Origin of the sequence: Burkholderia sp. LK4 (assembly GCF_001043615.1) — a bacterium.
In the GTDB taxonomy this organism is placed as follows: Bacteria; Pseudomonadota; Gammaproteobacteria; order Burkholderiales; family Burkholderiaceae; genus Burkholderia; species Burkholderia cepacia.
Genome location: NZ_LDUL01000092.1, coordinates 1 through 56,091, shown reverse-complemented (window position 1 = coordinate 56,091; position 56,091 = coordinate 1). Strand labels below are relative to the sequence as shown.

Sequence of the window (56,091 nt, the reverse complement as noted above, 5' to 3'; positions counted from 1 at the left end):
TTCGCCGATCGCGACCGTGTGCGCATCGACGAGCGTCGCGCGCCCGGCGTGCATCTCGACGCCCGATTGCCGCAGCAGGTTGATGTAGATGTCGCTGAGCCGGTTGATCTCGCGATCCTTCGCGGCGATCAGCGCGGGCCAGTCGAGCGTGCCGGCGCCGAAGGTCCAGCCGAAGCCCTGCGCGTCCTCGACTTCGTGCGGGTAGTGCGATGCGTAGACGAGCAGCTTCTTCGGGATGCAGCCGCGCAGCACGCAGGTGCCGCCGATCTGCTCTTCTTCCGCTATGCCGACGCGGGCACCGTACGACGCGGACATGCGCGCAAGCCGCACGCCGCCCGAGCCGGCCCCGATGACGAACAGGTCGTAGTCGAAATCCATCGCATTGCCTCATCGCAGTTCGGATGCAGGCACGATAGCAAGATTCCGGAATTCTTGCGGCACACGGTGCCGCCACGCGCACGCCCAATAAAAAACGGCGAGAGACGTTGCCTCTCGCCGGTCAAACCGGCTGCCGGGTGTGCCATGCGTCACCGATCGACCGCATGCCCGACCTGCCGGCTGCGCGGCACCGGCCCGGCCGGGCGCGCGAAGGGCGCGCCCACGGCCGGACCAGCCGCCATGCTCATGCCTGCGACGTGTCGCTGCCGTCCGTCGCCTGCGTGTCGTCTGCCTGCTGCGGCTGCTCTTCCTTCTTCTCGAGCATGCCTTCGATCGCTTCCGCGCCCTTGAAGCCGGCGACGGCGGCTGCCGCCTTGGTCAGCAGGCCCGCATCCGGATCCAGCTTTTCCGCGCCTTCGACGGCTGCCACTGCGCCAGCGATTTCACCCACGGTGTTCAGGATACCCATCGTCATCCCCTTTCAAGAAAATCGTGAGCGCATCGTCCCACGAAAAAAACCGGCGAACCGAGATTGTCATCACCGGATACACAAGTTACGCACCAGGCCGGCCGCGCTCGCCGAGCGTGACCGGAACGACGCACGCGCGAGCCTGGCGGCACGCAACGGGCGATGCACGCAGCGTAGCGGAAAGGCTTCGCGCGCACTGTAAAAGTATGTTCTGGATTGCCGACGGTTCCCTTACGGCGCGGGGGTCTCGTGATGGAGCATTCGCCGAATAGTCGTGCGCGCGTATGAAGGTCGCATGACGAAAAAAAAGAGGCGCCTCGCGGCGCCCCTTCGATGCATGCCGGACGACTGCCGGCGCATGCGTTCCGACGTTCGTCAGAAGATATTGCGCAGGCCGATCGCGAGGCCGGTCTGGTTGCTGCGGCCGGGCAGCTCGACGTTCGCCGCGCCGTTCGTCTTGTTGAAGTCGACGGTGCCGTAGACTTCCGTGCGCTTGCTGAGCGCGTACTCGGCGATGCCGACGACCGCGTAGCGGTTGCCGCTCGCGAGCGTGCCGTTCGTGGTCATCGCATTGCGCATGTGGTCGTAGTAGAACGCGCCCGTCAGCGTCAGCGGCGCGCTGACCTGCCAGCTCACGCCCGCGAACGGACCGTCGTCGATCCGGCCGGTGCCCTTCGCGACCGGAATCGACTGCTGGGCCAGCAGGCTGTCGACGAAACCCGTGTCGTCCTTCGAGCGCAGGTAGCCCGCGTAGATCTTCGCCTTGCTGAACGCATACACGACGTTCGCGTGGTAGATCGTCTGCTTGCGCGCCGAGTTGTCGCTGTTCTGCTGCGCACCGGCTGCGATGCTGAGCGGGCCCATCACGTACGACAGCGACACGCCCCACGCATTGCCCTTGCCGAGCGAACCCGGGATCTGGCCCGAGAAGCCGCCTGCGCCGGTCGATTCGTAGTTGGTGCCGGTCGAGTACATCGCCTTCGCGGTCAGGCCTTCGAACTTGCCCGTGTACTTGATCTGGTTGTCCGCATACAGGCCGCCGCCGAGTGCGACCGGCAGCCACGCGTTTTCGAGGTAGTTGCCGACCGTCAGCGGATCGTAGGTGTCCGACAGCAGGTCGAACAGCGGCGTCTTCTGGCGGCCGAGGGTCACGGTGCCGTACGGGCTCTGCAGGCCGACGTACGCCGCGCGGTTGAACAGGCGGCCGCTGTCGGCGAATGCGCCGTTCTGCAGGTTCACGCCGCTTTCGAGGTTGAACACGGCCTTCAGGCCGCCGCCGAGATCTTCCGTGCCGTAGATGCCGAAGCGGCTGTTCGTGATCGCGCCGTTGGTCATCGACAGCAGGCCGTCGTTCTTGGCGTTGGCGTTGGTGAGGTAGCGAATGCTGGCGTCGGCGACGCCCCAGAGCGTGACCGAGCTTTGTGCGGCCGCGTACTGGCTGGCAAATGCGAGCGCGGCGCCCCCTGCGATGGCTGCGAGTCGGGTGGTCTGCTTCATGAGCTTTCCTGGTTGTAGGTGTCTCCGTTCATGGCCGGCCGCGTGCGCAGCCGGGTGGCGATCGCTCGCGTTCTTGGCGCGCGCGATGTGGGCTGAATCATATGACGACTGCAATCGCTGAAAGAAATTGAAATGCGCGGTAACGGCGGAACTGTCGCCCGCGCACAACGCTGCGCGCGCGAGGCGCGCCGGGCGGGCGTCGGATGCCGCACGGCATCCTCCGGCCATGTGGCTTACGGGATGTCGGGTCTGTAAGCATCGCCCCGCAGGCGCGGGGGAACGGGCAGACGGCCGGAAGTGCCGGCGGGAGGCTCCGTCACGCCGCCACAGGCGGCTCGCCGGGCGTCTCGCGCCGGCGCCAGGCACGCCGGAGGATCTCCGCGAACGCACCGGCGAGCAGCAGCACGGCACCCCACAGCGCGAGCGCCGGTACGAGCCGCGTGACGAGGCCGCCGATCACCGCGCCGGCCAGGAAGCAGAAGCTGATCGTCGCGAGCAGCGCCGAGTCGTGCAGCGCGCCCGCGTCGTAGCGCGGGATCAGCCCGACGAACAGCTTCTGCGCGGCGCGGCGCAGGTTGCCGGTCGTCATCACCGACGTGTACGACAGTTCCTCGAGATGGGTGAACGACAGCGTCTGCAGCGTCGCGACGAACGAAATGCCCGGAATCAGCCATGCGCTCGACGCGCCGACGAGCCCGCTCGCGGCGACGCCGAGAAAGGCGATCTCGACGAGCAGGCTCGCGAATGCGGTATGCCGCATCCACCCGCGCTGCGCGGCGAGGCCGAGCAGGTGCGCGACGAACACCGCGACCACGAAGCCGCCGAGCGGCGGCACGTGGTGCAGCGCGGCCGCCCATTCGCCGGCCGACACGTTGATGCCGAGCAGCGCGACGTTGCCCGTCATCGTGTTCGCGAACACGTGGCCGTGGCCCACGTACGTGTACGCATCGAGATAGCCGCCGGACAGCGTCAGCAACGCGGCGACAGTGAGATTGCGGCTGGCGCCGTCGAGATCCATCGAGCCTCCCGTGAAGATTCGCGCCAGTATGGCGCACGGGACGTTACCGTGCGCCGGTCATTGCCCGATACCCGTGAGCCCGATCAGCGCGCCGCCCGCGAGCAGCCACAGCGGATGGATGCGCGTGCGCCACGCGAGCACCGCGCACGCGGCGGTGATGCCCCACTGGATCGCCGTGCGGTTCGACGCCTCGGAGATCAGCACCGCGCTCGCCGCGACAAGCCCGGCCGTGACGGGCATCATCCCCTGCTGCACGTAGCGGCGCCACGGCCGGTCGCGAAAGCGCTCCCACGCATGCAGCGCGAGCACGGTGACGATCGACGACGGCCCGAACTTCGCGAGCGACGCGACCAGCAGCCCGCTCCAGCCGTCCACGTGCCAGCCGACCAGCGACACGATCATCATGTTCGGCCCGGGCGCCGCCTGGGCCAGCGCGAACAGCGCGGTGAACTCGTGCGCGCTCATCCAGTGATGGACGTCGACGACCTGCCGCTGCATCTCCGGCAGGATCGTGTTGCCGCCGCCGAATGCGAGCAGCGACAACTGGCTGAAGATCGTCGCGATGGCGATCAGCGTGTCGTTCATGGCCGGCCTCCCGGCTGCGTGTCGCGCGCCGCGGCCGGCGCCGGCTGCGGCGTGTTCGCGTCGCGGCGGCGCGACGCGAGCCAGATGCTGACGGGCGTCAGCACGAGCATCGCGGTCAGCAGCGGGATGCGCAGCACCGCGATCGCGACGAACGCGAGCGCCGCGATGCCGGCCGCCGCGCGCGCATGCCGCAGCGGCCTCGCGACCTTCACGGCCATCGCGACGAGCAGCCCGGCCGCCGCGGCGGCGAGCCCCGCGAACAGGTGCTGCACGCGCGGATCGTTCTGCGTCTTCGCATACAGCACGCCGAGCGCGACGACGACGAGCGTCGGGCCCGCGATCAGCCCGAGAATGGCGGCGAACGCGCCGGCCACGCCGCGAAAGCGCATGCCGACGGCCACCGACAGGTTGATCACGTTGCCGCCCGGCAGGAACTGGCACAGCCCGAGCAGGTCGGTGAATTCGTCGGCGGAAAGCCACTTGCGCTCGTCGACGATGGTGCGCCGCGCGAACGGCAGCGCGCCGCCGAACGACATGAGGCCAAGCGACAGGAAGCCGGTGAACAACTCGGCGAGGCCGATGCGGCGGGGTGACGCGGCCGGCGGCGGAGCGGCGGGCGGAAAGGCGGATTGCATGGGGTCCTCATCAAACGGTGAACCGAGGTTACCGCCGTTCGGCAGGCCTGCAAAACGATTTTATCGACGCGCCCTTGTGATCTAGAATCACAAGCATGGCACGCGATCTCCCGCCCTTTTCCGCGCTTCGGGCCTTTGAAGCCGCGGCACGACATGAAAGCTTCAGCGCCGCCGGCGACGAGCTGCATGTGACTCACGGTGCCATCAGTCGCCAGATCGCCGGGTTCGAGGCATGGCTCGGCAAGCCGGTGTTCCACCGCTACGGCAAGCGCGTGAAGCTCACCGACGAAGGCCGCCGCTACCTGGACACCGTGCGCGCGGCGTTCGACAGCATCGCGCACGCGACCGAGCAGCTGCGCAACACCGGCGCGGCGCGCGTGCTGCGCATCAACGCGCTGCCGACCTTCGCGATGAAATGGCTATTGCCGCGCCTGTCGCGGTTCCAGCGCGACGTGCCGAACGTCGAGCTGAAGCTGTCGACGTCGAACGCGCCGCTCGACGCGCTCGACGGTTTCGACGTCGCGATCCGCCGCGGCCCCGGCCACTGGTCGAACTGCACGAGCGGCCACTTCCTCGACGAAAGCGTGATTCCGGTCTGCAGCCCCGCGTTGCTCAAACGCGCGCCGATCGCGCGCGCGGACGATCTCGCGCGCCACGTGCTGCTGCATTCGGATACGCGGCCGGAAGGCTGGCGCGACTGGTTCGCGGCGGCCGGCGTGACGATGAAGGGGCGCAAGCGGCAGTCGTTCGACCACTTCTACCTGGCGCTGCAGGCGGCCGTCGACGGGCTCGGCGTCGCGCTCGGCCCGTTGCCGCTGATCGACGACGAGCTCGCGAGCGGCCGGCTCGTGATGCCGCTGGCGGGGCCGCGCATCGCGACGCGCAGCTACTGGTGGATCGCGCCGCGCGCGCCGGCCGACGACCCGCTCGTCGCGCAGTTCTGCGCGTGGCTGCAGGCGCAGTCGAATACCGGCGCGTGAGGCCGCGCCGGCGGGCGGCATGGCGCCGCCCGCTCCCGGTCAGACCACCGGGCCCGGTTCCTTTTCCTTGCGCAGGATCGCGTACAGGATGATCGCGCCGAACGTCGCGGTGCCGATCCCGCCGAGCCCGAAGCCGCCGATCTTCAGCGAGAAGTCGCCGGCGCCGAGCACGAGCGTGACGGCCGCGACGATCAGGTTGCGGTTGTCGGAGAAGTCGACCTTGTTGACGACCCAGATCCGCGCGCCCGTCACCGCGATCAGCCCGAACACGACGATCGACACGCCGCCGAGCACGGGGCCCGGAATCGTCTGGATCACCGCGCCGAACTTCGGCGAGAAACCGAGCACGATCGCGATCAGCGCGGCGACCGCGAACACGAGCGTCGAGTAGATCCGCGTGACGGCCATCACGCCGATGTTCTCCGCGTAGGTCGTCACGCCCGTGCCGCCGACGCTGCCCGACACGATCGTCGCGAGCCCGTCGCCGATGAACGCGCGGCCCACGTAGCGATCGAGGCTGGTGCCCGTCATCGCGCTGACGGCCTTGATGTGGCCGAGGTTCTCCGCGACCAGGATCACCGCGATCGGCGCGAGCATCAGCATCGCGTGCGGATCGAACACCGGCGCGCGGAAGCTCGGCACGCCGAACCAGGCCGCGTGCCCGACGATCGAGAAATCGATCGGCTTGCCGAGCCCCATCCCGTTGGTCACGACCGCGTAGATCACGTAAGCGATCACCAGCCCGACGAGGATCAGCAGGCGCTGCACCATGCCGCGCGAGAACACCGCGACGCCGCCGACGCACAGCACCGTGACGAGCGCCATCACCGATTCGAAGGTCGACCCGGACACGCCCTTGACCGCGATCGGCGCAAGGTTGAGCCCGATCACCGCGACCACCGCGCCGGTCACGACCGGCGGCATCAGCGTCTCGATCCAGCGCGTGCCGATCGCCTGCACCAGCGCGCCGATCGCGACGTACACGACACCGCACGCGATGATCCCGCCGAGCGCGACCGGGATGTTCGGGTTCGGGCCGCTGCCGCCGTAACCGGTCACCGCGATCACGAGGCCGATGAACGCGAAGCTCGAGCCGAGGTAGCTCGGCACGCGGCCGCCGACCAGCACGAAGAACAGCAGTGTGCCGATGCCCGACATGAAGATGCACAGGTTCGGGTCGAAGCCCATCAGCAGCGGCGCGAGCACGGTCGAGCCGAACATCGCGACGACGTGCTGCACGCCCATCGCGACCATCTGCGGCCACGGCAGGCGCTCGTCGGGGCCGACCACGCGCGATGCCGCGCCGGTCGATTGCACCCGCCAGCGCGGGAAGTAGGAATCGGACATGGGGAAAAGGGCTCCTGTCGGTCGGTCGCCGGCTGCGGAGGATGCGCCGGTCTGGAATCTGGCGCGAGTTTACGGAGCGGAAATGGGGCTGGCAAGCAGACCGACACGCGGGACGGCGGGCGGCGCCGGCAGGCGCGGGGCGGGGCCGGGTGCAGGCGAAACGGGGCGCGATCGCGCGGCCCGGCGGCCGGCCGGCCGCGCATCGGGGGCAAGCGGGCAGGCGGGCGGCGGTCGACAACGGCCGCGACGCAAGCGTGCGCTCACATCGCGGCCGGCGCGGCGTGCATCAGGGGTTGATGTACTGGAACAGCGACAGGTTCTGCAGCTGCGCGTAAGCCTTCTGCGAGCCCGTCAGCGCGTTCTGCATCTGCAGGAACTGGCTGATCGTCGACACCATGTTGGTGCTCGTCAGGTCGGACAGGTTGCTGGTGACCTGCAGCGTGTTGGTCTGGTTCACGGTCTGCATCGCCTTGATTTCCTGCTCGCGGCCGCCGACCGACGCCTGCACGGTGAGAACGTTCGTCATCATGTTGTTCAGCTTCGTCGTGCCGGTGGTCATCGCGTTCGCGAGCGAGGCTGCGGCGGACGTGTTGCTGCTGATCGGCACCTTCAGCGCGGCGATCATCGAGTCGAGCGCCGCGAACACGTCGGTGCCGGCCTTCGGCGCGGGCGTGACGGTGAACGTGTCGCCAGGAGCCGGCGTTCCCGACACCGGCACCGACAGGCCGTTGCCGAGCGCGATCCCGGCGCCGGCCGAATACGGCTGCGCTGGGTTCGTGGTCGGCGGCACCACGGTGTTGTCGGTGACCGTATAGGTCGGCGCGGCGGCCGTCCCGCCGAACGTGATCGTGAACTGGTGCGTGTTGGTCGCGGCCGACGGGCTCGTGATCGACACCGCGCCGATCGTGCCCGTGCCCGTGTTGCCCGCGCCGGCGAGCGGCACCGGCTGGCTGCCGAGCATCGGCACCGACAGGAACACGTTCGCGCCGTTGTCGCCCTGCGAGATCGCGCGCGTATCGGCGATCTGCACCTGCCGCGTGCCCGTGTCGCCGCTGTAGGTCACGCCGCCGCCCGGCGCGTTCGAGAACGGCGCCGTGGTCGACTGGAAGCCCGAAAACAGGTAGTTGCCCGAGCCGTCGGTCGAGTTCGCGAGCGTCAGCAACTGGTCGCGATAGCCCTGCAGCTGCGTCGACAGCGCCGCGCGGTCGCTGTCGGACAGCGAGCCGTCGCCGGCCTGGATCACGACCGTATGGATGTTGTTCAGCAGGTTGTTGACGCTGATGAGCGTCTGGTCTTCCTTCTGCAGCGACGACAGCGCGGCGTTCTGGTTCGACGCATACTGCGACAGCGTCGCCGACGTCATCGACAGCTGCACCGCCTGCGCGGCGCCGAGCGGGTTGTCGGCAGGCGTCGAGAGGCTCACGCCGCTCGAGATCTGCTGGTACAGCTGCGAGAGCTGCGCCTGCTGATCGTTCATCTGCGCGACGTTCATCTGGTAGAACTGCGTGGTGGAAATCCGCATCTGATCGATCTCCGAAATCAGTTGAACAGGCCGAGCACGGTCTGGAACAGCGTCGACGCGGTCTGGATCACCTTCGCGTTCGCCTGGTAGAGCTGCTGGTACTGCATCAGGTTGGCCGCCTCTTCGTTCTGGTTCACGCCCGACACCGACTGCTGCGCCTGCGTGATCTGGCCGATCAGCGAAGTCTGCGCGGCGCTCGACGACTTCAGCTGGCTCGTCGTGTTGCCGATGCCGTTCACGTAGCTCGCGTACGCGCCCGTCAGCGTGGTCGAGCCGTTGCCGAACGATTTCGCGCTGACGAGCTTCGACAGCGCAAGCGCGTTGCTGCCGTCGTTCGTGCCGCCCGTGTTCGGCGCGACCGTGAACGTGTCGCCGGCCGTGGGTGCGCCCGACACCGTGACCGTGACGCCGGCCGTCAGCGTGATCGGTGTGCCGGACTGGTACGGCTGCGCCGCGCTGGTCGTCGGCGGCACGGCCGTGTTGTCGGTGACCGTGTAGGTCGGGCTGGCGGTCGTGCCGCCCATCGTGATCGTGTAGTTGTGCGGGTTGGCCGCGGCCGTCGCGCTGGTGACCGACAGCCCGCCGATCGTGCCGGTGCCCGTGTTCGTCTTGGTGGCCGACGGCACGTACGGCGACGCCGCCGCGATCGCGGAGCCGTTCGACGTCGCGAGGCCGAAGCCGTTCAGCGCGCCGCGCGTCGGCTGCACGGTGAACTTGTCGCCGGCGTTCATCGCGCCGGACGAGAACGAGAAGTTCAGCCCGCCGATCGACGCCGGCATGCTGGCCGACTGGCCGACCACCGCGCCGCTCGCGCGGTCGGTCAGCGTGTAGTTCGTGCCGTCGTACGACAGCGTGTAGTCGCTCGTGGTCGGCTGCGACGCGTTCGCGAACGACACGGACAGCGCCGCGTTGCCGGTATTGCCCTGGTTCGCGTACGTGATCGGCGTGCCGGTCGTGAACAGGTTGCCGCCGACGTTGCCCGACAGGTCGATGCCGAGCGCGTTCTGCGCGTTGACCTCCGCGGCGAAGCTGGTCGCGATCGCGCCGAGCTGCGCTTCGGCCGGGTCGAGCGTCTGGCTGCGGAACGCGAGCAGGCCGCCGAGCGTGCCGCCCGACAGCGACGCGTCGGACAGCGCCTGGTTCGGCCCCTGCGGGTTCGCGCCGGCGATGCCCTGCGACACGACGGTCAGCTCGCTCGGATCGGACGGCGACGTGACGGCCGCGAGCTGGTAGCTCTTGTTCGCGACGACGAGCGGCGTGCCGCCCGCGAGAAACACGCTGTAGCCGTCGCTGTTGCGCACGACCTGCACGCCCGCGAGGTTCGACAGGTTCGACACCGCGAGGTCGCGCTGGTCCATCAGCTGGTTCGGCGGCTGGCCCTGGCTGCTCGCGGACGCGATCTGCTGGTTCAGTTGCGCGATCTGCGCGGTGTACGCGTTGATCTGCGTCACGGTGCTCGAGATCTGCGTGTTCACGCTCTGGCGCAGCGCGTCGTACTGCTGGCCGGCCGCCGTGATCTGGTTCGCGAGCGTCTGCGCATTGCTCATCGCGGTCTGCCGCACCGACGCGTCGGACGCGCTGTTCGCGACGTTCTGCATCCCGGTGAAGTAGTTCGTGATCGCGGTCGAGATGCCGGACGTCGGGCTGCCGATGTAGTTGTTCAGCTGCGTGACGAGCGAATACCACGTCGACAGCGCGCCGCTCTGCGTCTGCGCACCGTTCAGCTGGTCGCTCAGGTACTGGCTGTACTGCCGCTGCACGGTGACGGTGTTCACGCCCTGCGGCATGTAACCGCTGCTCGTGTACTGGCCGCTTGCCTCGGCATAAACGGGGCGTTCGACCGAATAACCCGGCGTCGCCGCGTTGCTGATGTTCTGGCCGGTCGTCGTGAGGCCCCAGAGTGCGGCATTCAGGCCGCTGACGCCGAGGTTCATGAGTGTGTTGGACATGCGCGATCCTGATGAGCCGGCCGCGCTGCGGCCGCCGGGTTGCGTGACTCCCGGTATAACGGCCGCGGATCGAAAAAATTGAGGAAAAAATGCACGCACGACGCGTGCTCGCGCGTGGCGGGTCGAAACGCCCGGCGGCCCGGGCCGGCGGCGGTGCGTGGGCGGCCTCGAGCGGCCTCGGGCAGCCTCGAGCAACCTCGAGCGGCCCCGGGCGGGGCCGGCCGCCGCGTGCGCGTCAGGCCCGCGCGAGCGAGCGGCGCTTCATCTCGAGCTGCGTGATCAGCCGCTGCAGCGTGTTCTCCGCGCTGCCCGGCAGCGACATGTAGCGAAAGCCGAGCTGGTAGCGCCGCGACCCGTTCGGCATCTGCGTCGAACGCTGCGACACGAGCTGCAGGTCGAGCGACAGCTTGCCGTGGCCGGTCAGCTCGAGCTCGACGTCGGGCAGCAGCGTGCCGACCTCGAGCGCCTCGACGCGTTCGTCGGCCGTGCGCAGCCCCACGCCGCCGAGCGACAGGTTGTGCACCTCGAACAGGAAGCTCTCGCCGTCCGGCAGCTTGCCGCGGCACACGTACGGATCGACGACCGGCGCATCGACGCGGAAATACTCGCGGCGCTGGATGCACATCAGGACGTCGGGGAAATCGGCGACGAACGCGGGCAGCCCCTCGTAGCGCGTCTCGCGCGGCGTGCCCGTGGAGAATTCGACGCGCACGCCCTCCGGCGCGGCCGCGAACGTGCAGTGCGACGCGCCCAGGATGCCGGCGTTCTGCTCGGACAGCGCGCCCCAGTCGAACGTGAACGTCCGCGCGCCGACATCCACCTCGAGCAGGCGCGTGACGAGCTGGCCGCCCGGGTACTGGACGGTCAGGAAATCGCCGCGATTGACGAGGTTGCGCAGCTGCACGCCGATTTCCAGCGGATTGCGGCGGGCATAGTCGGGCCCGGAGTGGCCTGCATCCAGGCTGGGGTCCGTCGACGTTTCGATATTCATGGCTAGCCGGTCTTTCTTGTCATGGGCGCCCGGGCAACCGGTGCGCGATAAAACCGGGCCAGAACGGGGGCCCGGTCGCAGGTCTCTCACACTTAGCGGCAGTGCTGACCGAAAGTTTAGATCGAAACGGGGATTTTTTTCGCGCAAACGTTGAAACCGCGCGCGGCGGGCTGCCGGGCGCGGTCCGAAAGGGGCAACGGCACTGGCCGACGGGCCGTCAGCCGATCTGCTGCATGATCGAGATCAGCTTCTTCGCGTAGTTCGGGTCCGTCGCGTAGCCGGCCTTCTGCATCCCGTGCGCGAAGCCTTCGACGCTGCGGCTCGCGCTAAGCACGCCCGAGTAGCGCGGATTGTTCTTCAGCAGGGTCGCGTAATCGGTCATCGCGTGCTCGTACGAGTCGTACGCGCGGAACTTCGCGACCACGCGGCGCGGCGTGCCGTTCACGTATTCGGTCGTCAGCGCCGACACCGTGCGGCCGGTCCAGCCCTTGGTCGCCTTGATGCCGAACACGTTGTAGCTGGTCGAGCCGTCGCTCGCGCGGATCTCGCGCTTGCCCCAGCCCGACTCGAGCGCGGCCTGGCCGACGATGAAGCGCGCCGGGATGCCGGTCGACGCGCTGGCCGCCTGCGCGGGGCCCGCGAGCCGGTCGACGAACGCGTCGGCGTCCTGCACGCCGCTCGCGCCCTTCAGCGGCGGCGTCAGCGCGCTGCCGGCCGAGTAGCCGCGCGTGCCGGCGAGCCCGCCGTTGTTCGCCGCGTTCGCGTAGGCCTTCGCCATCGCGTTCATCGCGGCGAGGCCGCCTTCGTTACCCGACGTGCCGAGGCCGCCCGCGCCCAGGCCGGCCGCGCCGACGTCGGCCGCCGTGTCGCTGCCCGCGCCCTGCCCCGCATTGCGCAGCAACTGCTTCATCAGCGCGTCGGCGACGCCGATCCCGCGCGTCGACATCTGCTGCGCGAGCTGCTGGTCGAGCATCGACGTGTACAGCTTGGACGTATGCGAATCGAACAGCCCGCCGTCCGGCGACGCGTCGCGCATGCTCTTGAGCATCATCTGCGTGAACATCGCGTCGAACTGGCCGGCGACCGCCTTCGCGCCGGCCTGCGGCGACTGTTTCGCCTGCGCGCGCAGCGCGTCGAAACCCTGCACGTCGAGCGCGAAGCGCTGCGTGAGGTCGTTCGCGTTCGGAAGAGAGGCTGCCATTTAGATGATCTCCAGGTCGGCGCGCAGCGCGCCGGCGGCCTTCATCGCCTGCAGGATCGACATCAGGTCCGCGGGCGTCGCGCCGAGCGTGTTCAGCGCCTTCACGACGTCGGCGAGATTCGCGCCGGCCGTCACCATCTTCAGCGCGCCGTTGTCCTGCTTGAGCTGGATCTGCGACTGCTGCGCCACCACCGTCTGCCCGTTCGAGAACGGCCCCGGCTGCGATACCACCGGCTGCGTGTTGACCACGACCGACAGGTTGCCGTGCGCGACCGCGCAGCTCTGCAGCGTGACCATCTGGTTCATCACGATCGAGCCGGTGCGCGCGTTCAGGATCACCTTCGCCGCGGCCTTGTCCGGGCTCACGTCGAGGTTCTGCAGGCGCGCCATGAACGCGACCTGCTGCGCCGAATCGGCCGGCGCGGCGAGCTGGATCGTGCGGCCGTCGAGCGCCGTCGCGGTGCCAGGGCCGAAGCTCGAATTGACCGCGGACACGATCCGCTGCGCGGTGCCGTAGTCCATGTCGTTCAGTTGCAGCTGCAGCACGCCGTTCATCTGCGCGATCGCGTTCGGCACCGAACGCTCGACGATCGCGCCGCCGACGATCCGGCCGGCCGCGAGCTGGTTCACCTGCACGCGGCTGCCGTTCGCGCTCGCGCCCGCGCCGCCGACCGCCATGTTGCCCTGCGCAAGCGCGTAGACCTGGCCGTCCGCGCCCTTCAGCGGCGTGAGCAGCAGCGTGCCGCCGCGCAGGCTTTTCGCGTTGCCGAGCGACGACACGGTGACGTCGAGCGCCTCGCCCGGCCGCGCGAACGGCGGCAGCGTGGCGGTCACCATCACGGCCGCGACGTTCTTCAGCTGCATGTTGCTCAGCGACGACGGGCCGCCGTTGGCCGAACCGTTGTTGATCGAGATGCCGAGGTTCGCGAGCATGTTCGCGAGCGTCTGCGTCGTGAACGGCGTCTGCATCGTCTGGTCGCCCGTGCCGTCGAGACCGACGACGAGGCCATAGCCGATCAGCGGGTTGTCGCGCACGCCCTGGATCTGCGCGAGATCCTTCAGGCGTTCCGCGTGCGCGGGCGCCGCGCCGAGCACGCACGCCGCGAACACGAGGGCGAGCCGCGCGGCGGCATGCGCGCGGGCCGACAGCCGGTTGAACAGGGTCTTCTGCATCGTCATCACCACGGCGCGATGTTGAGGAAGAAGCGCTGCAGCCAGCCCATCGTCTCGGCTTCGTTGATGTAGCCCTTCGACGAGTATTCGATCTTCGCGTCGGCGACCTGCGTCGAGTAGACCGAGTTCGCGCCCGAGATCGTGTTCGGGTTCACGACGCCCGAGAAGCGCACGAATTCGTTGCCCTGGTTGATCAGCATCTGCTTCTCGCCGCTGACCACCAGGTTGCCGTTCGGCAGCACGTTGGTGACGGTCACCGTGATCGTGCCGTTGAACGTGTTCGCCGCGCTCGCGCCACCGGTCGCCGCGAACTTGTTGTTGCCGGCGGCCGACAGGTTCGCCTTCGCGAACAGCCCGCCGAGGAAGCCGGCCGTCGGCACGTTGAAGTCGGTGTTGCCCTGCCGGTTCGTGTTCGCGCCCGACGACTTGGTCGCGTTGATGTTCTCCGCGATCATGATCGTCAGGATGTCGCCGACGTTGCGCGGCCGCTGATCCTCGAAGAGCGGCCGCCCCGCGTAGCCGGGGTTGTAGATCGAGCCGGGCGCCTGCATCGACATCGGCGCCGGCGGCTGCGCCGTCATCGGCTGCTGGATGATCGGATCGCGCGGAATCTGCGCGCAACCGGCGGCGAGCGCCGCCACCGCGACCGCGCATGCGGCGCGGACGGTGGCTGACGGGAGGAGGCGAACCTGCTTCATGGCGACGACGGGACTTTCCTGTTAGCTCTTCATCTGCGTGACGGTCTGCAGCATCTGGTCGGACGTCGTCACGGCCTTGCTGTTGATCTCGTAGGCACGCTGCGTCTGGATCATGTTGACGAGCTCCTGCACGACGTTCACGTTCGACGCTTCGACGTAGTTCTGGTTGAGCACGCCCGCGCCGTTCAGGCCCGGCTGCGACACGTTCGGCGCGCCCGACGACGTGGTCTCGGAGAACAGGTTCTCGCCGCGCGCCTCGAGGCCGGCCGGGTTGATGAAGGTCGCGATCTGCAGCGAGCCGATCTGCACCGAGTTGGTCGAGCCCGCCTGCGTGACCGACACGACGCCGTCCTTGCCGATCGTCAGCGACGTCGCGTTCTGCGGGATCGTGATCGCCGGCAGGATCTGGTAGCCGCTCGACGTGACGAGCTGGCCCTGCGCGTTGGTCTGGAACGAGCCGTCGCGCGTGTACGCGTTCGTGCCGTCCGGCATCAGCACCTGGAAGAAGCCCGCGCCGTTGATCGCGACGTCCTTCGAGTTGCCGGTCTGCGTGAGGCCGCCCTGCGTGTACAGGCGCTCGGTCGCGACCTGCTGCACGCCGGTGCCGAGCTGCAGGCCCGACGGCAGCTCGGTCTGCTGCGTCGAGTTCGCGCCCGGCTGGCGGATGGTCTGGTACAGCAGATCCTCGAACACCGCGCGCGACGCCTTGAAGCCGTTCGTGCTGGTGTTCGCGAGGTTGTTCGAAATCACGTCCATCTGCGCCTGCTGCGCATTCATGCCGGTGGCGGCGATGTAGAGCGAACGGTTCACTTGTCAATTCTCCTGCGTGGGCTGGCGCGGGCGCTCAGCTGAAGTTGAGCAGCTGGTTCGCCGACTGCTCGTTCTGGTCGGCCGTCTGGATCAGCTTCGACTGAAGCTGGAACGCGCGCGCGTTGTCGATCATCGCGACCATCGCGGTCACCGGGTTGACGTTGCTGCCCTCGAGCGAATTCGGCGTAACGACCACGTTCGGGTCGGCGTCGGCCGGATTGCCGTCGGCGGTGCGGAACAACCCGTCGTTGCCGCGCGTGAGCGTGGCCGGATCGGGATTGACGAGCTTCATCTGGTCGACGATCGCGACCGCCGTCGGCGGGTCGCCCGGCATCAGCGCGGACACCGTGCCGTCCTTGCCGATCGTCACTTCCGCGTTCGGCGGCACCGAGATCGGGCCGCCGTTGCCGACCACCGGCAGGTTGCTCGCGGTGACGAGCTGGCCGTTCTCGTCGACATGCAGGTTGCCGGCGCGCGTGTACGCCTCGCTGCCGTCGGCCGCCTGCACCGCCAGCCAGCCGGCGCCCTGCACGGCGACGTCGAGCGGGTTGCCGGTGCGCGTGATCGGACCCGGCGCGTAATCGGCGCCCGGCGTCGACGCGAGCACGTAGGTGCGCGTCGTCGTCGGGTCGATGTTGCTGCCGTCGCCGAAATTCATCGGCACCGCGCGATACGTCGCGAGCTGCGCGCGAAAGCCCGTCGTCGACGCGTTCGCGAGGTTGTTCGCGACGATCGCCTGCTGGTCGAGCGACTGCGACGCGCCCGTCATCGCCGTGTAGATCAGTCGGTCCATGGCTGCCCGTTATCCGCGCTTACAGGTTGATGAGCGTCTGGTCGACGGTCTGCTGCGTCTTGATCGTCTGCGCGTTCGCCTGGTAGTTGCGCTGCGCGGTGATCAGGTTGACGAGCTGCGACGTGAGGTCGACGTTCGAGCTCTCGAGCGCGCTGCCCTGCAGCGTGCCGTGGTTCGTGCTGCCCGGCGCCGAGATCTGCGGCACGCCCGACGCGGAGCTCTCCGCGTACTGGTTGCCGCCGAGGTTCACCAGCCCGTTCGGGTTGTTGAAGTTCGCGAGCGCGATCTGGCCGAGCACGGACGTCTGGCCGTTCGAGTAGTTGCCGGTCAGCTTGCCGTCGGTGCCGATCGTGTAGGTCGTCAGCGTGCCGCTCGCGAAGCCGTCCTGCGCGAGGTTGTTCACGCCGTCCTTGCCGCCGTACTGCGTCGTGCCGGTCAGGTCGAGCGTGAGGTTCTGCGGCGTCGCCGAGCCGTCGGTGTTCGGCACCGTGAACTGGAACTGGCCGAGCGACGTGGTCGGCGTGGCCGGCGTGCCCGTCGTCGTGCTCTGGATCGCGCCCGACGAGTTGAACGTGACCGTCCCGAGGTCGTTCGTCGCGCCGCCCTGCACACCCGCGTATGCTTCCCACGTGCCGGCCGCCGACTTCACGAAATACATGTTGACCGCTTGCGAGCCGCCGAGCGAGTCGTATACCTGGATCGACGTCGAGTAGTTGTACGTCGTGTTGTCGGTCGCGTTGAACGGCGTCTTGGTCGGCACCGTGTCCTGCGAGTTCAGGTTGAACTGCGCGGAGATCTTGGTCGTCGCGGTCGGCGCGAGGTTGGTCGTCGGCGCCTGCAGCGGCACGGTCTGCGCGGTGTTGATCACGCCGCCCGCGTTGGCTGCATAGCCCATCAGGTTGCGGCCCTGCGAGTCGACGATGAAGCCGTTCTTGTCGCGCTGGAACGTGCCGTCGCGCGAGTACGTCGTCACGCCGTTGTTCGACATCTGGAAGAAGCCGTTGCCGTTGATCGCGACGTCGAGCGACGAGTTCGTCGTGGTGATCCCGCCCTGGCCGAAGTTCTGCTCGACCGAGTTCAGCCGCGTCCCGATGCCGATCTGCGTGTTGGTCGACGTCGCGACCGAGTTCGCGTACATGTCGGCGAACTGCGCGGTGCTCGACTTGAAGCCGACCGTGTTCGCGTTGGCGATGTTGTTGCCGATCACGTCGAGCGCGTTCGATGCACCCGAGAGGCCGCTCAGACCCTGTTGATAACCCATTTCGGTCTCCGTTTCGAGAATGCTCGATCAGTATCAGTTGGTGGTGGTGCCGCCGGCCGAGGACGAGGACGACGCGGTGTTCGGGAAGATCGACGCGACCTGGGTCAGCCCCACCGTCGTGCCGTTCGACAGCACGAGCCCCGCCGTGCCGTCCGCCTGCTTGATCACGCTCTGCACCGTCGCGGCCGCGAGCGTCGTGGCCGGCTGCGGCGTGCCGTTGCTGTCGGTGTACGACGCGCTGACCGTGTACTTGCCGTCCGGCAGCGCGTTGCCCGCCGAGTCGGTCGGCGTCCAGTTGAACGGCACGGTGCCGGCCGACTGCGCGCCCGCCTTGATCGTGTTCACCACGGTGCCCGCCGCGTTCTTCACGGTGATCGTCAGGTTCGACACCGAGCTCGACAGCGACACGCCGAACGGCGACGCCGCGCCGCCCTTCACCGCGACCGCGTTGCCCGGCGCGAGCACGTTCGTGCCGATCAGCAGCGCGGCCTGCGTCTGCTGGCCGGCCGTGAGCTGCGACGACAGCGACGTGAGCGACGTATTCAGCTGCGCGATGCCGCTCACCGTGTTGATCTGCGCGAGCTGCGACGTCATCTGCGAGCTGTCGACCGGGCTCGTAGGATCCTGGTTCTGCAGCTGCGTGACGAGCAGCTTCAGGAACGTCGCCTGCAGGTCGCTCGCCGACGTGCCGTTGGTCGACGACACGTTGTTGGTGTTCATCGTGTCGGTCGGCAGGTTCGACACGTTCGTGCCGTTGCTGCCGATCGTCGTGCTGGAGGAAGTCATCCTGGGTGGCCTTCTGTCTGGACTTTCGGAACTGTCGGGTCTGTAAGGTCGGTCGGCGCGCGGCTTACGAGCCGATCGTCAGCGTCTTGAGCATCAGCGTCTTCGCGGTGTTCAGCGTCTCGACGTTGGCCTGGTACGAGCGCGACGCCGAGATCATGTTCACCATCTCCTGCACCGGGTCGACGTTCGGCATCTGCACGTAGCCGTTCGCGTCGGCGGCCGGGTTCGACGGGTCGTAGGTCGACTTCATCGGCGACGGGTCGTCCATCACCTTCGTCACGCGCACGCCGCCCACGCCCTGGCCGGACGCGGTGCGCGCGCCGCCGATCGGGTCGGTCGCGAACACGACCTGCTTGGCCTTGTACGGCTTGCCGTCGGGGCCGGTCGCGCTGTCGGCGTTCGCGAGGTTCGACGCGGTGACGTTCAGGCGCTGCGACTGCGCGGACAGCGCCGAGCCGGCGACGCCGAAGATGTTCATCAACGAAGGCATGGAAGCTCCTTTTGCTCGGATTCGGAGGCGGCGCGCGCCGTCACTGGTTCGTCGTGATCGCGGCGATCATCGCCTTGATCTGCTGGGTCATCACGGTCATCCCGGTCTGGTAGTGCAGCGCGTTGTTCGCGAACTGCACGCGCTCGACGTCGAGATCGACCGTGTTGCCGTCGAGCGACGGCTGCAGCGGCATCCGGTACTGCGCGCGGCCGTAGTCGTCCGCCGGGCCGCCCGTCGGGATCAGCTTCGCGGTGCCGGCCATGTGCCCCGCCGCCGTCGACACCATCGACATGCCGCTCGTCACGCCGGCCGGCTGCGTCATCGGCAGTTGCGCGGCGTTGCTCGGCGCGAGGCCGCCATTGGCCTGCTTCAGCGAGCGCGCGAGCGTCGACGCGAAATCGACGTCGCGGGCCTGGTAGCCGGGCGTGTCGGAGTTCGCGATGTTCGACGACAGCAGTTCCTGCCGGTAGGCGCGCACGTCGAGCGCCTGTCGGCCGAACGCGAATTCCGCATCGAGTTTGTCCAGCATGTGTGCGTCTCTCCGTATGAAGCGCTGCACGCCCCTCGCGCCGGATGGCGACCCGAGAGGCTTTTTTCCATGACAGCGATGGTAGGCGCCGGACGCAACCGGCAATCGGGCGAATAACGCGGCAAAGGCCCCCTCTATTCATCGTTTGCGCGACGGCCCCGCTCCCTAGAATGCGAAGCGGAGCAACGGATCGGGGATCGGGCAATGACTGGCAGCGCACTTCGCGGAAGGAACGGGCGGCTCCTGCACGTCCGGCGTGCGTTTGCGCGTGCCTTTGCGCTCTCCGCGGCACTGTGGATCGCCGCCCCGGCCGCGCACGCGGACGACGGGATGATCGTGATTCCCGGGCGCGGCGAGACGGCCGAAACCGCGCTCGCGCACGCCAATGCGGCAAGCGGCGGGCAGTTCGCCGGGAATGCGGCGATGGCGCCGGGTGCGGGCCTCGCGCCGGACGCGGGTCGCTCGACGAGCGGCACGGGTGCCGCCAGCACCGGCTACGCGCCGCAACCGGCCGGCACGATGGTCGTGACGACCGTCCCGCCACCGGCTGCTGTGGCACCGGCACCGGCGCCCCACCCCGTCTACGCAGCCGCCCGCGCCGCGTCGGCGTTGCCGGCGCCGCGCGCGACGCCGGGTTCCGCCAACCCGGCCCCGGCGGCCAATCCCACCAATGCCGCCCAGCCCGCGACGCCGCCCGGCCAGCAGGATCCCGAGTCGATCCGCCGCGCGGCCCTCGCGTTCCTGCAGCAGCAGATCGCGGGCCTGCCCGGCAAGACCACCGCGACGGTCACGACCGCGTTTCCGCGCGGGCTCGCCGCGTGCACGACGCTCGAGCCGTTCATGCCGACCGGCGCGCGCCTGTGGGGCCGCACGACGGTCGGCGTGCGCTGCGCGGGCGAGCGGCCGTGGACCGTCTACCTGCAGGCGAAAGTCACCGTACAGGCCACCTATTACGTCGCCGCGCGCCAGATCGCGCCCGGCGAGCCGCTCTCCGCGGCCGACCTGGTCGCCCGCGACGGCGACCTGACGGTGCTGCCGCTCGCGGTGATCACCGATCCGGCGCAGGCGATCGGCTCGACCGCGCTCGCGCGCATCTCGGCCGGGCTGCCGCTGCGGCAGGACCTGCTGAAGAGCGCGGCGTCGGTGTCGGCCGGCCAGACGGTGCGGGTGGTCGCGGCCGGGCCCGGTTTCACGATTTCGGCCGAGGGCAGCGCGCTGGCGAATGCCGCGCCCGGCCAGTCGGTCAGGGTGCGGATGGCGGCGGGCCAGATCGTCACGGCGATCGTCAAGGACGCCGGCACCGTGGAGATTCCGCTGTAGGGACGGATCCTGCGGCAAGAATGTAAAGAATTGTTTATTCGGAGCATTTCGGGCTCGCGATGCTAAAGTTCGGGCCGACCCGGCCGTTATCTGGGTCAAACCGAACAGGAAACCCATCGTGAAGATCGATTCCACTCCGAACCCGAGCCCCCTGGCGCCGACCGGCAACGGCGCGACCCGTGCGCCATCCGGCGCGGCCTCGTCTTCGTCCGCGCAGGCGGCCGACGCAGGGTCGACCGGCGGCGACACGACCGTGAACCTGTCGGGTCTGTCCGGCCAGTTGCGTTCGGTATCCGCGTCCGGCAACGCCGATATCGACACGGGCCTCGTCCAGTCGATCAAGGACGCGCTGAACAACGGCACGTTGACGATCGATGCGAGCAAGATCGCCGACGGCATATTGAATACCGCCCGCGAGCTGCTGCAGCAGCAGCGCCCGGGCAACTGAAGCCGGCCTCGCGGCCGGTCCCCCGGTCTACCGGTTTGCCGGCGCGCCCAACCCGCGCCGGCGCGACGAGCATGACGCGATGAGAGAAGAGCTGCTGGCCACGGTCAACGACGAACACGCGACGGTCGAGGCGTTCGCGTCCCTGCTCGCCTACGAGGAAAAGGCGCTGACGATGGCCCAGCCGCTCGAGATGCTGCCCGGGATCGTCGAGAAGAAGAGCGAGCTGATCGACCGGCTCGCGCAGCTCGAACGCACGCGCGACACCCAGCTTTCCGCGCTCGGCTTTCCGGCCGGCAAGAAGGGGATGGACCAGGCCGCCGAGCGCGATGCGCGCCTTGCCGGCCGCTGGCAGCTGCTGCAACAGGCCGCCGAACGCGCGCGCCAGGCCAATGCGAACAACGGGATGCTGATCCGGATCCGGATGGACTACAACGAGCGCGCGCTCGCGGTACTGCGCTCGGCGCCCGCGCCGGCCGGCGTCTATGGCCCCGACGGGCGCGTATCGGCGCTCATGCGCTGAAGCACGGACTGACCAATCGAGCGACCGGCAGCGGCGCCGCTGCCTTTCCTGCCGCACCACCTCATAGCAGCTCGCAGTACCTCGCAGCACCTCGCCGCCATTCGCGGCTTCCCGAGTTTCGACAGACCGGGCTCGAACCCGGCACCCACGGTCCCTTCCGATACACGGCTGCGCAGCCGCGCCGCCGTCCCGTCACAACAATCAGAAGAGGGCCGCATGCCATATTTCCGCATTCCGTTTTCGTACCGCATCGCCGCCGTTTCCGCCGCCGCGACGCTGGGCACCGCATTGACGCTGTCCGCCGCACAGGCCGCCGGCGCCGCGCCGCTGCCCGTGCCGACGGGCGACATGTCGCTGTCGCCGGCCGGCCCCGACGTCGTGCCGCCGGCCGCCCCGGCTACGCCCGGCGCGACGCCGCGCGCGCCGCGCCGCGGCTCCGACACCTACACGTACCTGCGTTGCTGGTACCGGATCGACGCGGATCCGCTGAAGCCGGCCGCGACCTACGAATGGGCGCGCGACCCCGCCGGCGGCGACTGGTATCGCGTGTCCGGCTACTGGTGGGCGGACGGCATCACGCAGTGGAAGAACATGTTCTACAGCACGACGACGCAGGACACGCTCGCCGACGTGTGCCGCAAGACGCTGGCCGCGAAAGGCATCAGGTCCGACCTCGTGCAGGCGGTCGCGGCGAACAACGCGCTGTCGTTCAACTACACGGTGTGGACCGTCGACGCCGCGCAACAGGACGCACGCGTCAACAAGCTGATCGTGTTCGGCGACAGCCTGTCCGACACGCAGAACATGTTCAACGCGAGCCAGTGGAAGCTGCCGAACGCCACGAGCTGGAATGCGGGGCGCTTCAGCAACGGCCCGGTGTGGGCCGAATATCTCGCGAACGCGCTGCGGCTGCCGTTCTACAACTGGGCGATCGGCGGCGCGGCGACCGACCAGTACCTCGTCGTGCCGGGCCTCGTGCAGCAGATCGACTCGTGGCGCGAATACATGGATCGCGCACCGGACTACCGGCCCGCCAACACGCTGTTCGCGGTGTTCGCGGGCGGCAACGACCTGGTGAACTACGGGCGCTCGCCCGAGCAGGCGGCGAATGCGGTGCGCGACAGCCTCGAGCGGCTCGCCGCGGCCGGCGCGACGCGGATCATGCTCGTCACGCTGCCGGACGTGTCGCGCGCACCGGTGTTCGCGACGCGCACCGACACGGCAAACGTCGCCGTGCAGGTGAAGGACTACAACCGGCGCCTCGCCGACGCGGCCGCCGCGCTGCGCGCCCGTTACGGCGCGACGCTGCGGCTCGAGGTGTTCGACGCGTACGCGCTGTTCGACGACCTGCTGAGCCATCCGGCCCAATACGGCTTCGACGACGCGAAGCGCGCGTGCCTCGACATCCCGAAGCCGTCGTCGCTCACCTACCTGAGCGCGCAGACGCCGCGTGCGGACTGCCGCGACCCGGCGCGCTTCGTGTTCTGGGACACGCTGCACCCGACGACACGCACGCACGCGTGGCTCGCCGAGCGGATCGCGCCGTTCGCGCGGGCGCGCCTGCTGAACTGACCGGCGCGGGCGGCGGTGCCTACAGCAGCGGACACGCGGTAACCTGCGTGCCGCGCTCGACGCACAGCCGCTCGTAATCGCGCAGGTACGCGCGCTCGTCGTCGTCCAGCAGGTCGAGATCGATCAGGTCCCAGTCGTAGCCGACCGTCACGATGTTCTCGAACGTCACGGTGTCCGGCTGCGCGTCGTCCTGACGGATGATCACGATGTTCTCGATCCGCACGCCGCCCTTGCCCGGCAGGTAGATGCCCGGCTCGACCGAAATCACCGCATTCGGCACGAGCCCGTACTGCGCGCCCGGCGCGAACCGCACGCCGCCCTCGTGCACGTGAATCCCGACGCCGTGCCCGGTGCCGTGGCCGAAATCGTGGCCGTGATCGCGGCACACCTGCCGCACGAGCGCATCGACGTCGCCGCCCTTTGCCGTGCTCGGGAAGCGCGTGACGAGCCCCTTGATGCAGGCCTTCAGCGCGACCGTGTAGATCTCGCGCTGCCACGGCTGCGCGACCGTATCCGGGTGCGTCCGGCGCAGCACCACGCGCGTGCAGTCCGTCGCGAAGCCGGCTTCGTAGTACGCGCCGCTGTCGAGCAGCACGAGTTCGCCTTCCGTCAGCTCGACGTCGGCGCTCGCCGCCGTGTAATGCGCGAACGCGCTGTTCGCGCCGTTCGCGGCGATCGACGGAAACGTCAGCGCAACCGCGGAGCGCGCGGCGTATGCATCGTTGATCGCGCGCGCCAGATCGTATTCGGTATGGCGCACGCCCGGCTCGCCCGGCTCGCCCGTCTTCGCCCAGCGCATCGTCTCGGCGATCGCCGCGGAACTGCGCGCAAACGCGTCGCGGAACCGGTCGAGCACCGCCGGCGTCTTGCCGGCCCGCATCGCCTCGACCGGGTTGAAGTCGGCATGCCGCGCGTGCGGCCACACCCGCTTCACCGCGTCGACGAGCGCGCAGTTCACCGATTCGAAGCCGTAGCACACGTGCTCGACCGCGAACGGCGCGAGAAAGCGCTCGAGCGCCGCGACATCGCGCCGGATCACATGCAGCGCCGGATACGATTCGAGCATGACCTCGCAGTGGTCGCAGCCTTCCGGCAGGAACAACGCCACCTGCCCGCCCACCGCGAACAGGAAGCCGAGGTGCGACGACGCATTCGGGATGTGATAACCGCGGCTGTTCAGCAGATACGCGAGGTCGTCCGATGCGCAGGTGAAGAAGGCGGTCCTGCCGTCCGGCGCGCCGGTGTGCGCGGCGAGCTTGGTGTTCAGCGCGTCGAGGTTCTGCGCGACGCTCAGGCCGGTCATCGCTTCCGGCACCTCGAAGATCGGCCGCTCGACGACCCAGCCCGGCAACGCGATCGCGAGATCGATCTCGCGATCGGCGAGACTCGTCCAGTCGAGCGACGCGGCCTGCGTCTGCCCGAACAGGCGATCGCGCTGCGCGACGCTGATCCGCCGCGCGTCGTAGCCGACCCGTGCGAGCCGGCTCCCGTGCGCGACCAGCCAGTCGGCCATCGCCTGCCAGATCGTCACGTTCATCCCGAGCTTCTCGATGCGCACGCGTGCCGGATCGCACTGCTGCTCGGCCTGCAGGTGATAACGGCCGTCGACGAACAGCACGAACGGCGGCACGCCGAGCGCCTGCGCGGTCGCCGCGCTCAGGAAGATCCCGCAGCCGGCCGAACCGTCGAAGCCCGACAGCGCATAACGCGGGTTGTTGCTGCGCGGCAGGTACTCGGTCACGTATTCGTCCTGCGACGTGACCAGCACCGCATCGAGCCGCGCGGCGTCGAGCAGGCGCGACAGGGCCGCCTGCGTGTCGACGACGGACGCGTCGTACGGGGGAAGGCCGGAGAAGCTGTATTTCAGTCGATCGATCATCGGAAGCCCGTTATGCATTGTTGTCGGCGGCCGGCGGTGACGCGGCGGGGGTACAGGCCCAAAGCGGGCCCAAAGCAGGCCTGACGCGGCCCGGCGCCGCTGCACGGTCGACACTCGACCCGGCGCGGCACGACGCCGGGCCGCCGTACCGTCCCGGCGGCGGTCCCTTTAAAAAATTTCGTCTCACTTAACTTTTTTTGATGCGCGCGACAGAATCTAGAGCACGCTGAAATTGAGGTCAAGCTGAAATTTTCGTAGGGCTAAAATCGGCATGACGCTTGCGGATCCCGGCACAACGGGCGTTCGTCCGGCGGCACCGCGCGGTACAATGCGCCGGCATCGCCGCCCCGACGGCCGTGCTTCATGCGGTGCGCGGAATTCCCTGTCCGGCGACTGCACCGCCCGTCCGCCCGCCTCCCGATTCGTTGCCGCGAAAGAGATTCATGGATTCAGACCTCATGCGTATCGGCCAGCGCATTCGCCGCCTGCGCCGGGAAGCGAAGAAGACGCTGCAGGAAGTCGCGACCGAAGCGAAACTGTCGGTCGGGTTCCTGTCCCAGGTCGAGCGCCATCTCACGGGCATTTCGCTGTCGTCGCTCGTCAACGTCGCGAAGGCGCTCGACGTGCCGCTCGGCGCGCTGATCGACCAGCCACGCCAGGTGCGGCCCGATTCGCACGAGGGCAGCCGCAAGGCGTACGCGCTCGACGCCACGTCGCAATGGTACGAACGCCTGTCCACCACGTTCGACGGCAGCCAGATCAACGCGCTCAAGGTGCGGATGATGGAAGGCTACCGCTCGGAATGGGTGGCGCACGGCGGCGACGAATTCGTGTATGTGCTGGCCGGCCGGATCTGCTTCACGATCGGCAAGAAGCATTACCCGCTGTCGCCCGGCGACTCGCTGCACTTCGACGCGCGCAAGCGGCATCGGGTCGCCAACGTGGGCGACGGGCCGGCCGAGCTGATCGCGGTCGGCACGCTGCCGCTGTTCGACGACCGTCGCGCCGGGTTCGTGTCCGCGACGACGGACACCACGAAACCGGCCCCCGTCGTGCGCGCCACGGCGGACGAACCGCGCACGAGCCGCCGCGCGCCGGCGCCCGAACGGGCGGATCGCGATCGGGCCGCCGGCTCGGTGAAAAAAGACCAGAAGGCGGCAGCCAAGCCGCGCGCGGCCGCCGGCAAACGCGTGGCGGCCGCCAAGCCGGCACGCAAGAAGAAGCCGTAACGGCTTTGCAGGCGCGCGACGCGCGCCCTTCCTGCCGCCCTTCCTGCCGCCCTTCCTGCCGCCCTATTCGCCGATCGCGAGCGCCTGCGCGACAGCCTCGATCCGCGCGCGATGCACGGCCTCCCGGATCTTCTCCGTATCGTTGCCGATGCCGCGCGCGATCGCGCCGGCATCGACGCTGCGCGCGGCCGCGAGCGCGACACGCAGCCGCTCGGCCTGCGGATACGGCTGCGTATCGAGCCCGAGCCGCCCGCGCGCATCCGATTCACACGCCTGCAGCATCTCGGCGAAACGCGCCGGCTTGCGCAGCGCATCGCTGCGCTCGAACAACCGCACCAGCGCGGCCGCGCCCATCTCCATCACGCGATGCAGGTTGCCGTGCTCGCGCGCGACCACGAGCGCGAGATCGCGGCATTCGTTCGGCACGCGCAGCCGTTCGCACAACGGCTTGAGCAGGTCGACGCTGCGTCCCTCGTGGCCGATATGGCGCGGCAGCACGTCGGCAGGCGTCGTCGCCTTGCCGAGATCGTGCGTGAGCGCCGCGAAGCGCACCGGCAGCGAATAACCCTGCTTCGCCGCATAGTCGACGACCATCATCACGTGCACGCCGGTGTCGACCTCCGGGTGGTAGTCGGCGCGCTGCGGCACGCCCCACAACGCATCGACTTCGGGCAGGATGCGCGCGAGCGCGCCGCACTCGCGCAGCACCGCGAACATCCGCGACGGTTTCACCTCCATGAGCCCGCGCGCGATTTCCTGCCAGACGCGTTCGGGCACGAGCGCGTCGACCTCGCCCGCATCGACCATCCGCCGCATCAGCGCGAGCGTTTCATCCGCGACCGTGAAATCCGCGAACCGCGCGGCAAAGCGCGCGATGCGCAGGATCCGCACCGGATCCTCGACGAACGCATCGCTCACATGGCGGAACACGCGCGCGCGCAGGTCGGCCTGCCCGTCGAACGGGTCGATCACGGGCCCGACCAGTTCGCCCTCCGGGCTCACCTCGCGCGCCATCGCGTTGATCGTCAGGTCGCGCCGCGCGAGATCCTCGTCGAGCGTCACGTCCGGCGCGTAATGAAACTGGAAGCCGTGATAACCGGCCGCCGTCTTGCGCTCGGTGCGTGCGAGCGCGTACTCCTCCTGCGTCCGCGGATGCAGGAAGACCGGGAAATCCTTGCCCACCGGCCGGAAACCCTGCGCGGCCATCTGCTCGGGGGTCGCGCCCACCACCACGTAGTCGCGGTCCTGCACGGGCACGCCGAGCAATTCGTCGCGGATCGCACCGCCTACAGCGTAGATGTTCATGGCTGCGGCTCGAATTCGGCGATCACGTTCGTTTCACGGCGCGCGGCGTCGATCCAGCGCTGGACGGCCGGCAGCGCCGTCACGCGGGCCGCATAACCGGCCGCCTCCGGCGACAGGCCCGGCGCGTACGTGTTGAAGCGCATCACGACGGGCGCGTACATCGCATCGGCAATCCCGAATTCGCCGAACAGGAACGGCCCGCCCGACGCCTCGAGGCACGCGCTCCACAACGCGTCGATGCGCGCGACGTCGGCGAGCGCATCGGGCGTCGCGCCGCGCCCCGGCATCGACGCGCGCACGTTCATGCCCATCTGCGTGCGCAGCGCCGCGAAGCCCGCATGCATCTCGGCCGCGACGCAGCGCGCATGCGCGCGCTCGAGCGGATCGGCCGGCCACATCGGAAACTGCGGATAGCGTTCGGCGAGCGTCTCGGCGATCGCGAGCGAATCCCAGATCGCGACGCCGTGGTCGTCGATCAGGCACGGCACCTTGCCGGACGGCGAATACTCGAGGATGCGTGCGGCCGTGTCGTCGTGGCGCAGCTCGATCGCGATCTCGTCGAACGGGATGCCGAAATGCACGAGCAGCAGCCACGGACGCATCGACCACGACGAGTAGTTCTTGTCTCCAATGACGAGTTTCATGACGGTGTTCCGGAAAGCGAGAAGATGAAAAGGGCGAAGCTGAACGACGGCACCCGGGCCGGCCTAGCGGCGCGAGCGGAACCAGTCGAACCGGGACCGCTGCGCGGCCTGGCCGAGATACGCGGGCGCGATGCTTTCGAGACTCGCGGGCGAGATCCCGAGCTCCGGCGCGAGCGGCCCCGACAGCACGTTCGGCACCGACATCGTCGCGAGATTGTCGCGCGTGAGCACGGGCTCGCCGGGCAAGCATTCGAACACGCTCGCCTGCAGCCGCGCGAGCGCGTCGGGCAGCCGCACGATGCGTGCCTGCCGGCCGACCAGCGTGCCGCAATAGCGGACCAGCTGCTCGAGCGTGTAGACGGTCGGGCCGCCGAGTTCGTAGGTCTTGCCGTGCGCGGCCGCGAGATCGAGCGTGTTGACGAACGCACGCACGACATCGCCGACGAACACGGGCTGGAAGCGCGCGTCGGGCATCGCGAGCGGCAGCACGGGCACCGTGCGCTGCAGGTTCGCGAACGTGTTGAGGAACGCATCGCCGGGGCCGAACACGACCGACGGGCGGAAGATCGTCAGCGCGAGCGAATCGGTCGCCGCGATCGCATGCAGCGCGGCCTCGCCGTCGCCCTTCGAGCGCTGGTACATGCTCGCGCCATGCGAATCGGCGCCGAGCGCGCTCATGTGCAGCACGCGCTGCACGCCCGCCTCGGTGCAGGCGGTCGCGAGCGCGGCCGGCAGCGTGACGTGCGCGCGCTCGAAGCCGGGCCCGTAGGGCGTACCGCGGCCGCCGTGCAGCACGCCGACGAGGTTGATCGCCGCGTGCGCACCGGCGACGAAGCGCGCGAGCGTGCGCGTGTCGAGCGCTTCGAGCTCGACGATTTCGACCGGCAGCATCTGCAGGTGGCGCGCGTGGTCGCGCCGGCGCGTGCCGATCCGTACCTGCTTGCCGGCTTCGATCAGCGCATTGACGAGCCGGCTGCCGATGAAGCCGGTGCCGCCCAGCAGCGCGACGGTCTGGCGATCCATGATGTGGGCCTCAAAAGAACACTGCCGCGTCTCGCGCGGCAGTGTGAAGATTGCTTATCAGGGCGAGATCATGCCTAGACGTTTCTTCAACGACTGCGGTTTGCCCTCGAAGAGCGCCGCGTAGTAGACGGTGTTCGACAGCACGTTCTTCACGTAGTCGCGCGTCTCGTTGAACGGAATCGTTTCTGCGAAGATCGCGCCTTCGACCGGCTGCGTCAACACCTGGCGCCACTGGCGCGGCCGGCCCGGGCCCGCGTTGTAGCCGGCCGTGGCGAGCACCGGCGAGCTGTCGAAGTTGTTGTAGATGTCCGCCAGATACCAGGTGCCGAGCTGGATGTTGGTATCGATGTCGTGCATCTGCGTGCGCGAGATCGTGCCGAGGCCGAGCTTCTTCGCGACCATCTGCGCGGTGGCCGGCATCAGCTGCATCAGGCCGCCCGCGCCCACCGACGAACGCGCGCTCGTGATGAAGCGCGACTCCTGGCGGATCAGCCCGTACGCCCATTCGGTGTCGAGACCCGTCGACTGCGCGTAGCGCTCGACGATGTTGCGGTACGGCGACGGGTAGCGCAGCGTGAAATCGTGCTCCGCTTTCGTGCGGTCGGCCGTGTTGACCGTGCGGTCGAGCAGGTCGACACGCTTGCCGTACTCGGCGGCCGCGAGCAGCTGGCGATCGGTCATCCCGCGCAGCGGCCAGTTCCATTCGCGGTTGCCCTCGAGGCGCAGGTTCAGCGCGTAGAAACGCTGCGCGAGCGCGAAGCCCGGAATCTTGCCCATCGCGTCGATCTCGGCGTCGCTCACCTTCGTGCGCGGCGGGATCGTCGTGCGCTGGCCGAGCTCTTCACCGGCGAGCTGCCCGTAGAAGTTGTACTGCCCGGCGACCTGCTCGAATTCCTGGTTCGCCTGCAGCGTGTCGCCGCTCTGCTTGAGCGCGCGCGCATGCCAGTAGATCCACGCCGGATCGTCGCGCAGCGACGGCGGCATCTGCTCGATCGACCAGCGCACCATCGGCCAGTTGCCGGCGAGCAGCGCGGCGCGCGTGCGCCATTCGTAGCCCGGGTTCGACAGCGGCGCATTCTTGGATTTCGCATACCAGACCGATGCGAGCGGCGAGCGCTTGATCGCGCCCTGGTAGCCGATCGCGCCCCACGCGATCGCCTGCTCCTGTTTGGTCAGCGAAGGCGCGACCGTCGTGAGCATGCCGGCGGCCGCGTCCGGATCGTTGCGCGCCATGCGGCCGAGCGCGATCAGCGCGAGCTGGTGCGACGTCGCGTCGGGGCCGACGCCGCGCGCGAGGTACAGCGGCGGCGCGCTCGTCGCCTGGTCGAAGCCGACCGGACGCGCGCCGAGCGCGTCGACGATCTTGCCGCCGAGCGTCGTGTAGTTCTGCTCGTACGCGAGGCGCGCCTGCTGCCACACGTCGTCGCTCGTGAACTGCTGGTTGACCGTCAGCGCGGTGATCAGGTCGACGCATGCGTCGCCGTAATTCTTCGGCTCGACGAGCAGCGCACGCGCCGCATCGGCGACGTTCTCGCCGCGCGCCGCGCGCGATTCGAGCGCATAACACTTGACCTGCGTGTCGTCGTCGAGCACGAAGCGCTTGTATTGATCGTCGAAGTTGCGCCAGTCGTGGCGCGCACCGAGCACGAGCAGGTAGTCGTTGCGCAGGCGGTCGGCGATCGCCTGGCCATCGTAGCGCTGCAGGAACGACTGCACGGGCGCGTCCGGCGCATCCACGCGCGCGCGGCCCGTCGAATCGAACAACTGCGGCTTGATCTGGAAATACTCGACGTAGGACGGTACCGGATAGTTCGGAATCATCGACGCGAGCTGCGCGGCTTTCGCGGCGTCGTTGCGGCGCGCGGCTTCACGAAGCTGCACGAAGGTCTGGTCGTCCCCGGAGACCGTATCGTCGTTCGGTGCGGCGCACGCGGCCGTGCCCGCGACGAGCGCGGTGGCCGAAAGCGTCAGCGCGACCGCGCGATATACTCGGAAAAGGCTGTTCGACATCGTTTTGAATGGAGCACGAAGTGAGCGAAAGCATAGCACGCAACCCTGTGCCGAACCCGAAGGTTGCGCTACGCAAAACGCTGTCCGGCGCGCGTCGCGACGCCGCGTCGCAACCCGCCGCGAATGCCGCGCTCGACGCGCGGCTGCGCACGCTGCTCGAACGGCTCGCACCGCGCACGGTCGGGTTCTACTGGCCGCTGCCGGGCGAATTCGATGCGCGCGAGGCGGTGCTCGCCTGGTGCGCGGCCGGTGCCGGCCGGCGCGCGGCGCTGCCCGTGATCGGCGAGCGGCACACGCCGCTCGAGTTCCATGCATGGGACACGCACACGCCGATGCGCGAAGGCCATCACCGGATTCCGGAACCGGCGTCGGGAATCGTCGTCGTGCCCGACCTGTTGCTGATTCCCTGCGTGGGATTCGATCCGCAGCGCTACCGGCTCGGCTACGGCGGCGGCTATTACGACCGCACGCTCGCCGCGTGGCCGGCCAGCCAGCCGCCCGTGACGGTCGGCATCGCCTATGAAGCGTGCCGCGTCGACGCACTGCCGGCCGAAGCGCACGATCTCGCACTGGGCTGGATCGTGACCGACGGCGCGCTCTACCCGGCCGCCGGATGATGCGGCGGGCGCCGCCGCGTCCGTCGTCGCACGCCCGCCGGCGCATTGCCGCGCGCCACGGCCGGCGCAACCCCGGCCCTGACCCAACCGTTTACAGCGACGCCGCCGCGCGCGCGGCCGTGTCGTACAGGCCCGATGCGTTGCGCAGCAACTGCGCCGCGTCGCCGATCTGCTCGTTGGTGAGCCCGCTGTCCTTCAGCGTCTCGATCAGGCAGTGCTCGCGCACCTCGCGGTACTTCAGGCACAGGTCGCGGCCCGCGTCGGTCGCGAAGAAGAACACTTCCTTGCCGTTCTTCTCGCTCTTCACATAGCCGCGGGCGATCAGTTTTTTCAGCGCATAGGTCGCGACGTGCGTATCCTCGATATTGAGCACGAAGCAGATGTCGGCGAGCTTCTTCTTGCGTTCACGGTGGCTGACGTGATGCAGCAGCGACACCTCGACCGCCGTCATGTCCTTCGCGCCGGCCGCCGACATGCAGCGCACCATCCACCGGTTGAACGCGTTGCCTGCCATGATGAGCCCGTATTCGAGCTCCGACAGCTCCGCGCTCGAATCGGAAACGAGGTGTTCGGATGACACGATCTTGGTCGCAGGACGCTTCATGTAAAGACGGAGCAAGCCGGATGACAGGGTGTGCCGAGTGTACGCCAGAAGCCCGGACATACGGGCTAGGCGAAAACGCTTATTGGGAAGTTGTCGATATTTTATTGACAATGTGCGCTAACATTGCCGTCCGAACCGTGCCAGTCCGATGACGCCACCCCGCATTTATCCGCTCGGCGATGCCGCCCTCGTCTGCGAGGTGCCGCCGCCCGCCACGCTCGATTGCCAGCGCCGCGTCTGGGCCGTTGCCGAGGCCGCGCGCGCGTGGCCCGACGTGATCGACGTCGTCCCCGGCATGAACAACCTGACCATCGTGTTCGACCCGCTCGTCGCGACGGCCGACTCGCTCACGCCCGCGCTGCGTGACGCGTGGGAGACGGCCGACGTCGAGCATGCGGACGGTCGCGAGGTCGAAATCCCGGTCGAGTACGGCGGCGCCGCCGGCCCCGACCTGGCGGCCGTCGCCGCCCATACCGGCCTGTCGGCCGACGAAGTCGTCGCGCGCCACGCAGCCGGCGCCTACGTCGTGTTCTTCGTCGGCTTCCAGCCGGGCTTCGCCTATCTCGGCGGGCTCGATGCCGCGCTGCACACGCCGCGCCGCGCGGCGCCGCGCCTCGAGGTGCCGGCCGGCTCGGTCGGCATCGGCGGCGCACAGACAGGCATCTACCCGGCCACGTCTCCCGGCGGCTGGCAACTGATCGGCCGCACGTCGCACGTGCTGTTCGATCCGGCGCGGCCGCAGCCGACGCTGCTGCTGCCCGGCGACCGCGTGCGCTTCACCATTGCGGGAGTCGACGCGCGATGACCCAGAACAACGCACCGGGCACCATCGAGGTGGTGCGGGCCGGCCCGCTGTCCACCGTGCAGGATCTCGGCCGCCGCGGCTCGCGCCATCTCGGCGTCGCGCAGGGCGGCGCGCTCGACAGCCTCGCGCTCGAGGTCGGCAACCGGCTGGTCGGCAACCGTCCCGACGCGGCCGCCGTCGAAATCACGATCGGCCCGGCCGCCTTCCGCTTCACGCGCGCGACCCGCATCGCGATCACCGGCACCGAGTTCGGCGCCACGCTCGACGGCCGGCGCGTATATTCGTGGTGGAGCCTGCCGGTCGAGGCCGGGCAGACGCTCGTGCTGCCGGCCGCGAAACGCGGGATGCGCGGCTACCTGTGCATCGCCGGCGGCATCGACGTGCTGCCGATGCTCGGCTCGCGCAGCACCGATCTCGCGTCGCGCTTCGGCGGCCTCGGCGGCCGCGCGCTGCGCGACGGCGATCGCCTCCCGGTCGGCGTGCTTCCGGCCGGGATGGGCTGCCTCGCGGCCGATGCGCCCGAATTCGGCGTAAAGGCGCCGGCGTGGTGCGCGTTCGCGCGCGTCGACGAGCCGCCGCGCCGCCACCGCCCCGCGCATGCGCCGTGGGCGATGCCCGTGCGCGTGCTGCCGGGCCCCGACTACGCGTCGTTCGCCGCCGATGCGCAGCAGGCGTTCTGGGACGAGGAATGGCTCGTCACGGCGAACAGCAACCGCATGGGTTATCGGCTTGCGGGCGTCGAACTCGTGCGCGAGCGGCCGGCCGAGCTGCTGTCGCATGCGGTGCTGCCCGGCACGATCCAGGTGCCGCCGAACGGCCAGCCGATCGTGCTGATGCACGACGCGCAGACCACCGGCGGCTACCCGAAGATCGGCACGGTGATCCGTGCGGACCTGTGGAAACTCGCGCAGGCGCGGCTCAACCTGCCGATCCGCTTCGTGCGCACGACACCCGACGCCGCGCGCGCCGCCCTGATCGCAGAACGTGCCTACCTGCGGCAGATCGACGTGGCGATCGACCTGCGCGAGGAAGCGCGCCGCCGCGCCCAGTCGCGCGCGGCATGACGATGGCGGTAGCAGTACCGAAGGCAGTAGCAGCAAGAACGGGCCACGCAATCAGTGGACGAGGAACACCATGGAAATCGATCTGAATGCCGATCTCGGCGAAGGATGCGGATCGGACGAGGCGCTGCTCGACCTCGTCACGTCCGCGAACATCGCATGCGGGTGGCATGCGGGCGGCGCGAACGCGATGCGCGACTGCGTGCGCTGGGCCGTGCAGAAAGGCGTCGCGATCGGCGCGCATCCGAGCTTTCACGATCCGGAGAATTTCGGCCGCAAGGAAATGCAGTTGCCGGCCGGCGACATCTACGCGGGCGTGCTGTACCAGCTCGGCGCGCTGTCGGCGATCGCGCAGGCCGAGGGCGGGCGCATCGCGCACGTGAAACCGCACGGCGCGCTGTACAACCAGGCCGCACGCGACCCGATGATCGCCGATGCAGTGGTGTCCGCGATCCGCGATTTCGATCCGTCGCTCGCGGTGTTCGGGCTCGCGAACAGCGTGTTCGTCGCGGCCGCGCGGCACGCGGGGCTCGCCGCGGTGGAGGAAGTGTTCGCCGATCGCGGCTACCGCGCGGACGGCTCGCTCGTGCCGCGCAACCAGCCCGGCGCGCTGATCGACGACGAAGACACGATGATCGCGCGTACGCTGGACATGGTGCGCAGCCGTCAGGTGCGTGCGATCGGCGGCGAATGGGTGATGCTCAATGCGCAGACCGTCTGCCTGCACGGCGACGGGCCGCATGCGCTGGTGTTCGCGAAACGGATTCGCGCCGCGCTCGAGGCGGTGGGTGTCGACGTCGTCGCGCCCGGCATGCTGCAGGCCGACGAACGCGCATGACCCGGCCGGCTGCCTGATCCGTCGCACAAAAGAAAAAAGCGCCCTCGTGGCGCTTTTCCGTTGGCGCAATCGCTGCGGCTTGGCCGTCTGTCGATTCGCCCCCCGAAACCGTCTTTCGACGGTGACCGGAAAAATCTTCCGGATTAAAAAACGTCCGCCGCCGCCCGATCACTGCATTCCCCGGTCAGACGACGGAACGTTGCTTATCTGCAAGTCGGCCTGCATGCATGTTTTGTCCGACGATGATTGGCCCCGCCGTGCATGCAGACACTCCGCGGCCGGCACGTGCTTCACGTGCCGGCAACGCTAACCCCGCGCTTATTTCTGCTACCCCGTAGAACTTATCTATTCTTTTCATTTTTTCAACTTGTGGGGTGAAGAATAGATATTGGCGGAACGGGATGTCAATCGTTTTAAACGCTATTTTCCGACGATTCAAGGGTTTTCCTTATCGATTGCCGCCCACGCGCACGCGTTTCGCCGCGGGTGCGCGAGGCCAATCAAACAGGGGAAGATCGGTGCGGGCCGTCGGGCGCGATCAGTTCGCGTCGACCCGGTATCCTTGCTGGCGCAACAATTCGAGCACGCCGCGCGGGCCACCCAGATGCAGCGCGCCGATCGCGACGAACAGCGGCCGGTTCGGTGCGGCGATTGCCGTCATCCGTGCAACAAAGCGGCGGTTGCGCTCGTACACGATCTTGTTGTCGATCGACGCCGACAACACCTTCGAACGCGCGAGCCGTTCGCTCTTCGCGACGGCCCACGCCGAGATCGCATCGGCGTCGCCAATTCGCCACAGCCGGTGCAGCGCCTTGATGTCGTCGGCGTTCTGTGCAGGCGTCTGCACCATGTCCTGCGCGAGCATCTCGCGCTGCTCGGCGAGCGTCAGCCCGGTGAACGCGCGCATCTGTTCGGCGAGGGTCTCGAGCCCGATCACGCGGCCGCCCTTCTTCTTCAGGAACACGTTCTGCAACTGCGCCTCGGTGCCGTACTCGGTCTGCAGGCCGGCCGACAGCGAATCGTAGGTCTCGACGACGAGCGCCGCAAGCCACGGCCGCATCTTGCGGATCTCGGCGAGCGCGGCCGGGTTGCCGCGCAGGCGCGCCGCGAGCCGCTGCCACAGCGGCTCCGGCAGCAGGCGCTGCAGGCACGGGTAGCGGCATACGCCGTACTTCGACACGTCGTCCTGCGATTCGAGCAGGTCGTCGGGCGACAGTTCGAGCGCGAGCGTCGGCGACGCGGCGAGCGCCGCGAGAATGCGCGGCCGGAACGGCTGCGCGCTCGGGTAATCGGACGGATCGCCCGTGTGCAGCGTGCCGAGCACGTAGAGCGTGACACGCCCCTTGGTCGCGACGTAGAACGGCATGCGCGCGGGCTGCACACGCACCGCGCCGCTCGCGACCGTGCCGTTCGACACGGCGGGTGCATGAAAACCCGGCAGGCTCATGCCGGGCGGCGGGACTTGCGACGGATGGATCGGTGAAGTGGCCGGCGCGCGCCCTTCGGCGCGCGCGGATTCGACGGGAACCACGAGGCTGGCCGCCACGCACGCGCCGGCCAGCGCCGCGCCCGTGACGGTACGCACGCCCCAGCGCCGCGCGTAGCGGTACGCGCGCATCACGCGCGCGCCGCTTGCCCCCGCACGGCGCACGCCGGACGCGCGCGCCGCCATCACTTCAGGCATTCGCCTCCCCTACCTCCTCGGCCCGATGGCAGGCCACGCGCCGGCCGTCGACCTCGCGCAGCTGCGGCTCCTCCGCACGGCAACGCTCGACCGCATACGGGCAGCGCTGGTGGAACGCGCAGCCCGACGGCGGATTGAGCGGCGACGGCAGTTCACCCTGCAGCTTGATCTGCACGCGGCGGTCTTCCTCGAAGATCGCCGGCGTCGCCGACATCAGCGCGCGCGTGTACGGATGGCGCGGCCGCGCGTAGATCGTCGCCTTGTCGCCGAGCTCGGCGACGCTGCCGAAGTACATCACCATCACGTCGTCCGCGACGTGCTCGACCACCGACAGGTTGTGCGAGATGAACACGTAGCTCGTCTTGAACTGCTCCTGCAGATCCATGAACAGGTTCAGGATCTGCGCCTGGATCGACACGTCGAGCGCGGACACCGGCTCGTCGGCGACGACGATGCGCGGATCGAGGATCATCGCGCGCGCGATCGCGACACGCTGGCGCTGGCCGCCCGAGAACATGTGCGGATAGCGCTTCGCGTGTTCGGGCCGCAGGCCGACCGTGCGCATGATCTGCGCGATGCGCTGCGCGCGCTCGGCGGCCGTCAGGTTCGCGTTGATCTCGAGCGGCTCGGAGAGCGTCTGCTCGACGGTCTTGCGCGGATTCAGCGACGCGAACGGGTTCTGGAACACCATCTGCACGCGGCGGCGCAGGTCGGCGACCGTCTCGCGGTTCGCGCCGGCAACGTCCTTGCCGTCGATCGTCAGGTGGCCCGCGGTGGGCGTCTCGATCATCGTGAGCTGGCGCGCGAGCGTGGATTTTCCGCAGCCCGATTCGCCGACGACGGCGAGCGTCTTGCCGCGCTTCAGCGAGAACGACACGCCGTTCAGCGCCTTCACCGTACCCTGCCCGAACATCCCGCGTTTCACCGAATAGTGTTTCGCGAGGCCGTCGGCCACCAGCACGGCTTCCTCGTCGTGCGGCGTGGCACGCGTCTGATTGACTGCATTCATCGTGCACCTCCCGTCAGGTCGAGGTTGGAAACATTGAGCGGCTTGATGCAGCGCGCACGCATCGCATCGTTGGCCGGCACCAGCGTATCGAGCGCCGGCCGCGCCTTGCGGCAATCGTCGACGACGTACTTGCAGCGCGGCGCGAACAGGCACCCGGACGGGCGATCATCGCGGCCCGGCACCATGCCCGGCAATGCGGCAAGGCGACGCGCCCCCTTATTGTGCTCGGGAATCGCGGCGAGCAGCGCTTCGGTGTACGGATGATGCGGCGCGCGGAAGATGTCCGGCACGCGATTGGTCTCGATGACCTCGCCCGCATACATCACCGCGACACGCTGCGCGACTTCCGACACCACGGCCAGGTCGTGCGAGATCAGCACGAGCGCCATCCCGCGCTCCTTCTGCAGCTTCACGAGCAGGTCCATGATCTGCGCCTGGATCGTCACGTCGAGCGCGGTGGTCGGCTCGTCGGCGATCAGCAGCTTCGGGTTGCACGCGACGGCCATCGCGATCATCACGCGCTGGTTCATCCCGCCCGACATCTGGTGCGGGAACGACGCGATGCGGTTCTTCGCATCGGGAATGCCGACCTGGTCGAGCAGTTCGAGCGCGCGCCGGTGCAGCGCGTCGCCGCGCAGCCCTTCGTGCAGCTTCAGCACTTCCTTGATCTGGTAACCGACGGTGTAGCTCGGGTTCAGGCTCGTCAGCGCATCCTGGAACACCATCGCGATGTCCTTGCCGACGATCTTGCGGCGCGCTTTCGGCGATGCCTTCAGCAGGTCCACGCCGTTGAACGTGACCTCGTCGGCCGTCACCTTGCCCGGCGCGTCGATCAGGCCCATCAGCGCCATCATCGTCACGCTCTTGCCCGAGCCCGATTCGCCGACGACGCCCACCACCTCGCCCGGCGCGATCGACAGGTTGATCCGGTCGACGGCGGGCAGGCCGTTGAAGTTCACCGCGAGATTGCGGATGGTCAGTAGGTTCTCGCTCATGTCATGCCATCCGCTTCAGTTTGGGATCGAGCGCGTCGCGCAGCCCGTCGCCGAGCAGGTTGATCGCGAGCACCGAAATCAGGATCGACAGGCCGGGCATCGTCACGATCCACCATGCGTTGTCGATGTAGTCGCGCGCAGAAGCGAGCATTGCGCCCCACTCGGCGGTCGGCGGCTGCACGCCGAGGCCGAGGAAGCCGAGCGCGGCCGCGTCGAGGATCGCCGACGAGAAGCCGAGCGTCGCCTGCACGATCAGCGGCGCCGTGCAGTTCGGCAGCACCTGCGAGAACATCAGGCGCAGCGTGCCGGCACCGGCCACGCGCGACGCCGTCACGTACTCCTTCTGCAGCTCGCCGAGCGCCGACGCACGCGTGAGACGCACATAGGCCGGCAGCGCGACGATCGCGATCGCGAACATCGTGTTGGTGAGGCCCGGGCCGATGATCGCGACGACCGCGACCGCGAGCAGCAGCGACGGCAGCGCGAGCAGCACGTCCATGATGCGCATCACGGGCGTGTCGGCCCACTTCTGGAAGAACGCGGCGACGAGCCCGAGCACGATGCCGGGGATCAGCGCGAGCACGACCGACACGAAGCCGATCCAGAACGACATCCGTGCGCCGAACATCAGGCGCGAAAGGATGTCGCGGCCCGCTTCGTCGGTGCCGAGGATGAATTGCCAGTTGCCGCCCGCGAGCCACGCGGGCGGAATCTTCACGTAGTCGCGGTATTGCTCGACCGGGCTGTGCGGCGCGAGCAGCGGTGCGAGCAGCGCGACCAGGATCAGCACGATCACGACGATCCCGGCGCCGACGGCGCCGCGGTTGCGCGAGAAGTTGGCCCAGAACTCGCGCAGCGCGAGCGCACGGCCGCCAGCCGGCGCGGATTCGCTCGGCAAGGTGTTTTGCAGATTGCTCATGGAATTACCTCGTGTGGCGGATGCGCGGATTCAGCACGCCGTACAGCAGGTCGACGACCAGGTTCACGACGATCACGAGCGTCGCGATCAGCAGGATGCCGCCCTGGACCACCGGATAGTCGCGACGGCCGATCGCATCGATCAGCCACTTGCCGACACCAGGCCACGAAAAGAGCGTCTCGGTCAGCACGGCGCCCGCGAGCAGCGTGCCGATCTGCAGGCCGATCACGGTGACGACCGGGATCAGCGCATTGCGCAGCGCATGCACGACGACCACGCGCGCGGGCGACAGCCCCTTCGCGCGTGCGGTGCGGATGTAGTCCTCGCGCAGCACTTCGAGCATCGACGAGCGCGTCATCCGTGCGATCACCGCGAGCGGGATCGTGCCGAGCACGATCGCGGGCAGGATCAGGTGGCTGACCGCCGACTTGAACGAGCCTTCGTCCGGCGCGAGCAGCGCGTCGATCAGCATGAAGCCCGTCGGATGCGGGAAGTCGTATTCGACGGCGATGCGCCCCGACACGGGCGTCCAGCCGAGGTATGACGAAAACACCATGATGAGGATCAGCCCCCACCAGAAGATCGGCATCGAGTAGCCGGTGAGCGCGGTGCCCATCACGCCGTGATCGACGACCGAGCCGCGCCGCAGCGCGGCGATCACGCCGGCCGGCAGGCCGACCGCGAGCGCGAACACGAGCGCGCACAGCGACAGTTCGACGGTCGCCGGGAAGCGCGCGAAGAACTCGCCCGCGACGCTCGTGTTGGTGATGATCGACGTGCCGAGGTCGCCATGCAGCGCCCGGCCGATGTAGTGGAGGTACTGCATGGGCAGCGGCTGGTCGAGCCCGAGGCGTTTCATCGCCTCCGCATGCATCGCGGGATCGACGCCGCGCTCGCCCATCATCACTTCGATGGGGTCGCCCGGTATCAGGTGAATCAGCGCAAACGCCAGGATGGTGATGCCGATGAAGGTCGGGATCACCATCCCCACGCGGCGCAACACGAATGTGAACATGATGCGTCTCGTATTTTCTTGTGGGAAATGTGCGACCGGCGACGGGAAGCTTTTGGCCTCCCGCCGCCGGATGAATTAGCCGGTCTTCGCGACAGCTTACGACAGGCGTATTACTTCACGCCAACACCGTCGAAACGAGCATAGCCGAGCGGCTCGATACGCATGTCGACCACGTTCTTGCGCACCGGCTGGTAGACCGTCGAGTTCGCGATCGGCGAGAACGGCAGCTGTTGCGCGAAGATCTGCTGGGCCTGCGTGTAGAGCTTCGTCCGCGCGTCCTGGCCCGTCGTCGTGCGGCCCTTCTGGACCAGCTCGTCGAACGGCTTGTAGCACCAGTGCGAGAAGTTGTTGCCCTTGATCGCTTCGCAGCCGAGCAGCGTGCCGAGCCAGTTGTCCGGGTCGCCGTTGTCGCCCGTCCAGCCGATCAGCATCGTGTCCTGCTCGCCCGAGTGCGCGCGCTTGATGTACTCGCCCCACTCGTACGTGACGATCTTCGCCTTCACGCCGATCTTCGCCCAGTCGGCCTGGATCATCTCGGCCATCAGGCGGGCGTTCGGGTTGTACGCGCGCTGCACGGGCATCGCCCACAGCGTGATCTCGAAGCCGTTCGCATAACCGGCCTTCGCCAGCAGCGCCTTCGCCTTCGCGGTGTCGTACGCGGCCATCTTCAGGTTCTTGTCGTACGACCATTGGGTCGGCGGCATCGGCGCGGAAGCCGCCTGGCCGGCGCCCTGGTAGACGGATTCGAGGATCGCCTTCTTGTTGATCGCCATGTCGAGCGCCTGACGCACCTCGAGCTTGTCGACCGGCTTGTGCTCGACGTTGTACGCGAGGTAGCCGAGGTTGAAGCCTGCCTGCGACGGCATGTCGACACCCGAATCGGCCTTCAGCGTCGCGATGTCGGCCGGACGCGGATAGCTCATCACCTGGCATTCGTTGCGCTTGATCTTCTGCACGCGCACGCCCGGGTCGGGCGTGATCGAGAAGATCAGCTTCGAGATCTTCACTTCGCCCTTCTTCCAGTAATCAGGATTGCCGTCGAACCGGATCGTCGCATCCTTCGTGTAGCTGCGGAAGATGAACGGGCCCGTGCCGACCGGCTTCTGGTTGATGTCGGCGGCCTTGCCGGCCTTCATCAGCTGGTCGCCGTATTCGGCCGACAGGATCGACGCGAATTCCATCGCCATGTTCTGGATGAACGGCGCATTCGGCTCGGCCAGCGTGAACTTCACGGTGTACGGATCGACCTTCTCGACCTTCGTGATCAGCTTGTCGAGGCCCATGTCGGTGAAGTACGGGAACGACACCGGGTACGCCTTGCGGAACGCCTGGTTCGGGTCGAGCATGCGCTGGAACGTGAACAACACGTCGTCCGCGTTGAATTCACGCGTCGGCTTGAAGAAGTCGGTCGTGTGGAACTTCACGCCGTGGCGCAGGTGGAACGTGTACACCTTGCCGTCGGACGATACGTCCCATTTCTCGGCGAGGCCCGGCTCGACCTTCGTGCCGCCGCGCTCGAATTCGACGAGGCGGTTGTAGACGGTGAACGTGGCGGCGGTGAAATCGACGCCGGTCGTGAATTGCGCGGAATCGAAACCCGCCGGGCTGCCTTCTGAGCAGTAGACGAGCGTTTTGTTCGGAATCTGTGCGAATGCAGAACCCGCGACGCCGAGCGATGCCGCTGCCACGCCTGCAATGGCGGTAACACGCAGGGTGTGCAACAGACGGTTGTATTCCATGTTTCCTCCAGGTCTCCAGGTCGGAACCGGCCCGCCAGGGGCCGGCGTACGCGGATATTACTTGAGCTAACGATGTGGCAACAAGCTGGAGAAAAAACTCCTCTACATGCCCGCGCGGGTTTGTGCCGATGTTTAGTGGGGGTAAAAAATGCGAAAACGCGCGCGAGCGACAATTCCGTTCATCTCGCGCAAGTTTCGTTCGACGACTAAACAATTCGGGCGCGAACACGAAGGCTCGACGCGCCGTTTCCGCGTGTTCCACAGCACATCATTGCGTTTTGCGAAACGATCCGATAATCGTCTTCAAATCGTCATGTCGTCACGCGGGTGCGTCGAGGTCGGCGCTGCGCGCGGGCACGAACGCGACCGCGACGATCGACAGCGCGATCCCCGCCATCACGTAGTAGGTCGGCGCGAGCGGCGTGCCCGTGACCTTGATCAGCCACGTGACGATGAACTGCCCGAACCCGCCGAACAGCATCACCGCGACGTTGTACGCGATCGACAGCCCGGTCGAGCGCACGTTGGCCGGGAACAGTTCGGCGATCATCGCGCCGAACGGCCCGTAGTAGCCTGCGAGCGTGATCGACAGCACGACCTGCACCGCGATCAGCCGCGCGATGCTCGGCGCCGCGTCGAGCCACGCGAACAGCGGATACATCAGCGCGAGCGTCAGCACCAGCGACCACAGCGACAGCCCCTTGCGGCCGATGCGGTCCGACCACGCGCCCGCGACCGGCGACAGCACCATCAGCAGCAGGTTGCCGGCGATCACCGCGTAGAACGATTCCGCGTAGGGCAGCTTCAGCTGCTTCACCGCGAAGGTCGGCAGATAGCTGATCAGCACGTAGATCGTCACCGTCAGCGCGATCACCGAGCCGAGCCCGCACAGCATCTCGCGCGGGTGGCGCGTGAACACTTCGCCGAGCGTCGCGCGGCGTGCGTTCTGCTGCGCATGCAGGAACGCTTCGGAATCGGCGAGATGGCGGCGGATGTAGAAGCCGATCGGGCCGATCACGAGCCCGAGGATGAACGGCACGCGCCAGCCCCAGCTGCGCAGTGCATCGTGCGACAGCCCGCGCGTGACGGCCGCGCCGACGAGCGCGCCGATCAGCAGCGCGGCCGCCTGGCTCGCCATCTGCCAGCTGCCGTAGAAGCCGCGTTTCGAGAACGGCGCGGCCTCGATCAGCAGCGCGGTCGCGCTGCCGAATTCGCCGCCCGCGGAGAAGCCCTGCAGCAGGCGGCCCAGCACGATCAGGATCGGCCCGCCGATGCCGATCGCCGCGTAGGGCGGCGCGACCGCGAGCAGGAAGATACCGCCCGTCATCAACAGGATCACGAGGGACAGCGCGGCCTTGCGGCCGGCGCGATCCGCGTACAGCCCGAACACGATGCCGCCGATCGGGCGCATGAAGAATGCGACGCCGAACGTCGCCGTCGTCAGCAGCAGCGACGAATATTCGCTGGAGGTCGGGAAGAACAGCTCGGCGATCACGACCGTCATGAAGCCGAACACCGTGAAGTCGTACCACTCGAGCGCGTTGCCGATCACGGCGGCGAACACCGCGCGGCGGTTCAGCGCACGCTCGGGCCGAATCGTTTTCGTTGAATTCGCAATCGTCGCCATGCGTGCCTCGTCCTCGTCAGTACGCCGTGTCGGGCGGCGCGGTGCGCGGGGTGCCCGCGGCGCGCTGGTTTGCAGCGAGTGTAGAAAGCGACGGAACCGTTTTCAAGCAATAAAAAACGCCCGCCATCGTTCGACGGCGGGCGTTTTGCGGTTTTCGCCACAATGCGGCATCGCACGATGCCGCACGGGCCTCAACCCATCTTCGAGAAGGCGCTGCACCAGCCCTTCGCCGACACCTGCTTGCCGGGGAAGGCGCCGCACGGGCCCGAGGCCGAGCCCTTCTTGCCCTGGTACAGCATGCAGGCCGCACAATCCTGGCCCGCTGCGTATTTCGGGTACTTCGTCTTGTCGACCTTCGTGGCATCGGCCTTGTAGCCGAGCGCCACGGCGGTCGGATCGGTTTCCGACAGCATCGGCGCATCGGCCAGCGCTTCGCGCGACAGCGCCAGCGCGGACACGGCACCAATGCTCGTAATCAGGAAACTCCGACGGGATGTTTTCATGGGGGACTCGCTCCAACGTTATCGGTTTGAAAGCTGTTCCAGGGTCTGTCTACCGATGGAACACGCATGCGTTGCCCCGAGAAGGGCCGCTCGCGAGGCGCGCGACGCCGCGAATACTGGACGTATTCGCAAGGAGTGCAACGCGGCGAGCGGCCCTTCTCGGGGCAACCCCTAATCGGTATCGTTTCCACGGGAAGACCCGAAATCGCCCGCATGGCGGCGTCGGTCGTCGCTTGTTTGGCTCGGCCAAACGGCGCTCCTCCCTCCTTGCCCTGCGAGCGATTTCGGGCCTTCGCATGCGTGTTCCATCGGTAGACAGACCCTGTACAGCCGTTCGACAGAATAACGCTCAAGCGAATAAATGTGCGTGCCGAAATTCCAGAGATAAGGAATTTCACACGGCTGCCACGTGCCTGCAACCTAGCCGACACGCACACGCGACATGCCCGCTACACGCCCGCCACATCAGCGGTAAGCCGCCATGTCGCCCACGCGCTGCGCGAGCGCGAGCGACGCGGTGAGCCCCGGCGACTCGATGCCGAACAGGTTCACGAGCCCGCGCACGCCATGCTGCGCGGCGCCCTGCACGATGAAATCGGCCGGCGGCTCGCCGGGCCCCGCGAGCTTCGGCCGGATGCCCGCGTAGGCCGGCTGCAGCGCGTCGTCGGGCAAGCCCGGCCAGAACGCGCGGATCGACGCGTAAAACGCGGTCGCACGCGCCGGATCGACTTCGTAGCGCAGCGAATCGCACCACTCGACATCCGGGCCGAAGCGCGCCTGCCCGCCGAGATCGAGCGTCAGGTGCACGCCGAGCCCCGCGCGATCGGGCATCGGGTAGATCAGGTGCGAGAACGGCGCGCGGCCCGACAGGCTGAAGTAATTGCCGCGCGCGAGATAGAGCGGCGGCACCCAGCGCGGGTCGAGGCCGCGCGTGCGGCGCGCCAGCGCCTGCGCGCCGAGGCCCGCGCTGTTGATCACGCACGCGGCCTCGATCTCGGCGGGCGCGTCGCCGCCCGTGCGCACGACGAAGCGCCCGCCGCGCAGCACGTCGATCGATTCGACCGGGGATTTCAGCGCGCACACGGCGCCGTCGCGCTCGGCGTCGCCGAGCAGCGCGAGCATCAGCTGGTGGCTGTCGACGATGCCGGTGGACGGCGAGAACAGCGCCTCGACGCATTCGAGCGCGGGCTCGAGCGTCTGCGCCTCGGCACGCGTGAGCGGCATCAGGTCGAGCACGCCGTTTTCGGCCGCGCGCGCGGCGATCGCCTTCAACTGCTTCACCTGCGCGACGCTGGTGGCGACGAGCAGCTTGCCGGTGCGCCGGTGCGGCACGTGATGCGTCTCGCAGAATTCGTACAGCAGGTCGCGCCCGTGCACGCACGACGTCGCCTTCAGCGACCCGCGCGGATAGTAGAGCCCCGCATGGATCACTTCGCTGTTGCGCGAGCTCGTACCCGTGCCGATCGCATCGGCGGCCTCGAGCACGAGCGTTTCACGCCCGCGCGCGGCCAGTTCGCGCGCAATCGCAAGACCGACGACGCCCGCGCCGATCACGACACAATCCATCTGCTCCATGACGTTTCGCGCCGCTAGCGCGTCGAGGGGAGAGAAGAGAATTGTACGTCCCGGTTCTCCCGCTTGCCGAAGGTCGCGCACCGCGTCGCGACGACACGGTGCACGCCGCACGGCACGGCGCGCGCATGCCGCCGCCGTGCCCGCGCCGCCGGTTCAGAAGCCGATCGGCCGGCGCTTCGCGGCGCCCTCGTCGGCCCGGATGTCGCGCGGCCCGATCGCGTCGCGCCCGTCGAGCCGGGCGGCGCCGAACGCGTGCAGCAGCGCGCGGCGCATCGTGCGCGGCGGTGTCGCGGCCAGCACGTCGAGCGCGTCGTCGCCCAGGGTCTCCGGAAAGCGCCGCCCCCACGCATGCGACGTGCGGATCTCGTCGTAGATCGTCTGCGCGATCCGGCGCGCGCCGGCCGCATCGGGCGGCTCGATCTCGTACACGTTCATCCGGTTGAGCAGCGGCTCCGGGATTGCATGCGCATCGTTCGCGGTCGCGATCCAGATCACGTTGCCCGCATCGATCGGCACTTCCGCGAATTCGTCGATGAACGCGCGCGCGGTGTCGTGCTCGAGCAACGCGTACAGCGCGCCGAGCGGATCGTATTGCGCGTCGCTGCCGGCCTTGTCGATCTCGTCGACCGTGATCACCGGGTTCGCGTAGCTGCCGTTCACGAGCGCATCGAACACCTTGCCGGGCTTCGCGTTCTTCCATTGCGACGACGCCCCCGACAGGATCCAGCCGGCCGTCAGCGAACTCATCGGCACGTAGTGGTACGCGGTGCCGAGCAGCTGCGCGAGCGCCTTCGCGAAATGCGTCTTGCCGATGCCCGGGGGCCCGAGCAGCAGGATCGGCATCAGTTCGAGCCGGTCGTCCGTTTCGAGACACAGCGCGATCTGCTTGCGCACGTCGTCGAGCGGCTCGGCGAAATTGGGCAATGCCTCGCCGAGCGCGTCGAACGACGGCATCCGGTTCGGCTTCACGCAAAAGCGCAGATTGCCCGTCTTGAGCATCTTCTCGTAGGTGGCGCGCAGTGCGTCGCTCGCGCTCTCGTTCAGGTCGCTCAGCGCCGTCTCGACCTGCTCGAGGTCGTACACCGTGCTGAAGGACGCCACCGCCAGTTCCTGTTTCACCATCGCCGTCGTCATACCAACCTCGCTGCCGCTTGCTGTCACACGATCATCAGACCCTTACGATTTCAGTGTAGCGATCCCGTATTCCCGCGCAAGCAAGCAGCCACGCGCGTGTGCTGCTAACACCCCGCGCGCGCTGCACGCCAGCGCACCGCGGCGTATGATCGTCGGTTCACCCACCCGCCGCACCGGCCCGGCCGACCGCGCCCCCCCGCGGCGCGTCGGATCTCGCCCCGAAGGTATGCCGATGTCCGTCCCCACTGCTTTCCCGCGCGTCGATGCCGATGCGACCGGCGCCGTCGACGCGGCGCTCACGTCGCGCCGTGCGATCCGCGCGTTCCTGCCGACGCCCGTGCCGCGCGACACGCTCGAGGCGATCCTCGAAGCCGCGAGCCGCGCGCCGTCGGGCACCAACATCCAGCCGTGGCGCGTGTACGTCGCGACGGGCGCCACGCGCGACGCGCTCGCCGCCGCGCTCACCGCGGCCCACGACGATCCCGCGCGCGACGAGAAATACGTCGCCGAGTACGACTACTACCCGCGCGAATGGGTGTCGCCGTATATCGACCGGCGCCGCAAGGTCGGCTGGGACCTGTACGGCCTGTTGAACATCGGCCGCGACGACAAGGCGCGCATGCATGCGCAGCACGCGCGCAACTTCCGCTTCTTCGATGCGCCGGTCGCGCTGTTCTTCACACTCGACCGCGTGATGACACACGGTGCATGGCTCGACTGCGGGATGTTCCTGCAAGGCGTGATGACGGCCGCGCGCGCACGCGGGCTCGATACCTGCCCGCAGGCCGCGTTCGTGCCGTTTCACCGGATCATCGCCGAACACCTCGGCATTCCCGCCAACGAACAGTTGGTCTGCGGCATGTCGCTCGGCCATGCGGACCCCGACGCGATCGAGAACCGCCTCGTCACCGAGCGCGCGAGCGTCGCGGAGTTCGCGCGTTTTTTCGGTTGAAAACGCATGACGCGGCCCTACCTTTCGAACAGGACCGCATCGTGCGGCGAACCTGTCGCGACGCGTCCTGTCACATCACGACCGAAATCGATCGGGCGTAAGATGTGCGTCCGTTCCCCGCTATCGCGCGTTCCCGGAGACGTTTCATGCTGAAACACGGCCTGGCCGTCCTGCTCGCGAGCATCGCGCTCGCCGCCCATGCGCAGAGCCCCGCGCCGGCCTCCGTCGCGTGGGAGATCCAGGTGGTACGCGACGGTCAGACCATCGACACGTTCCAGCAGCGCACCACCGTGGGTCAGACCCGCACCGATACCCATCGCTATCCGTCCGCCGTGCCGGTCGGCTGCGGCAATGCCGCGCGCGTCGTGCCGACCGAGCGCTCGCGCTCGGTGACGGTCGCGCCGCTCACCGTCGATGCCGGCGCGAACACCGTGTCGCTCGCGCTCGACGTGCAGGAAACGCTCGACGACGAAAACGCGACGCGCAGCGATCCGTGCGTACCCGCGTCGCCGCGGCAAATCGTCGCGAGCCACCCCGGCCTGACGGTCGGCGCCGACGCGTGGACCGACTGGACGCTCGTCGAGCAGCGTCCGCACCTCGTGTACCGCGTGCGTGCGCACGTCGCGAAGGATTGAGCGTCATGTCCGCCGACGCTCTCTCCCTGCCGTTCGCCGAACCGCACGCCGCGCCCGACGAAATCACCGCGGTGAGCTGGAACCTGCACAAGGGCCGCTCGCCGCTCGGCTTCACCGCGTGGAACGCGATGCGCAACTGGATGCAGTCGACGCACGCCGACGTGTATTTCCTGCAGGAAGCGATGGCGCGCCGCATGCCGCGCCCGATGCTCGCGCCCGGCTTCGGCGCGCCGATGGACGACGCGGTCGACGACGTGTGGCACTGCCAGGCCACCGAGATCGCGCAAGCGCTCGACTGGCAGATCGCGCTCGGGCCGAACGTGTTCAAGCCGTCGTGGCGGCACGGCAACGCGATCCTGTCGCCGCACCCGCTCGACCTCGGCGGCCGCTGGGACATCTCCGCGCACCGCTTCGAGCGGCGCGGGCTGCTGGTCGCGCGGGCGACGCTTGCGGGCGCGCGACCGGTCACGCTGCTGTGCGCGCACCTCGCGCTCACGCGCGCCGCGCGGCTGCGCCAGATGCACTGGATCGCGCACTGGATCGTGCGCAACGCGGGCGACGGCCCGCTGATGCTGGCCGGCGACTTCAACGACTGGCGCAACGATTCGGTCGCGCTGTTCGGCGAGATCGGGTTGTCCGAGGTCGCGACGCTGCTCGGCGAATCGGGCCGCACGTTCCCCGCGTTCTCGCCAGCGCTCGCGCTCGACAAGATGTTCGTGCGCGGGCTGACGCCGCTCGAATGGCGCGCGCCGTCCGGCGAGGCCGCGTGGCTGTCGGACCACCTGCCGTATATCGCGCGCCTGCGCCTCGATCCGCAATAACGGCTATACGGCCGCGAAACGGCCGCAAAACGCTCGCAACAACGACCGCGACCGCGAGTCGATCACGCCTCCGGTCGCCCCCGGCGAAAGCGCGGCCGCGCGGCACGCGCTACATTAACGGCTTGCCCGTTCCTCCCGCGCCCGCCGCCGGGCCGCGCCGCCATGACCTACCTGCCGATCCTGCTGCAAATCGCCGTCGTCTATCTCGTCGCCGCGATCACCCCCGGCCCGAATTTCTTCATGATTTCGCAACTGTCGCTCGCGGGGCGGCGCAGCCTCGGCGCCGCGTCGGCGCTCGGCGTCGGCACCGCGTCGGTCGCCTGGGCCTCGCTCGCGATGCTCGGCCTCGCGGCCGTGCTGCACCAGGTCGAATGGCTGTACGAGGCGATCCGGATCGGCGGTGCCGTGTACCTCGTGTATTTCGGCCTCAAGCTGCTGCGCTCGGGCGTGCGCCGCGACGCGGCACCGGCCGATGCGCCCGACGAACGCGCACCGCTGGCCGCGCCGCACGCGCGCGACTACCTGCGCGCGTATCGCAGCGGCCTGTTCACGTGCCTGACGAACCCGAAATCGTGCGCGTTCTGGACCAGCGTGTTCGCCGCGATGCTGCCCGCGCACGTGCCGCTGTGGTTCAACGGCGCGGTGCTGGTGACGATCGGCGTGCTGTCGGCCGGCTGGTATTCGTGCGTCGCGTACCTGTTCGCGAGCCCGCGCGCGCAGCGCGGCTACCGGCGCGTGCGGCGCCCGCTCGACGCGCTGTGCGGCGTGGCGCTCGTCGGCCTCGGCGCGAAACTCGCGGCCGAGCGCTGAAAACTGAAAGCAGATTGAAATAATTCGTTGCGCCAAATCCGCGCAGCCGCGGGGGTCAAGCCCGCGATCCGCGCCAACAGGGTAAAATAACGAGTTCCTCAATCGTCTGTCATCGAGAAGGCGCGTGTCCGACGCGCCGGCCGGCCGATCCTCGATCGGGCCGTCGCACTCGGTTTTTTTGCCCGTTTTTGGGCCCGTTACTCGCGTTCGCTACGCGCGTCCGTTTTCAAAGCCATGAGCAAATACGACACCGCCACCGTCCAATCCGTCCATCACTGGACCGACACGCTGTTCAGCTTCACCTGCACCCGTGAGGCGAGCCTGCGCTTCAACAACGGCGAATTCACGATGGTCGGCCTCGAAGTCGACGGCAAGCCGCTCGCGCGCGCCTACTCGATCGTCAGCCCGAACTACGAAGAGCATCTCGAATTCTTCAGCATCAAGGTGCAGAACGGCCCGCTGACGTCGCGCCTGCAGCACCTGAAGGTGGGCGACACGGTGCTGATCGGCAAGAAGCCGACGGGCACGCTGGTTGCCGACAACCTGCTGCCGGGCAAGACGCTGTGGATGCTGTCGACGGGCACGGGCCTCGCGCCGTTCATGTCGATCATCCGCGATCCGGACATCTACGAACGCTTCGACAAGGTGATCCTGACGCACACGTGCCGCCTGAAGGGCGAGCTCGCGTACATGGACTACATCAAGCACGACCTGCCGGGCCACGAGTACCTTGGCGACATCATCAAGGAAAAGCTCGTCTACTACCCGACGGTCACGCGCGAAGCGTTCGACAACGAAGGCCGGATCACCGACCTGATCGCGACGGGCAAGCTGTTCACGGATCTCGACGTCCCGCCGTTCTCGCCGGAAAACGACCGCGTGATGCTGTGCGGCAGCACCGCGATGCTGAAGGACACGACCGACCTGCTGAAGCAGGCCGGCCTCGTCGAAGGCAAGAACAGCGCGCCGGGCCACTACGTGATCGAACGCGCATTCGTGGACTGATCAGTCCCCAGATTTGCGCGTCATCAAGAACCGGAGCGAAAGCTCCGGTTTTTTTTCGTCCCTACTTGGCGAATTCGTAACAAATTGGGATCATCCCATCTCAAATAGTTACATTTGGATACGTCATCGTCCGGCGCTCGGGTGTCAGTGTTTTTCCTACAACACGTTCATTCCGATTATTCACATTTACCCTTAAATGTCCGCCCGACATGACCTTTTCGGAAATTTTGAGATATTATTCGCCGCGCGTGGTTGCCGTTCGGATGAGAGTGGAAGGGTCGGATGCAAGTGTTACAAGACGTAACTTTTGTTACCTCGGCAGGGTGCGATTCTCTGGCGGCGACCGTCTTCGAAACGGCAGCCGATCCACGCAGCCAGCCGGTGTCTGAACCGCTTTCTGACAGCAGGGAGAGTCATGGATACGTCGCTTAACGCGCCTTTGGGCGCCCACGCCCCGTTCCCGTCGCAACAGCTCGTGCCGGGCTGCGCCGCGACTCCGCCCATTGCCGACGCCGCGCCGAAACGCGGCGCCTCCGCCGCGCGGATCGCAGCGCTGTCTGCCCAATTGCTCGCCGCCGACGAAGCCGCTCGCCGCCACCTGGCCGGTGAGTTGCATGACGGACTCGGCGCCGAACTCACCGCCGCGCGTTTCGCGCTCGCAAACGTTCAAACGTGGCTGCCGGCCGACGCGCCGGACGGTTGCCTGCGCGCGCTGGAGCTGGCGCAGCAGGCGCTCGACGCCGCAACCGACGCGAATCGCCGGCTGATCGACGAGCGCGACACGCCGGCGCTCGACGCGGGCGTGGTCGGCGCGTTGTCGTCGTGGGTCGACACCCATGCGGCACGCACGGGCCTGCGCACCAGCTTCGTGTGCGCAGCCGATGCGCGCCTGACGCAAGTCGCCGGCGCCGGCGCGCTCGCGGTGTTCCGCGTCGCGCAGGAAGCGTTGTCGAACGTCGCGAAGCACGCCCGCGCGACGTCGGTCGACGTGCGGATCGTCACCGACGGCACGCATCTGTCACTGATTATCTCCGACGATGGTACCGGTTTCCCCCGCAGCCGCCGCAGCGGCTACGGTCTCGCCGGCATGCGCGCCCGCTGCGAGGCGTTCGGCGGCAGCTTCGAGACGGCCACGCCGGAAGCCGGCCACGGCACGCGCGTCACCGCGCGCTTCGCCTGGGATTCGCTGCTCGCGGTGCCCGTCACGGCCCGCCGCGCGTCGCTTTCGTGAGGTCGTCATGAGCCTGAACATCCTGCTCGTGGACGATCACGCGATCGTCCGGCAAGGGATCCGCCAATTGCTGATCGACCGTGGCGTCGCGCGCGACGTCACCGAGGCCGAGAACGGCGGCGACGCCATGGCCGCCGTCGACAAGCAGGAATTCGACGCGATCCTGCTCGACATCTCGCTGCCGGACACGAACGGCATCGAAGTGCTCAAGCGCCTCAAGCGCAAGCTGCCGCGCACGCCGGTGCTGATGTTCTCGATGTACCGCGAGGATCAGTACGCGGTGCGCGCGCTGAAGGCCGGTGCCGCCGGCTACCTGTCGAAGACGGTCAACGCCGCGCAGATGATCGGCGCGATCCAGCAGGTCGCGGCCGGCCGCAAGTACGTGAGCCCCGCGATGGCCGAGGCGCTCGCCGAATACGTGTCGTTCGAGAACGAGCCGCTGCCGCACGAGAAGCTGTCCGACCGCGAATACCAGACGCTCTGCATGCTCGCGTCGGGCAAGCGCCTCACCGACATCGCGAACACGCTGTCGCTGTCCGTGAAGACGGTGAGCGTGTACCGGTCGCGGCTGCTCGAGAAGATGCGGCTGTCGAACAATGCGGAACTCACGTTCTACGTGATGAGCAACCAGCTCGTCGACATGGCGCCCACGGCCGGCGCCTGATTTCCCCGCCGGGCCCGACTCACCCGACCCGACCCGGCGACGCGGCGCATGCCGCGCCGCCGCCGAGTGCCGTCCGCCGCCCCGCCTTTGGGCGCGCAAGCGCTTGTTTTATCGGACGATTTCGCGGCACACCGCTGCGCCGCAGCGAGTCTTGCGCGCCAAATCGGCTAAAATTGCGGGTTTTCACTCAGTCAGCGCTATCGCGCCCGCGCGCGCTGGCGATTCATCCGCAATGTCTCTCTTCCGCAAGAAAAACGTCGATCGCATGATCGCCGGCGCGCAGGCCGCCGGGCTCAAGAAAGCGCTCGGCGCGATCGACCTCACCTTCCTCGGCATCGGCGCGATCATCGGCACCGGCATCTTCGTGCTGACCGGCACCGGCGCCGTGCAGGCCGGCCCCGCGCTGATGCTGTCGTTCGTGATCGCCGCGATCGCATGCGGCCTCGCGGCGCTGTCGTACGCGGAATTCGCGTCGACGATCCCCGTCGCCGGCTCGATCTACACGTACTCGTACGCGACGCTCGGCGAACTCGTCGCGTGGATCATCGGCTGGGACCTGATGCTCGAATACGGCCTCGCGTCGTCGGCCGTGTCGGTCGGCTGGTCGGGTTACCTGCAGTCGCTGCTGCAGGGCTTCGGGCTGACGCTGCCCACCGTGCTGACGGCCGCGCCCGGCGCGGTGCCGGGTGTCGTCACGTGGTTCAACCTGCCCGCGTTCCTCGTGATGATCGTGATCACCACGCTGCTGTCGATCGGCATCCGCGAGTCGACCCGCATCAACAACATCATGGTGTTCATCAAGGTGTCGGTCGTGCTGCTCGTGATCGCGGTCGGCGTGTTCCATGTGACGCCCGCCAACTGGAAGCCGTTCATGCCGCACGGCTGGAACGGCGTGTTCGGCGCGGCGGCCGTGATGTTCTTCGCGTTCATCGGCTTCGACGCGGTGTCGTCGGCGGCCGAGGAAGTGAAGAATCCGAAACGTGATTTGCCGATCGGCATCATCGCGTCGCTCGCGGTGTGCGCGGTACTGTACGTGACGGTCGCCGCGGTCGCGACCGGCATCGTGCCGTCGGCGCAGTACGCGAACATCTCGCACCCGATCTCGTATGCACTGCAGGTCGCCGGCGAGACGTGGGTGGCGGGCTTCATCGATCTCGGCGCCGTGCTCGGCATGCTGACCGTGATCCTCGTGATGAGCTACGGCCAGACGCGCGTGATCTTCGCGATGTCGCGCGACGGGCTGCTGCCGGCAACGCTGTCGCGCGTGCACCCGCGCTTCGCGACGCCGTTCCTGACGACCTGGCTCGTCGGCCTGTTCTTCGGGCTGATCGCCGCGCTCGTGCCGCTCAACGTGCTCGCCGAGCTGATCAACATCGGCACGCTCGCGGCGTTCTCGATGGTGTCGATCGCGGTGCTCGTGCTGCGCCGCACGCACCCCGACCTGCCACGCGCGTTCCGCTGCCCCGGCGTACCGGTCGTGCCGATCCTCGCGGTCGCATCGTGCCTGTTCCTGATGCTGAACCTGCAGCCCGTCACGTGGGCCGCGTTCGGCATCTGGCTCGTGATCGGCCTCGTGATCTACTTCCTGTACTCGCGTCACCACTCGAAGCTCGCGCACGGTCACCACGACGCGCACTGAGCGCCGCCGTGCCGCACGCGGCACGGTGCGCATCCGCGGGGCCGCCATCCGGCCCCGCCCCCTCCTCTCCGCTCACTCACCCGTCACGCCGCCGCGTTGCGTTTCCCGCAACGATTCGCGCGGCAGTTCCCGTTTTCATCGGCTGTTTTTCGAATGCCGGTATATTCGATTCGGATCGACAAATTAATCGATGAAAAATGTAATTCAATTGAATTGAATATGAATAGAAGAAAATAATCTCGCAAACGACATTGAACTCCTTCATTCGCCAAACTAGTATTCAGGTCGGCCGGCCGCACACACCCGCCCAGCCTGCGTCAGACGGGGAATTCGCCGCAACATGAACGCAACGCGATGCAATCGGCTTCATCGAATCGCATTTCCATCAAACAGAAATTCATTGCGCGTTCACGAACGAATTTTCAGCATCTTTTTAATTAACAACATTTAAAGCCGGATAATCCGGTCGCTGGTATTGAATTGCCTCCGAGGGGAGGCATGTCGCTGCACCTGTCCGAAGTTCAACAAGAACCAGAGAGGTCTGTCATGAGCAATACATTGGTCAACGTCACGGCGAAGGTCGAAATCAGCGCGACCAACCAGACGATTGCGGGGCTCAGGGATTATCAAAGCAAGAACTGGGCGATCGGGCTGAACGGGGATACGCTCGCGCCGGATGGTTTCCTCACGTTCTTCACCGAACGCAACCTGCCGTTCAGCTACTACGTCCGCGCGCGTGGCGTCTCGGTCGGCGAGCCGAGCGCATACCAGGCGAACATCGAGACGCTGACGCAGCACATCGCCGCGATTCGCGCGTCGGAGACGAACCAGGTCCAGGCGACGATCCGCGAGCTCGAGCTGTACAAGTCGCGGAACTGGGCGATCGGCCTGAACGGCACGACGCTGCAGCCGGACAATTTCCTGCCGTTCTTCGGCACCCGCTCCGTGCCGTTCGAGTATTACGTGCGCAGCGGCGGCGTCGAGCTTGGCTCGCCGAGCGCGTATGACAACAACATCCGCAACCTGACGCAGTACCTGGGCTCGCTCTGACGCATCGCCCCGCCGGGCGGATGCATCCGCCCGGCAACCTGCCGACGGCCCGGCACGGGCCGTCCCGCTCGCCTTCCCCGCCGCTGCGCGCCTCCCC

The 56,091-nt window shown here is 68.0% G+C and carries 55 protein-coding genes (1 of these 55 only partly in view); 19 read left to right on the top strand and 36 right to left on the bottom strand.

The window, feature by feature from the left end; translation table 11 throughout:
• The 6 genes from gor to VK92_RS34860 form a co-directional block, all read right to left on the bottom strand.
• On the bottom strand, nt 1–378 hold the 5' portion of the coding sequence (gene gor / locus VK92_RS34885) for a glutathione-disulfide reductase (protein ID WP_048026632.1). Its footprint begins 981 nt before the window's first position; only the first 378 of its 1,359 coding nucleotides appear in the window; its start codon is at nt 376–378; the stop codon falls past the left edge of the window.
• A 244-nt stretch (nt 379–622) separates the two neighbouring features.
• Nucleotides 623–847, bottom strand: coding sequence for a hypothetical protein (locus VK92_RS34880; protein ID WP_043185162.1), 225 nt, complete (start codon nt 845–847; stop codon nt 623–625).
• Nucleotides 848–1,222: 375 nt separating this feature from the next.
• The gene (locus VK92_RS34875) at nt 1,223–2,344 is read right to left on the bottom strand and encodes a porin (RefSeq protein ID WP_048026631.1); all 1,122 of its coding nucleotides are present in this window, start codon (nt 2,342–2,344) and stop codon (nt 1,223–1,225) included.
• A gap of 316 nt (nt 2,345–2,660) precedes the next feature.
• Nucleotides 2,661–3,362, bottom strand: coding sequence for a YoaK family protein (locus tag VK92_RS34870; protein ID WP_048026630.1), 702 nt, complete (start codon nt 3,360–3,362; stop codon nt 2,661–2,663).
• A gap of 57 nt (nt 3,363–3,419) precedes the next feature.
• Nucleotides 3,420–3,947, bottom strand: a complete 528-nt coding sequence (locus VK92_RS34865; RefSeq protein WP_048026629.1) for a chromate transporter — start codon at nt 3,945–3,947, stop codon at nt 3,420–3,422.
• Nucleotides 3,944–4,582, bottom strand: coding sequence for a chromate transporter (locus VK92_RS34860; RefSeq protein ID WP_048026628.1), 639 nt, complete (start codon nt 4,580–4,582; stop codon nt 3,944–3,946). The genes VK92_RS34865 and VK92_RS34860 overlap by 4 nt, the downstream gene beginning before the upstream one ends.
• A 95-nt stretch (nt 4,583–4,677) precedes the next feature.
• On the opposite strand from VK92_RS34860, the gene VK92_RS34855 reads away from it, so the two are divergent.
• A complete protein-coding gene (locus VK92_RS34855) occupies nt 4,678–5,562 on the top strand; it encodes a transcriptional regulator GcvA (protein ID WP_021163478.1) in 885 nt (294 codons plus the stop codon).
• A 39-nt stretch (nt 5,563–5,601) separates the two neighbouring features.
• Here the strand turns inward: VK92_RS34855 and VK92_RS34850 are convergent, their stop codons facing one another.
• The 13 genes from VK92_RS34850 to flgB form a co-directional block, all read right to left on the bottom strand.
• Entirely contained in the window at nt 5,602–6,909 is a 1,308-nt protein-coding gene (locus VK92_RS34850) for a solute carrier family 23 protein (protein ID WP_021163479.1), read from the bottom strand.
• Between the two features lie 286 nt (nt 6,910–7,195).
• The gene (flgL, locus tag VK92_RS34845) at nt 7,196–8,431 is read right to left on the bottom strand and encodes a flagellar hook-associated protein FlgL (protein WP_048026627.1); all 1,236 of its coding nucleotides are present in this window, start codon (nt 8,429–8,431) and stop codon (nt 7,196–7,198) included.
• A 17-nt stretch (nt 8,432–8,448) separates the two neighbouring features.
• Nucleotides 8,449–10,380 carry a flagellar hook-associated protein FlgK gene (gene flgK / locus VK92_RS34840; protein ID WP_048026626.1) on the bottom strand — a complete coding sequence of 644 codons (1,932 nt, stop codon included), beginning with the start codon at nt 10,378–10,380 and terminating at the stop codon, nt 8,449–8,451.
• A gap of 235 nt (nt 10,381–10,615) precedes the next feature.
• A complete protein-coding gene (locus tag VK92_RS34835) occupies nt 10,616–11,371 on the bottom strand; it encodes a flagellar brake protein (RefSeq protein WP_021164374.1) in 756 nt (251 codons plus the stop codon).
• 217 nt (nt 11,372–11,588) lie between these two features.
• Nucleotides 11,589–12,572, bottom strand: coding sequence for a flagellar assembly peptidoglycan hydrolase FlgJ (flgJ, locus tag VK92_RS34830; protein ID WP_027788924.1), 984 nt, complete (start codon nt 12,570–12,572; stop codon nt 11,589–11,591).
• Entirely contained in the window at nt 12,573–13,745 is a 1,173-nt protein-coding gene (locus VK92_RS34825; protein WP_042978316.1) for a flagellar basal body P-ring protein FlgI, read from the bottom strand.
• A 5-nt stretch (nt 13,746–13,750) separates the two neighbouring features.
• Nucleotides 13,751–14,443: a flagellar basal body L-ring protein FlgH gene (flgH, locus tag VK92_RS34820; RefSeq protein ID WP_021164161.1), complete on the bottom strand. Its 693-nt coding sequence runs from the start codon at nt 14,441–14,443 to the stop codon at nt 13,751–13,753.
• Between the two features lie 21 nt (nt 14,444–14,464).
• On the bottom strand, nt 14,465–15,253 hold the full coding sequence (gene flgG, locus VK92_RS34815) for a flagellar basal-body rod protein FlgG (RefSeq protein WP_021164160.1): 789 nt from the start codon (nt 15,251–15,253) through the stop codon (nt 14,465–14,467).
• Nucleotides 15,254–15,287: 34 nt separating this feature from the next.
• Nucleotides 15,288–16,046 carry a flagellar basal-body rod protein FlgF gene (gene flgF / locus VK92_RS34810; RefSeq protein ID WP_027788921.1) on the bottom strand — a complete coding sequence of 253 codons (759 nt, stop codon included), beginning with the start codon at nt 16,044–16,046 and terminating at the stop codon, nt 15,288–15,290.
• 19 nt (nt 16,047–16,065) lie between these two features.
• Nucleotides 16,066–17,307, bottom strand: a complete 1,242-nt coding sequence (gene flgE / locus VK92_RS34805; protein WP_021164158.1) for a flagellar hook protein FlgE — start codon at nt 17,305–17,307, stop codon at nt 16,066–16,068.
• A gap of 33 nt (nt 17,308–17,340) precedes the next feature.
• Nucleotides 17,341–18,093 carry a flagellar hook assembly protein FlgD gene (gene flgD / locus VK92_RS34800; protein ID WP_021164157.1) on the bottom strand — a complete coding sequence of 251 codons (753 nt, stop codon included), beginning with the start codon at nt 18,091–18,093 and terminating at the stop codon, nt 17,341–17,343.
• Nucleotides 18,094–18,157: 64 nt separating this feature from the next.
• Nucleotides 18,158–18,583: a flagellar basal body rod protein FlgC gene (gene flgC, locus VK92_RS34795; protein WP_021164156.1), complete on the bottom strand. Its 426-nt coding sequence runs from the start codon at nt 18,581–18,583 to the stop codon at nt 18,158–18,160.
• A gap of 40 nt (nt 18,584–18,623) precedes the next feature.
• Nucleotides 18,624–19,112, bottom strand: a complete 489-nt coding sequence (gene flgB, locus VK92_RS34790) for a flagellar basal body rod protein FlgB (RefSeq protein WP_021164155.1) — start codon at nt 19,110–19,112, stop codon at nt 18,624–18,626.
• 204 nt (nt 19,113–19,316) lie between these two features.
• Here flgB and flgA point away from each other — a divergent pair, with 204 nt between their 5' ends.
• The 4 genes from flgA (at nt 19,317) to VK92_RS34770 (ending at nt 22,972) form a co-directional block, all read left to right on the top strand.
• Entirely contained in the window at nt 19,317–20,432 is a 1,116-nt protein-coding gene (gene flgA / locus VK92_RS34785; RefSeq protein WP_048026625.1) for a flagellar basal body P-ring formation chaperone FlgA, read from the top strand.
• A 118-nt stretch (nt 20,433–20,550) separates the two neighbouring features.
• Nucleotides 20,551–20,880, top strand: coding sequence for a flagellar biosynthesis anti-sigma factor FlgM (gene flgM, locus VK92_RS34780; protein ID WP_048026624.1), 330 nt, complete (start codon nt 20,551–20,553; stop codon nt 20,878–20,880).
• Between the two features lie 79 nt (nt 20,881–20,959).
• The gene (locus VK92_RS34775; RefSeq protein ID WP_021163144.1) at nt 20,960–21,400 is read left to right on the top strand and encodes a flagella synthesis protein FlgN; all 441 of its coding nucleotides are present in this window, start codon (nt 20,960–20,962) and stop codon (nt 21,398–21,400) included.
• A gap of 216 nt (nt 21,401–21,616) precedes the next feature.
• On the top strand, nt 21,617–22,972 hold the full coding sequence (locus tag VK92_RS34770; RefSeq protein WP_048026623.1) for an SGNH/GDSL hydrolase family protein: 1,356 nt from the start codon (nt 21,617–21,619) through the stop codon (nt 22,970–22,972).
• A 19-nt stretch (nt 22,973–22,991) separates the two neighbouring features.
• On the opposite strand, the gene VK92_RS34765 is transcribed toward VK92_RS34770, so the two are convergent.
• A complete protein-coding gene (locus VK92_RS34765; RefSeq protein ID WP_048026622.1) occupies nt 22,992–24,851 on the bottom strand; it encodes a M24 family metallopeptidase in 1,860 nt (619 codons plus the stop codon).
• 443 nt (nt 24,852–25,294) lie between these two features.
• On the opposite strand from VK92_RS34765, the gene VK92_RS34760 reads away from it, so the two are divergent.
• On the top strand, nt 25,295–26,080 hold the full coding sequence (locus VK92_RS34760) for a helix-turn-helix domain-containing protein (protein ID WP_048026621.1): 786 nt from the start codon (nt 25,295–25,297) through the stop codon (nt 26,078–26,080).
• A 63-nt stretch (nt 26,081–26,143) separates the two neighbouring features.
• On the opposite strand, the gene VK92_RS34755 is transcribed toward VK92_RS34760, so the two are convergent.
• The 4 genes from VK92_RS34755 to VK92_RS34740 form a co-directional block, all read right to left on the bottom strand.
• Nucleotides 26,144–27,385 (bottom strand): multifunctional CCA addition/repair protein, encoded by a 1,242-nt coding sequence (locus VK92_RS34755; protein WP_021163148.1) that lies wholly within the window; start codon nt 27,383–27,385, stop codon nt 26,144–26,146.
• Nucleotides 27,382–28,029 (bottom strand): glutathione S-transferase family protein, encoded by a 648-nt coding sequence (locus tag VK92_RS34750; RefSeq protein WP_042977654.1) that lies wholly within the window; start codon nt 28,027–28,029, stop codon nt 27,382–27,384. Before VK92_RS34750 ends, VK92_RS34755 begins: the two co-directional genes overlap by 4 nt.
• A 63-nt stretch (nt 28,030–28,092) precedes the next feature.
• The gene (locus VK92_RS34745; RefSeq protein WP_042977656.1) at nt 28,093–29,052 is read right to left on the bottom strand and encodes a complex I NDUFA9 subunit family protein; all 960 of its coding nucleotides are present in this window, start codon (nt 29,050–29,052) and stop codon (nt 28,093–28,095) included.
• A gap of 57 nt (nt 29,053–29,109) precedes the next feature.
• Nucleotides 29,110–31,062, bottom strand: a complete 1,953-nt coding sequence (locus VK92_RS34740) for a lytic transglycosylase domain-containing protein (RefSeq protein ID WP_048026618.1) — start codon at nt 31,060–31,062, stop codon at nt 29,110–29,112.
• 8 nt (nt 31,063–31,070) lie between these two features.
• Between VK92_RS34740 and VK92_RS34735 the strand changes: the two genes are divergently transcribed.
• Nucleotides 31,071–31,679: a 5-formyltetrahydrofolate cyclo-ligase gene (locus VK92_RS34735; RefSeq protein ID WP_048026616.1), complete on the top strand. Its 609-nt coding sequence runs from the start codon at nt 31,071–31,073 to the stop codon at nt 31,677–31,679.
• Nucleotides 31,680–31,770: 91 nt separating this feature from the next.
• Here VK92_RS34735 and VK92_RS34730 read toward each other — a convergent pair whose 3' ends face one another.
• Nucleotides 31,771–32,283: a winged helix DNA-binding protein gene (locus VK92_RS34730; RefSeq protein WP_027788908.1), complete on the bottom strand. Its 513-nt coding sequence runs from the start codon at nt 32,281–32,283 to the stop codon at nt 31,771–31,773.
• Between the two features lie 148 nt (nt 32,284–32,431).
• Between VK92_RS34730 and pxpB the strand changes: the two genes are divergently transcribed.
• The 3 genes from pxpB to pxpA all read left to right on the top strand — a co-directional run bounded on the left by pxpB (nt 32,432) and on the right by pxpA (nt 34,987).
• Nucleotides 32,432–33,088, top strand: a complete 657-nt coding sequence (gene pxpB / locus VK92_RS34725; RefSeq protein ID WP_048026614.1) for a 5-oxoprolinase subunit PxpB — start codon at nt 32,432–32,434, stop codon at nt 33,086–33,088.
• Nucleotides 33,085–34,152 (top strand): biotin-dependent carboxyltransferase family protein, encoded by a 1,068-nt coding sequence (locus VK92_RS34720; RefSeq protein WP_021163774.1) that lies wholly within the window; start codon nt 33,085–33,087, stop codon nt 34,150–34,152. The genes pxpB and VK92_RS34720 overlap by 4 nt, the downstream gene beginning before the upstream one ends.
• A 70-nt stretch (nt 34,153–34,222) precedes the next feature.
• Entirely contained in the window at nt 34,223–34,987 is a 765-nt protein-coding gene (gene pxpA / locus VK92_RS34715; protein ID WP_048026612.1) for a 5-oxoprolinase subunit PxpA, read from the top strand.
• A 184-nt stretch (nt 34,988–35,171) separates the two neighbouring features.
• On the opposite strand, the gene VK92_RS42220 is transcribed toward pxpA, so the two are convergent.
• The 11 genes from VK92_RS42220 to VK92_RS34665 form a co-directional block, all read right to left on the bottom strand.
• Nucleotides 35,172–35,426: a hypothetical protein gene (locus tag VK92_RS42220; protein WP_124469190.1), complete on the bottom strand. Its 255-nt coding sequence runs from the start codon at nt 35,424–35,426 to the stop codon at nt 35,172–35,174.
• A gap of 99 nt (nt 35,427–35,525) precedes the next feature.
• Nucleotides 35,526–36,671: a TraB/GumN family protein gene (locus VK92_RS34710; RefSeq protein WP_048026611.1), complete on the bottom strand. Its 1,146-nt coding sequence runs from the start codon at nt 36,669–36,671 to the stop codon at nt 35,526–35,528.
• Nucleotides 36,664–37,680 (bottom strand): peptide ABC transporter ATP-binding protein, encoded by a 1,017-nt coding sequence (locus tag VK92_RS34705; protein ID WP_021163770.1) that lies wholly within the window; start codon nt 37,678–37,680, stop codon nt 36,664–36,666. The genes VK92_RS34710 and VK92_RS34705 overlap by 8 nt, the downstream gene beginning before the upstream one ends.
• Nucleotides 37,677–38,675, bottom strand: a complete 999-nt coding sequence (locus tag VK92_RS34700; protein WP_021163769.1) for an ABC transporter ATP-binding protein — start codon at nt 38,673–38,675, stop codon at nt 37,677–37,679. The genes VK92_RS34705 and VK92_RS34700 overlap by 4 nt, the downstream gene beginning before the upstream one ends.
• A gap of 1 nt (nt 38,676) precedes the next feature.
• Nucleotides 38,677–39,594, bottom strand: a complete 918-nt coding sequence (locus VK92_RS34695; protein ID WP_021163768.1) for an ABC transporter permease subunit — start codon at nt 39,592–39,594, stop codon at nt 38,677–38,679.
• Between the two features lie 4 nt (nt 39,595–39,598).
• The gene (locus VK92_RS34690) at nt 39,599–40,609 is read right to left on the bottom strand and encodes an ABC transporter permease subunit (protein WP_011353491.1); all 1,011 of its coding nucleotides are present in this window, start codon (nt 40,607–40,609) and stop codon (nt 39,599–39,601) included.
• A 110-nt stretch (nt 40,610–40,719) separates the two neighbouring features.
• Complete coding sequence (locus VK92_RS34685) at nt 40,720–42,348, bottom strand: ABC transporter substrate-binding protein (RefSeq protein WP_021163767.1); 1,629 nt, start codon at nt 42,346–42,348, stop codon at nt 40,720–40,722.
• Nucleotides 42,349–42,667: 319 nt separating this feature from the next.
• A complete protein-coding gene (locus VK92_RS34680; protein WP_048026609.1) occupies nt 42,668–43,975 on the bottom strand; it encodes an MFS transporter in 1,308 nt (435 codons plus the stop codon).
• Nucleotides 43,976–44,166: 191 nt separating this feature from the next.
• Nucleotides 44,167–44,478 (bottom strand): high-potential iron-sulfur protein, encoded by a 312-nt coding sequence (locus VK92_RS34675; RefSeq protein WP_021163765.1) that lies wholly within the window; start codon nt 44,476–44,478, stop codon nt 44,167–44,169.
• A 465-nt stretch (nt 44,479–44,943) separates the two neighbouring features.
• The gene (locus tag VK92_RS34670; RefSeq protein WP_048026607.1) at nt 44,944–46,053 is read right to left on the bottom strand and encodes an NAD(P)/FAD-dependent oxidoreductase; all 1,110 of its coding nucleotides are present in this window, start codon (nt 46,051–46,053) and stop codon (nt 44,944–44,946) included.
• A gap of 153 nt (nt 46,054–46,206) precedes the next feature.
• Nucleotides 46,207–47,187, bottom strand: a complete 981-nt coding sequence (locus VK92_RS34665; RefSeq protein WP_048026605.1) for an AAA family ATPase — start codon at nt 47,185–47,187, stop codon at nt 46,207–46,209.
• Nucleotides 47,188–47,419: 232 nt separating this feature from the next.
• On the opposite strand from VK92_RS34665, the gene VK92_RS34660 reads away from it, so the two are divergent.
• From VK92_RS34660 to VK92_RS34620, 9 genes are all read left to right on the top strand, one after another.
• Entirely contained in the window at nt 47,420–48,139 is a 720-nt protein-coding gene (locus VK92_RS34660) for a nitroreductase (protein ID WP_042977599.1), read from the top strand.
• 146 nt (nt 48,140–48,285) lie between these two features.
• Nucleotides 48,286–48,774, top strand: coding sequence for a hypothetical protein (locus tag VK92_RS34655; RefSeq protein ID WP_048026603.1), 489 nt, complete (start codon nt 48,286–48,288; stop codon nt 48,772–48,774).
• 5 nt (nt 48,775–48,779) lie between these two features.
• Nucleotides 48,780–49,595 (top strand): endonuclease/exonuclease/phosphatase family protein, encoded by an 816-nt coding sequence (locus VK92_RS34650; protein ID WP_021163082.1) that lies wholly within the window; start codon nt 48,780–48,782, stop codon nt 49,593–49,595.
• Between the two features lie 162 nt (nt 49,596–49,757).
• A complete protein-coding gene (locus VK92_RS34645) occupies nt 49,758–50,405 on the top strand; it encodes a LysE family translocator (protein ID WP_048026602.1) in 648 nt (215 codons plus the stop codon).
• A gap of 234 nt (nt 50,406–50,639) precedes the next feature.
• A complete protein-coding gene (locus VK92_RS34640) occupies nt 50,640–51,410 on the top strand; it encodes a ferredoxin--NADP reductase (protein WP_027788896.1) in 771 nt (256 codons plus the stop codon).
• Between the two features lie 415 nt (nt 51,411–51,825).
• Nucleotides 51,826–52,641, top strand: a complete 816-nt coding sequence (gene rqpS / locus VK92_RS34635) for a quorum system sensor histidine kinase RqpS (RefSeq protein ID WP_042973076.1) — start codon at nt 51,826–51,828, stop codon at nt 52,639–52,641.
• A gap of 7 nt (nt 52,642–52,648) precedes the next feature.
• Nucleotides 52,649–53,305 carry a response regulator transcription factor RqpR gene (gene rqpR / locus VK92_RS34630; RefSeq protein WP_021157028.1) on the top strand — a complete coding sequence of 219 codons (657 nt, stop codon included), beginning with the start codon at nt 52,649–52,651 and terminating at the stop codon, nt 53,303–53,305.
• A gap of 232 nt (nt 53,306–53,537) precedes the next feature.
• Nucleotides 53,538–54,944, top strand: coding sequence for an amino acid permease (locus tag VK92_RS34625; RefSeq protein ID WP_048026600.1), 1,407 nt, complete (start codon nt 53,538–53,540; stop codon nt 54,942–54,944).
• Between the two features lie 546 nt (nt 54,945–55,490).
• A complete protein-coding gene (locus tag VK92_RS34620; protein WP_027788893.1) occupies nt 55,491–55,994 on the top strand; it encodes a hypothetical protein in 504 nt (167 codons plus the stop codon).
• The last annotated feature ends 97 nt before the right edge of the window (nt 55,995–56,091 follow it).

Excerpts from the sequence above, each read along its gene's own strand:
- VK92_RS34880 (WP_043185162.1), bottom strand. The coding sequence starts at position 847 with ATGGGTATCCTGAACACCGTGGGTGAAATCGCTGGCGCAGTGGCAGCC.
- VK92_RS34875 (WP_048026631.1), bottom strand. The coding sequence starts at position 2,344 with ATGAAGCAGACCACCCGACTCGCAGCCATCGCAGGGGGCGCCGCGCTC.
- VK92_RS34870 (WP_048026630.1), bottom strand. The coding sequence starts at position 3,362 with ATGGATCTCGACGGCGCCAGCCGCAATCTCACTGTCGCCGCGTTGCTG.
- VK92_RS34865 (WP_048026629.1), bottom strand. The coding sequence starts at position 3,947 with ATGAACGACACGCTGATCGCCATCGCGACGATCTTCAGCCAGTTGTCG.
- VK92_RS34860 (WP_048026628.1), bottom strand. The coding sequence starts at position 4,582 with ATGCAATCCGCCTTTCCGCCCGCCGCTCCGCCGCCGGCCGCGTCACCC.
- VK92_RS34855 (WP_021163478.1), top strand. The coding sequence starts at position 4,678 with ATGGCACGCGATCTCCCGCCCTTTTCCGCGCTTCGGGCCTTTGAAGCC.
- VK92_RS34850 (WP_021163479.1), bottom strand. The coding sequence starts at position 6,909 with ATGTCCGATTCCTACTTCCCGCGCTGGCGGGTGCAATCGACCGGCGCG.
- flgL (WP_048026627.1), bottom strand. The coding sequence starts at position 8,431 with ATGCGGATTTCCACCACGCAGTTCTACCAGATGAACGTCGCGCAGATG.
- flgK (WP_048026626.1), bottom strand. The coding sequence starts at position 10,380 with ATGTCCAACACACTCATGAACCTCGGCGTCAGCGGCCTGAATGCCGCA.
- VK92_RS34835 (WP_021164374.1), bottom strand. The coding sequence starts at position 11,371 with ATGAATATCGAAACGTCGACGGACCCCAGCCTGGATGCAGGCCACTCC.
- flgJ (WP_027788924.1), bottom strand. The coding sequence starts at position 12,572 with ATGGCAGCCTCTCTTCCGAACGCGAACGACCTCACGCAGCGCTTCGCG.
- VK92_RS34825 (WP_042978316.1), bottom strand. The coding sequence starts at position 13,745 with ATGCAGAAGACCCTGTTCAACCGGCTGTCGGCCCGCGCGCATGCCGCC.
- flgH (WP_021164161.1), bottom strand. The coding sequence starts at position 14,443 with ATGAAGCAGGTTCGCCTCCTCCCGTCAGCCACCGTCCGCGCCGCATGC.
- flgF (WP_027788921.1), bottom strand. The coding sequence starts at position 16,046 with ATGGACCGACTGATCTACACGGCGATGACGGGCGCGTCGCAGTCGCTC.
- flgE (WP_021164158.1), bottom strand. The coding sequence starts at position 17,307 with ATGGGTTATCAACAGGGTCTGAGCGGCCTCTCGGGTGCATCGAACGCG.
- flgD (WP_021164157.1), bottom strand. The coding sequence starts at position 18,093 with ATGACTTCCTCCAGCACGACGATCGGCAGCAACGGCACGAACGTGTCG.
- flgC (WP_021164156.1), bottom strand. The coding sequence starts at position 18,583 with ATGCCTTCGTTGATGAACATCTTCGGCGTCGCCGGCTCGGCGCTGTCC.
- flgB (WP_021164155.1), bottom strand. The coding sequence starts at position 19,112 with ATGCTGGACAAACTCGATGCGGAATTCGCGTTCGGCCGACAGGCGCTC.
- flgA (WP_048026625.1), top strand. The coding sequence starts at position 19,317 with ATGACTGGCAGCGCACTTCGCGGAAGGAACGGGCGGCTCCTGCACGTC.
- VK92_RS34775 (WP_021163144.1), top strand. The coding sequence starts at position 20,960 with ATGAGAGAAGAGCTGCTGGCCACGGTCAACGACGAACACGCGACGGTC.
- VK92_RS34770 (WP_048026623.1), top strand. The coding sequence starts at position 21,617 with ATGCCATATTTCCGCATTCCGTTTTCGTACCGCATCGCCGCCGTTTCC.
- VK92_RS34765 (WP_048026622.1), bottom strand. The coding sequence starts at position 24,851 with ATGATCGATCGACTGAAATACAGCTTCTCCGGCCTTCCCCCGTACGAC.
- VK92_RS34760 (WP_048026621.1), top strand. The coding sequence starts at position 25,295 with ATGGATTCAGACCTCATGCGTATCGGCCAGCGCATTCGCCGCCTGCGC.
- VK92_RS34755 (WP_021163148.1), bottom strand. The coding sequence starts at position 27,385 with ATGAACATCTACGCTGTAGGCGGTGCGATCCGCGACGAATTGCTCGGC.
- VK92_RS34750 (WP_042977654.1), bottom strand. The coding sequence starts at position 28,029 with ATGAAACTCGTCATTGGAGACAAGAACTACTCGTCGTGGTCGATGCGT.
- VK92_RS34745 (WP_042977656.1), bottom strand. The coding sequence starts at position 29,052 with ATGGATCGCCAGACCGTCGCGCTGCTGGGCGGCACCGGCTTCATCGGC.
- VK92_RS34740 (WP_048026618.1), bottom strand. The coding sequence starts at position 31,062 with ATGTCGAACAGCCTTTTCCGAGTATATCGCGCGGTCGCGCTGACGCTT.
- VK92_RS34735 (WP_048026616.1), top strand. The coding sequence starts at position 31,071 with ATGGAGCACGAAGTGAGCGAAAGCATAGCACGCAACCCTGTGCCGAAC.
- VK92_RS34730 (WP_027788908.1), bottom strand. The coding sequence starts at position 32,283 with ATGAAGCGTCCTGCGACCAAGATCGTGTCATCCGAACACCTCGTTTCC.
- pxpB (WP_048026614.1), top strand. The coding sequence starts at position 32,432 with ATGACGCCACCCCGCATTTATCCGCTCGGCGATGCCGCCCTCGTCTGC.
- VK92_RS34720 (WP_021163774.1), top strand. The coding sequence starts at position 33,085 with ATGACCCAGAACAACGCACCGGGCACCATCGAGGTGGTGCGGGCCGGC.
- pxpA (WP_048026612.1), top strand. The coding sequence starts at position 34,223 with ATGGAAATCGATCTGAATGCCGATCTCGGCGAAGGATGCGGATCGGAC.
- VK92_RS34710 (WP_048026611.1), bottom strand. The coding sequence starts at position 36,671 with ATGCCTGAAGTGATGGCGGCGCGCGCGTCCGGCGTGCGCCGTGCGGGG.
- VK92_RS34705 (WP_021163770.1), bottom strand. The coding sequence starts at position 37,680 with ATGAATGCAGTCAATCAGACGCGTGCCACGCCGCACGACGAGGAAGCC.
- VK92_RS34700 (WP_021163769.1), bottom strand. The coding sequence starts at position 38,675 with ATGAGCGAGAACCTACTGACCATCCGCAATCTCGCGGTGAACTTCAAC.
- VK92_RS34695 (WP_021163768.1), bottom strand. The coding sequence starts at position 39,594 with ATGAGCAATCTGCAAAACACCTTGCCGAGCGAATCCGCGCCGGCTGGC.
- VK92_RS34690 (WP_011353491.1), bottom strand. The coding sequence starts at position 40,609 with ATGTTCACATTCGTGTTGCGCCGCGTGGGGATGGTGATCCCGACCTTC.
- VK92_RS34685 (WP_021163767.1), bottom strand. The coding sequence starts at position 42,348 with ATGGAATACAACCGTCTGTTGCACACCCTGCGTGTTACCGCCATTGCA.
- VK92_RS34680 (WP_048026609.1), bottom strand. The coding sequence starts at position 43,975 with ATGGCGACGATTGCGAATTCAACGAAAACGATTCGGCCCGAGCGTGCG.
- VK92_RS34675 (WP_021163765.1), bottom strand. The coding sequence starts at position 44,478 with ATGAAAACATCCCGTCGGAGTTTCCTGATTACGAGCATTGGTGCCGTG.
- VK92_RS34670 (WP_048026607.1), bottom strand. The coding sequence starts at position 46,053 with ATGGAGCAGATGGATTGTGTCGTGATCGGCGCGGGCGTCGTCGGTCTT.
- VK92_RS34665 (WP_048026605.1), bottom strand. The coding sequence starts at position 47,187 with ATGACGACGGCGATGGTGAAACAGGAACTGGCGGTGGCGTCCTTCAGC.
- VK92_RS34660 (WP_042977599.1), top strand. The coding sequence starts at position 47,420 with ATGTCCGTCCCCACTGCTTTCCCGCGCGTCGATGCCGATGCGACCGGC.
- VK92_RS34655 (WP_048026603.1), top strand. The coding sequence starts at position 48,286 with ATGCTGAAACACGGCCTGGCCGTCCTGCTCGCGAGCATCGCGCTCGCC.
- VK92_RS34650 (WP_021163082.1), top strand. The coding sequence starts at position 48,780 with ATGTCCGCCGACGCTCTCTCCCTGCCGTTCGCCGAACCGCACGCCGCG.
- VK92_RS34645 (WP_048026602.1), top strand. The coding sequence starts at position 49,758 with ATGACCTACCTGCCGATCCTGCTGCAAATCGCCGTCGTCTATCTCGTC.
- VK92_RS34640 (WP_027788896.1), top strand. The coding sequence starts at position 50,640 with ATGAGCAAATACGACACCGCCACCGTCCAATCCGTCCATCACTGGACC.
- rqpS (WP_042973076.1), top strand. The coding sequence starts at position 51,826 with ATGGATACGTCGCTTAACGCGCCTTTGGGCGCCCACGCCCCGTTCCCG.
- rqpR (WP_021157028.1), top strand. The coding sequence starts at position 52,649 with ATGAGCCTGAACATCCTGCTCGTGGACGATCACGCGATCGTCCGGCAA.
- VK92_RS34625 (WP_048026600.1), top strand. The coding sequence starts at position 53,538 with ATGTCTCTCTTCCGCAAGAAAAACGTCGATCGCATGATCGCCGGCGCG.
- VK92_RS34620 (WP_027788893.1), top strand. The coding sequence starts at position 55,491 with ATGAGCAATACATTGGTCAACGTCACGGCGAAGGTCGAAATCAGCGCG.